General features: G+C 62.6%; 57 protein-coding genes, 1 tRNA gene, 1 pseudogene and 2 riboswitches (1 of these 61 only partly in view). Of the genes and pseudogenes, 30 read left to right on the top strand and 29 right to left on the bottom strand.

Features of this window, described 5'->3' with window-relative positions; translation table 11 throughout:
* Positions 1 to 236, bottom strand: partial view of an aminomethyl-transferring glycine dehydrogenase gene (gene gcvP / locus AC6JA3_RS16630; RefSeq protein WP_026548257.1) — the start only. Its footprint begins 2,611 nt before the window's first position; the window shows 236 of its 2,847 coding nt (coding positions 1–236); its start codon is at positions 234 to 236; its stop codon lies beyond the left edge, outside the window.
* 52 nt (positions 237 to 288) lie between these two features.
* Positions 289 to 415: riboswitch (glycine riboswitch) on the bottom strand.
* Between the two features lies 1 nt (position 416).
* A riboswitch (glycine riboswitch) is annotated at positions 417 to 514 on the bottom strand.
* 93 nt (positions 515 to 607) lie between these two features.
* A complete protein-coding gene (locus AC6JA3_RS16635) occupies positions 608 to 1,147 on the bottom strand; it encodes a TetR/AcrR family transcriptional regulator (protein WP_026542543.1) in 540 nt (179 codons plus the stop codon).
* A gap of 73 nt (positions 1,148 to 1,220) precedes the next feature.
* On the opposite strand from AC6JA3_RS16635, the gene AC6JA3_RS16640 reads away from it, so the two are divergent.
* Positions 1,221 to 2,771: an MFS transporter gene (locus AC6JA3_RS16640; RefSeq protein WP_497920317.1), complete on the top strand. Its 1,551-nt coding sequence runs from the start codon at positions 1,221 to 1,223 to the stop codon at positions 2,769 to 2,771.
* Between the two features lie 77 nt (positions 2,772 to 2,848).
* Here the strand turns inward: AC6JA3_RS16640 and AC6JA3_RS16645 are convergent, their stop codons facing one another.
* The gene (locus tag AC6JA3_RS16645; RefSeq protein WP_026542545.1) at positions 2,849 to 3,508 is read right to left on the bottom strand and encodes a cyclodeaminase/cyclohydrolase family protein; all 660 of its coding nucleotides are present in this window, start codon (positions 3,506 to 3,508) and stop codon (positions 2,849 to 2,851) included.
* A gap of 90 nt (positions 3,509 to 3,598) precedes the next feature.
* On the opposite strand from AC6JA3_RS16645, the gene AC6JA3_RS16650 reads away from it, so the two are divergent.
* Positions 3,599 to 4,822: an amidohydrolase gene (locus AC6JA3_RS16650; RefSeq protein WP_497920318.1), complete on the top strand. Its 1,224-nt coding sequence runs from the start codon at positions 3,599 to 3,601 to the stop codon at positions 4,820 to 4,822.
* 87 nt (positions 4,823 to 4,909) lie between these two features.
* Here the strand turns inward: AC6JA3_RS16650 and AC6JA3_RS16655 are convergent, their stop codons facing one another.
* Together AC6JA3_RS16655 and AC6JA3_RS16660 are read right to left on the bottom strand one after the other, a co-directional pair.
* Positions 4,910 to 5,125 carry a hypothetical protein gene (locus AC6JA3_RS16655; protein WP_497920319.1) on the bottom strand — a complete coding sequence of 72 codons (216 nt, stop codon included), beginning with the start codon at positions 5,123 to 5,125 and terminating at the stop codon, positions 4,910 to 4,912.
* Between the two features lie 113 nt (positions 5,126 to 5,238).
* Positions 5,239 to 6,237 (bottom strand): NAD(P)/FAD-dependent oxidoreductase, encoded by a 999-nt coding sequence (locus AC6JA3_RS16660; protein ID WP_497920320.1) that lies wholly within the window; start codon positions 6,235 to 6,237, stop codon positions 5,239 to 5,241.
* A 108-nt stretch (positions 6,238 to 6,345) separates the two neighbouring features.
* On the opposite strand from AC6JA3_RS16660, the gene AC6JA3_RS16665 reads away from it, so the two are divergent.
* On the top strand, positions 6,346 to 6,927 hold the full coding sequence (locus tag AC6JA3_RS16665; RefSeq protein WP_026542549.1) for a helix-turn-helix domain-containing protein: 582 nt from the start codon (positions 6,346 to 6,348) through the stop codon (positions 6,925 to 6,927).
* A gap of 18 nt (positions 6,928 to 6,945) precedes the next feature.
* Here the strand turns inward: AC6JA3_RS16665 and AC6JA3_RS16670 are convergent, their stop codons facing one another.
* Positions 6,946 to 7,248, bottom strand: a complete 303-nt coding sequence (locus tag AC6JA3_RS16670) for a helix-turn-helix domain-containing protein (RefSeq protein ID WP_026542550.1) — start codon at positions 7,246 to 7,248, stop codon at positions 6,946 to 6,948.
* A 68-nt stretch (positions 7,249 to 7,316) separates the two neighbouring features.
* Here AC6JA3_RS16670 and map point away from each other — a divergent pair, with 68 nt between their 5' ends.
* From map to AC6JA3_RS16690, 4 genes are all read left to right on the top strand, one after another.
* Complete coding sequence (gene map, locus AC6JA3_RS16675) at positions 7,317 to 8,096, top strand: type I methionyl aminopeptidase (RefSeq protein ID WP_497920321.1); 780 nt, start codon at positions 7,317 to 7,319, stop codon at positions 8,094 to 8,096.
* 299 nt (positions 8,097 to 8,395) lie between these two features.
* Positions 8,396 to 9,412: a nitrilase-related carbon-nitrogen hydrolase gene (locus tag AC6JA3_RS16680; protein ID WP_497920322.1), complete on the top strand. Its 1,017-nt coding sequence runs from the start codon at positions 8,396 to 8,398 to the stop codon at positions 9,410 to 9,412.
* Positions 9,409 to 10,434 (top strand): agmatine deiminase family protein, encoded by a 1,026-nt coding sequence (locus tag AC6JA3_RS16685; protein ID WP_497920323.1) that lies wholly within the window; start codon positions 9,409 to 9,411, stop codon positions 10,432 to 10,434. Before AC6JA3_RS16680 ends, AC6JA3_RS16685 begins: the two co-directional genes overlap by 4 nt.
* 12 nt (positions 10,435 to 10,446) lie before the next feature.
* Entirely contained in the window at positions 10,447 to 11,997 is a 1,551-nt protein-coding gene (locus tag AC6JA3_RS16690; RefSeq protein ID WP_223944760.1) for an APC family permease, read from the top strand.
* A gap of 92 nt (positions 11,998 to 12,089) precedes the next feature.
* Here the strand turns inward: AC6JA3_RS16690 and AC6JA3_RS16695 are convergent, their stop codons facing one another.
* From AC6JA3_RS16695 to AC6JA3_RS16750, 12 genes are all read right to left on the bottom strand, one after another.
* On the bottom strand, positions 12,090 to 12,635 hold the full coding sequence (locus AC6JA3_RS16695) for an AMIN-like domain-containing (lipo)protein (protein WP_091554308.1): 546 nt from the start codon (positions 12,633 to 12,635) through the stop codon (positions 12,090 to 12,092).
* Positions 12,636 to 12,851: 216 nt separating this feature from the next.
* The gene (locus AC6JA3_RS16700) at positions 12,852 to 13,154 is read right to left on the bottom strand and encodes a DUF4193 domain-containing protein (protein ID WP_026542556.1); all 303 of its coding nucleotides are present in this window, start codon (positions 13,152 to 13,154) and stop codon (positions 12,852 to 12,854) included.
* A gap of 125 nt (positions 13,155 to 13,279) precedes the next feature.
* Positions 13,280 to 13,483 (bottom strand): hypothetical protein, encoded by a 204-nt coding sequence (locus AC6JA3_RS16705; RefSeq protein ID WP_497920324.1) that lies wholly within the window; start codon positions 13,481 to 13,483, stop codon positions 13,280 to 13,282.
* Between the two features lie 64 nt (positions 13,484 to 13,547).
* A complete protein-coding gene (gene lhgD, locus AC6JA3_RS16710; RefSeq protein WP_497920325.1) occupies positions 13,548 to 14,765 on the bottom strand; it encodes an L-2-hydroxyglutarate dehydrogenase in 1,218 nt (405 codons plus the stop codon).
* 162 nt (positions 14,766 to 14,927) lie between these two features.
* The gene (locus AC6JA3_RS16715; protein WP_026548249.1) at positions 14,928 to 15,422 is read right to left on the bottom strand and encodes a DUF805 domain-containing protein; all 495 of its coding nucleotides are present in this window, start codon (positions 15,420 to 15,422) and stop codon (positions 14,928 to 14,930) included.
* Between the two features lie 171 nt (positions 15,423 to 15,593).
* Entirely contained in the window at positions 15,594 to 16,064 is a 471-nt protein-coding gene (locus tag AC6JA3_RS16720; protein ID WP_497920326.1) for a DUF3237 domain-containing protein, read from the bottom strand.
* Positions 16,061 to 17,611: an o-succinylbenzoate--CoA ligase gene (menE, locus tag AC6JA3_RS16725; protein ID WP_497920327.1), complete on the bottom strand. Its 1,551-nt coding sequence runs from the start codon at positions 17,609 to 17,611 to the stop codon at positions 16,061 to 16,063. Before menE ends, AC6JA3_RS16720 begins: the two co-directional genes overlap by 4 nt.
* Before the next feature lie 12 nt (positions 17,612 to 17,623).
* Positions 17,624 to 18,949 carry an MFS transporter gene (locus AC6JA3_RS16730; protein WP_091554297.1) on the bottom strand — a complete coding sequence of 442 codons (1,326 nt, stop codon included), beginning with the start codon at positions 18,947 to 18,949 and terminating at the stop codon, positions 17,624 to 17,626.
* Between the two features lie 32 nt (positions 18,950 to 18,981).
* Entirely contained in the window at positions 18,982 to 19,437 is a 456-nt protein-coding gene (locus AC6JA3_RS16735) for a MaoC family dehydratase (RefSeq protein ID WP_026542563.1), read from the bottom strand.
* A gap of 31 nt (positions 19,438 to 19,468) precedes the next feature.
* Positions 19,469 to 20,701 carry an acyl-CoA dehydrogenase family protein gene (locus AC6JA3_RS16740; RefSeq protein ID WP_497920328.1) on the bottom strand — a complete coding sequence of 411 codons (1,233 nt, stop codon included), beginning with the start codon at positions 20,699 to 20,701 and terminating at the stop codon, positions 19,469 to 19,471.
* A gap of 1 nt (position 20,702) precedes the next feature.
* Entirely contained in the window at positions 20,703 to 21,593 is an 891-nt protein-coding gene (locus tag AC6JA3_RS16745) for an amidohydrolase family protein (RefSeq protein ID WP_026542565.1), read from the bottom strand.
* A gap of 2 nt (positions 21,594 to 21,595) precedes the next feature.
* On the bottom strand, positions 21,596 to 22,564 hold the full coding sequence (locus AC6JA3_RS16750) for an SDR family NAD(P)-dependent oxidoreductase (RefSeq protein ID WP_497920329.1): 969 nt from the start codon (positions 22,562 to 22,564) through the stop codon (positions 21,596 to 21,598).
* 139 nt (positions 22,565 to 22,703) lie between these two features.
* On the opposite strand from AC6JA3_RS16750, the gene AC6JA3_RS16755 reads away from it, so the two are divergent.
* The 4 genes from AC6JA3_RS16755 to AC6JA3_RS16770 all read left to right on the top strand — a co-directional run bounded on the left by AC6JA3_RS16755 (position 22,704) and on the right by AC6JA3_RS16770 (position 25,227).
* Entirely contained in the window at positions 22,704 to 23,162 is a 459-nt protein-coding gene (locus AC6JA3_RS16755) for a MarR family winged helix-turn-helix transcriptional regulator (RefSeq protein ID WP_026548243.1), read from the top strand.
* Positions 23,163 to 23,291: 129 nt separating this feature from the next.
* Positions 23,292 to 23,510 carry a hypothetical protein gene (locus AC6JA3_RS16760; RefSeq protein ID WP_081733408.1) on the top strand — a complete coding sequence of 73 codons (219 nt, stop codon included), beginning with the start codon at positions 23,292 to 23,294 and terminating at the stop codon, positions 23,508 to 23,510.
* Positions 23,511 to 23,618: 108 nt separating this feature from the next.
* The gene (locus AC6JA3_RS16765; RefSeq protein ID WP_497920330.1) at positions 23,619 to 24,485 is read left to right on the top strand and encodes a glycosyltransferase family 2 protein; all 867 of its coding nucleotides are present in this window, start codon (positions 23,619 to 23,621) and stop codon (positions 24,483 to 24,485) included.
* 10 nt (positions 24,486 to 24,495) lie between these two features.
* Positions 24,496 to 25,227 (top strand): DUF72 domain-containing protein, encoded by a 732-nt coding sequence (locus AC6JA3_RS16770; protein WP_497920331.1) that lies wholly within the window; start codon positions 24,496 to 24,498, stop codon positions 25,225 to 25,227.
* A gap of 28 nt (positions 25,228 to 25,255) precedes the next feature.
* On the opposite strand, the gene AC6JA3_RS16775 is transcribed toward AC6JA3_RS16770, so the two are convergent.
* Complete coding sequence (locus AC6JA3_RS16775) at positions 25,256 to 25,717, bottom strand: GatB/YqeY domain-containing protein (RefSeq protein WP_497920332.1); 462 nt, start codon at positions 25,715 to 25,717, stop codon at positions 25,256 to 25,258.
* 219 nt (positions 25,718 to 25,936) lie between these two features.
* Between AC6JA3_RS16775 and AC6JA3_RS16780 the strand changes: the two genes are divergently transcribed.
* Positions 25,937 to 26,221 (top strand): DUF3040 domain-containing protein, encoded by a 285-nt coding sequence (locus AC6JA3_RS16780; RefSeq protein ID WP_497920333.1) that lies wholly within the window; start codon positions 25,937 to 25,939, stop codon positions 26,219 to 26,221.
* 10 nt (positions 26,222 to 26,231) lie between these two features.
* On the opposite strand, the gene AC6JA3_RS16785 is transcribed toward AC6JA3_RS16780, so the two are convergent.
* On the bottom strand, positions 26,232 to 27,503 hold the full coding sequence (locus AC6JA3_RS16785) for an NAD(P)/FAD-dependent oxidoreductase (protein WP_497920334.1): 1,272 nt from the start codon (positions 27,501 to 27,503) through the stop codon (positions 26,232 to 26,234).
* 118 nt (positions 27,504 to 27,621) lie between these two features.
* Between AC6JA3_RS16785 and AC6JA3_RS16790 the strand changes: the two are divergent.
* Both AC6JA3_RS16790 and AC6JA3_RS16795 read left to right on the top strand, forming a co-directional pair.
* Positions 27,622 to 28,407 (top strand): annotated as a pseudogene (locus AC6JA3_RS16790) (histidine phosphatase family protein).
* On the top strand, positions 28,385 to 29,314 hold the full coding sequence (locus tag AC6JA3_RS16795) for an NAD(P)H-hydrate dehydratase (protein WP_497920645.1): 930 nt from the start codon (positions 28,385 to 28,387) through the stop codon (positions 29,312 to 29,314). The pseudogene AC6JA3_RS16790 and the gene AC6JA3_RS16795 overlap by 23 nt, the downstream one beginning before the upstream one ends.
* A gap of 13 nt (positions 29,315 to 29,327) precedes the next feature.
* On the opposite strand, the gene AC6JA3_RS16800 is transcribed toward AC6JA3_RS16795, so the two are convergent.
* Complete coding sequence (locus AC6JA3_RS16800) at positions 29,328 to 30,989, bottom strand: RecQ family ATP-dependent DNA helicase (protein WP_497920335.1); 1,662 nt, start codon at positions 30,987 to 30,989, stop codon at positions 29,328 to 29,330.
* 270 nt (positions 30,990 to 31,259) lie between these two features.
* A complete protein-coding gene (locus tag AC6JA3_RS16805; RefSeq protein WP_497920336.1) occupies positions 31,260 to 32,819 on the bottom strand; it encodes a glycoside hydrolase family 32 protein in 1,560 nt (519 codons plus the stop codon).
* A gap of 338 nt (positions 32,820 to 33,157) precedes the next feature.
* On the opposite strand from AC6JA3_RS16805, the gene AC6JA3_RS16810 reads away from it, so the two are divergent.
* The 6 genes from AC6JA3_RS16810 (at position 33,158) to AC6JA3_RS16835 (ending at position 39,727) form a co-directional block, all read left to right on the top strand.
* Positions 33,158 to 34,594: a glycoside hydrolase gene (locus AC6JA3_RS16810; protein WP_497920337.1), complete on the top strand. Its 1,437-nt coding sequence runs from the start codon at positions 33,158 to 33,160 to the stop codon at positions 34,592 to 34,594.
* Between the two features lie 50 nt (positions 34,595 to 34,644).
* Positions 34,645 to 35,982 (top strand): ABC transporter substrate-binding protein, encoded by a 1,338-nt coding sequence (locus tag AC6JA3_RS16815; RefSeq protein ID WP_497920338.1) that lies wholly within the window; start codon positions 34,645 to 34,647, stop codon positions 35,980 to 35,982.
* A 46-nt stretch (positions 35,983 to 36,028) separates the two neighbouring features.
* Positions 36,029 to 36,907: a carbohydrate ABC transporter permease gene (locus AC6JA3_RS16820; RefSeq protein ID WP_026542579.1), complete on the top strand. Its 879-nt coding sequence runs from the start codon at positions 36,029 to 36,031 to the stop codon at positions 36,905 to 36,907.
* Entirely contained in the window at positions 36,907 to 37,806 is a 900-nt protein-coding gene (locus tag AC6JA3_RS16825) for a carbohydrate ABC transporter permease (RefSeq protein ID WP_026542580.1), read from the top strand. The genes AC6JA3_RS16820 and AC6JA3_RS16825 overlap by 1 nt, the downstream gene beginning before the upstream one ends.
* 38 nt (positions 37,807 to 37,844) lie before the next feature.
* Entirely contained in the window at positions 37,845 to 38,936 is a 1,092-nt protein-coding gene (locus AC6JA3_RS16830) for a LacI family DNA-binding transcriptional regulator (RefSeq protein WP_026548235.1), read from the top strand.
* Positions 38,937 to 39,073: 137 nt separating this feature from the next.
* The gene (locus tag AC6JA3_RS16835; protein ID WP_497920339.1) at positions 39,074 to 39,727 is read left to right on the top strand and encodes a DedA family protein; all 654 of its coding nucleotides are present in this window, start codon (positions 39,074 to 39,076) and stop codon (positions 39,725 to 39,727) included.
* A 10-nt stretch (positions 39,728 to 39,737) separates the two neighbouring features.
* Here the strand turns inward: AC6JA3_RS16835 and arr are convergent, their stop codons facing one another.
* From arr to pnuC, 4 genes are all read right to left on the bottom strand, one after another.
* Positions 39,738 to 40,136 carry an NAD(+)--rifampin ADP-ribosyltransferase gene (gene arr, locus AC6JA3_RS16840; RefSeq protein ID WP_431768469.1) on the bottom strand — a complete coding sequence of 133 codons (399 nt, stop codon included), beginning with the start codon at positions 40,134 to 40,136 and terminating at the stop codon, positions 39,738 to 39,740.
* Positions 40,137 to 40,255: 119 nt separating this feature from the next.
* Positions 40,256 to 41,029: an NUDIX hydrolase gene (locus tag AC6JA3_RS16845; RefSeq protein ID WP_497920340.1), complete on the bottom strand. Its 774-nt coding sequence runs from the start codon at positions 41,027 to 41,029 to the stop codon at positions 40,256 to 40,258.
* Positions 41,026 to 42,135 carry an AAA family ATPase gene (locus AC6JA3_RS16850; RefSeq protein ID WP_091554266.1) on the bottom strand — a complete coding sequence of 370 codons (1,110 nt, stop codon included), beginning with the start codon at positions 42,133 to 42,135 and terminating at the stop codon, positions 41,026 to 41,028. Before AC6JA3_RS16850 ends, AC6JA3_RS16845 begins: the two co-directional genes overlap by 4 nt.
* A gap of 1 nt (position 42,136) precedes the next feature.
* Positions 42,137 to 42,802, bottom strand: a complete 666-nt coding sequence (pnuC, locus tag AC6JA3_RS16855; RefSeq protein WP_026542586.1) for a nicotinamide riboside transporter PnuC — start codon at positions 42,800 to 42,802, stop codon at positions 42,137 to 42,139.
* A 277-nt stretch (positions 42,803 to 43,079) separates the two neighbouring features.
* Between pnuC and AC6JA3_RS16860 the strand changes: the two genes are divergently transcribed.
* The 5 genes from AC6JA3_RS16860 to AC6JA3_RS16880 all read left to right on the top strand — a co-directional run bounded on the left by AC6JA3_RS16860 (position 43,080) and on the right by AC6JA3_RS16880 (position 46,195).
* On the top strand, positions 43,080 to 43,685 hold the full coding sequence (locus AC6JA3_RS16860) for a TasA family protein (RefSeq protein ID WP_497920341.1): 606 nt from the start codon (positions 43,080 to 43,082) through the stop codon (positions 43,683 to 43,685).
* Between the two features lie 180 nt (positions 43,686 to 43,865).
* Positions 43,866 to 44,591, top strand: coding sequence for a signal peptidase I (locus AC6JA3_RS16865; protein ID WP_497920342.1), 726 nt, complete (start codon positions 43,866 to 43,868; stop codon positions 44,589 to 44,591).
* Positions 44,575 to 44,982, top strand: coding sequence for an Hpt domain-containing protein (locus AC6JA3_RS16870; protein WP_091554340.1), 408 nt, complete (start codon positions 44,575 to 44,577; stop codon positions 44,980 to 44,982). Before AC6JA3_RS16865 ends, AC6JA3_RS16870 begins: the two co-directional genes overlap by 17 nt.
* A gap of 92 nt (positions 44,983 to 45,074) precedes the next feature.
* Positions 45,075 to 45,542: a hypothetical protein gene (locus tag AC6JA3_RS16875; protein ID WP_026542652.1), complete on the top strand. Its 468-nt coding sequence runs from the start codon at positions 45,075 to 45,077 to the stop codon at positions 45,540 to 45,542.
* A 350-nt stretch (positions 45,543 to 45,892) separates the two neighbouring features.
* Positions 45,893 to 46,195, top strand: a complete 303-nt coding sequence (locus AC6JA3_RS16880) for a hypothetical protein (protein ID WP_497920343.1) — start codon at positions 45,893 to 45,895, stop codon at positions 46,193 to 46,195.
* An 86-nt stretch (positions 46,196 to 46,281) separates the two neighbouring features.
* Here AC6JA3_RS16880 and AC6JA3_RS16885 read toward each other — a convergent pair whose 3' ends face one another.
* Positions 46,282 to 47,670: an MFS transporter gene (locus AC6JA3_RS16885; protein ID WP_497920646.1), complete on the bottom strand. Its 1,389-nt coding sequence runs from the start codon at positions 47,668 to 47,670 to the stop codon at positions 46,282 to 46,284.
* A 235-nt stretch (positions 47,671 to 47,905) separates the two neighbouring features.
* On the opposite strand from AC6JA3_RS16885, the gene AC6JA3_RS16890 reads away from it, so the two are divergent.
* From AC6JA3_RS16890 to AC6JA3_RS16900, 3 genes are all read left to right on the top strand, one after another.
* On the top strand, positions 47,906 to 48,787 hold the full coding sequence (locus AC6JA3_RS16890; RefSeq protein ID WP_497920344.1) for a helix-turn-helix domain-containing protein: 882 nt from the start codon (positions 47,906 to 47,908) through the stop codon (positions 48,785 to 48,787).
* A gap of 54 nt (positions 48,788 to 48,841) precedes the next feature.
* The gene (locus AC6JA3_RS16895; protein WP_026542649.1) at positions 48,842 to 49,324 is read left to right on the top strand and encodes a DUF2306 domain-containing protein; all 483 of its coding nucleotides are present in this window, start codon (positions 48,842 to 48,844) and stop codon (positions 49,322 to 49,324) included.
* 104 nt (positions 49,325 to 49,428) lie between these two features.
* Positions 49,429 to 50,559 carry a DUF8462 domain-containing protein gene (locus AC6JA3_RS16900; RefSeq protein WP_026548387.1) on the top strand — a complete coding sequence of 377 codons (1,131 nt, stop codon included), beginning with the start codon at positions 49,429 to 49,431 and terminating at the stop codon, positions 50,557 to 50,559.
* A 610-nt stretch (positions 50,560 to 51,169) separates the two neighbouring features.
* Here the strand turns inward: AC6JA3_RS16900 and AC6JA3_RS16905 are convergent.
* Together AC6JA3_RS16905 and AC6JA3_RS16910 are read right to left on the bottom strand one after the other, a co-directional pair.
* Positions 51,170 to 51,246, bottom strand: a tRNA-Thr gene (locus AC6JA3_RS16905).
* A gap of 208 nt (positions 51,247 to 51,454) precedes the next feature.
* Positions 51,455 to 52,333, bottom strand: a complete 879-nt coding sequence (locus AC6JA3_RS16910; protein WP_026548385.1) for a DsbA family protein — start codon at positions 52,331 to 52,333, stop codon at positions 51,455 to 51,457.
* A gap of 172 nt (positions 52,334 to 52,505) precedes the next feature.
* Here AC6JA3_RS16910 and AC6JA3_RS16915 point away from each other — a divergent pair, with 172 nt between their 5' ends.
* The gene (locus tag AC6JA3_RS16915; protein ID WP_026542646.1) at positions 52,506 to 54,005 is read left to right on the top strand and encodes an alpha,alpha-trehalose-phosphate synthase (UDP-forming); all 1,500 of its coding nucleotides are present in this window, start codon (positions 52,506 to 52,508) and stop codon (positions 54,003 to 54,005) included.
* Positions 53,995 to 54,792, top strand: a complete 798-nt coding sequence (gene otsB / locus AC6JA3_RS16920) for a trehalose-phosphatase (RefSeq protein ID WP_347781828.1) — start codon at positions 53,995 to 53,997, stop codon at positions 54,790 to 54,792. Before AC6JA3_RS16915 ends, otsB begins: the two co-directional genes overlap by 11 nt.
* Positions 54,793 to 54,893: the final 101 nt, after the last annotated feature.

The following is a 54,893-nucleotide window of genomic DNA, read 5'->3' on the forward strand; positions in this document are numbered from 1 at the left end:
ACGGCAGTCTTGTTCTTGGATGCGAGCTTGCGCAGTTCGGCAAGAACCTCGACTTCGCTCAGCGCGTTTTCCAGGGTGAGGGCAACATCCTGGCGGATATCGTTCGGAACGGCGGTGTCGACCAGCGAATCGACGGTGTCGTAGCCGACGGACTTGAGCATGGTCTCAATCTCGGACTGGCGGCGGGCGCCAATATGCCGATCGACGAAGGTGGTGGAGGCAGAACTAACCGTCACGAAGGAACTCCATTACTTGGGCGGCGTTTGGGTACGCCACAGCGGCTGGGTTCCTCCCCGCTCTGTATTGGACCTGAGAGTTTCCGCGGGTTGCGTGAACAACCATCGCTTGCACCGTCGGTGAGCACAGCGCCCATCCACCCTGAGGTGTGCTGAGTGCCTGCTGCTTTCCAGAGTTGCCTTGCCGCGGCGGTGCGTGGGCCTGAGAGATTCCTGGGGAGGGTTTGCTCCTACGGCGCCTGCATCACTTGCTTGCAGGACTCTCCCGCCGCAGATCAAAGGCATGTTCAGTTGTAGGTGGGCACCTTGTTGGGCACGCCACAAGAGTTAATTGTCCTACGCGCCGGGCTCTGCAGCAAATGGATGAATCACTACTTCCGCAGCCGCTCCAGGACCCCGAGCAGGATTTCGACGTCGGCCTCCCGCCCGGCGTTGCCGCCTTCCTGGCCGCCTTCAAAGATGGCATTGAAATAGAGGCCGTCGCCCATATAGCTGACGGCCTTGGCAACCTCCGGTCCGACGTCTTCGGCCAGCACGTCCAGCCAGCGCTGCTGGATGGCGGCGAACCGGCGGCGGGTTTCCTCGTGGGCCACTTCAGCCAGGCGGGTGGCAGCGACGAAGGCCCTGTCCATGGGGGTATCTGCCCAGAGCGATGACCGGATGAAGTAGGCAGCCGAACCATCGGGTGCTGCCTTCATTAGTTCAGTGTCTTCATCGGCGAGTAAGTCCAGGCGTTCCAACAGTGCCGTGATCAGCGCTTCCTTGTTGGGGAAGTGGTAGAGCAGCCCACCTTTGGATACCCCGGCACGTTTGGCAACGGCGTCGAGGGTGGCAGCCCTCTCCCCTACCTCTATAAGGAGGGCTTCAAAGGCATCCAGGACCGCGTCCCGGGCAACTGGTTTTCGTGGCATGTGTCCATCATTCCCTAAAGGCTCATGGGGCTGGTCAGTTGAAACTATACCGTCTGGACGGTACAGTAGTGGAATGTTCTCGCCGTCCCCAACCCAAGCACCCCGTTCCGCTGATCCCGTTAAGGGCCAGGCAGCACCGTGGCGCGACTGGACGGCTCTGGCACTCCTGATGTTTCCGGTGCTGCTGGTGGCCGTCGACAACACCGCGCTCACCTTTGCCCTGCCCGAAATTGCCCGCTCCCTGGACGTCGGCGGCGTCCAATTGCTCTGGATCGTTGACGCCTACCCGCTGGTTCTTGCCGCGTTGCTGGTATCCATGGGCAACCTCGGCGACAGGATCGGACGACGGCGGCTGCTGCTGATCGGCAGCACGGGCTTCGCGGCGGTTTCGGCTGCTACAGCTTTCGCGCCTTCGGCTGAGTGGCTCATTGCAGGACGCGCCGGCCTTGGCGTCTTCGGCGCCATGCTGATGCCCTCAACGCTGTCCTTGATCCGGAACATCTTCACCGATCCCAACCGGCGCCGGCTTGCCATCGCTGTCTGGGCTGCCGGTTTCTCCGGTGGTGCCGCCCTTGGACCCATCTTCGGCGGTTGGTTGGTAGAGCACTTCTGGTGGGGTGCGGTGTTCCTCGTGGCCGCTTTCCTGCTCCTGCCGCTTCTTGTTTTCGGCAGGGCACTCATTCCGGAATCCAAGGACGCCAATCCCGGCCGCGTGGACGTGGCCAGCATTGTCCTTTCCGTGGTCACCATGGCTCCGTTCGTCTACGGCATCAAGGAATTCGCAGTCCACGGCTTCGGGGCGTCCGCGGCCGCATTCATGGGCTTCGGCCTGGTGATGGGCATTCTGTTTGTGCGTCGCCAGCAGCGGATCGAGAACCCCATGCTGGACGTTGCCCTGTTCAATAACAAGGTCTTCAGCACTGCAATCGTGGCGAACGTCCTGTCGCTCTTCTCCATGACAGGCTTCATCTACTTCTTCGCCCAGCACCTGCAGCTTGTTGAGGGTCAGTCACCCATGGAAGCCGGAATCGCCATGATTCCCGCCCTCCTGGCAACAGTCATCGCCGGCCTGCTGGTGGTGCCGCTGGTCAGGCGTGTCCGCCCCGGATACGTGGTGGCCGCCGGCCTGACACTCAGCGCCGTGGGCTACTTGATTGTGATGGTGGGCGACCACGGCAGCGGCCCCGTCTTCCTGCTGTCCGCCTTGACGGTCCTCGCAATCGGCGTGGGCGCAGCGGAAACCATTTCCAATGACCTCATCCTGGCTTCCGTTCCGGCAAATAAGTCCGGCGCCGCCTCCGCAATCTCCGAGACCGGTTACGAACTGGGTTCGCTCCTGGGAACGGCTGTACTCGGATCCATCCTCACGGCTTCCTACCAGCACAACCTCGTGATTCCAGACGGCGTTTCCCCGCAGGCAGCCGGGAAGTCCAGCGAAACCCTTGCCGGCGCCGTGGATGCGGCCGCAGCCCTTCCGGCACCTTTGTCGGAGGCCCTGACGGTCGCCGCCCGGACGGCTTTCGAGTCCGGCGTCCACATCACTGCGGCGATTGGGCTGGTATTGATGGCTGGCGCGGCAGTGCTCGCCGCCGTCGTGCTCCGCCGTGTGCCGAAGGCGCAGTAGAGGCTCAGTAAGGACACAGCGCCGTTGTGAGGCCCGCTCCGCGTGATTCCGTAGGGATTTAGCACGCAAAGCGGGCCTCACAACGCTTCGGTTGGTGCCGCCTTTTTGTCGACGCCGGCAGTCAGGTCATCGATTCTGTCGAGGGCGTCGCTGAGCCTGCTGACCGTGCTCCATAGCTCTGGGTGCTGCTCCTTGACTTCCTCGAGCGCGGTTCCGGCGGAGGTCAGGGAGGCGAGGTCGAAACTTACGTTGGTTCGGGCTCCGCTGATGGCTGCACGGAGGGCTCCGAAACCGACCACGACGTCGGCGATCAGCGCGGGATTGCCGTGGGATGCGAGCCAGCCGAGGTCTTCAATGGCGTGGATGGCCCGCTCGCCCAGGACTGCGGAGGCCTTGGCAGCATCAACGGAGGCCTGGTGGATTGCGTCGTCGCGCTCCGGCCCGGGATCCAGGCGGAAGGCGGCGCCGAAGGCGTTGGAGGCGGAAGAGTCGTCGTCCGCCAATTGCAGGGCATCTTCACGCAGTTCACGGGCACGGGCATGGATGCCCGAGAGCTTTTCGTGCTGGTCCTCCCCGGCCTCGGTGTATCCGGCCACCATGGAGGTCAGGGAAGCGGCGATGGAGAGCATGACTCCTGTCCCGGCGCCACCGCCCGGCGAGCCGGTGGATTCGGCCAGCGCTTTGGTCCATTCCTCAACAGTGGATTGCTGTGTCGTGGCTGCTTGGGAATCATTCATGCCATCCAGTGTGCCGGGGCTTCCCAGGCTTTGCATCTTCAGGCTGGATACACTGGCCAGACCTAGGCGTCGAATGAAAAGGGCAGACTCATGACCATTGACCTCGAAGAGCTGTACAAAGACCTGCACGCCCATCCCGAGTTGTCCTTCCAAGAGACCCGGACAGCCGGGATTGCAGCGGCGCACCTGGAAGACCTTGGCTTCACTGTCCACCGAAACATCGGAAAAACCGGCGTGGTCGGCGTTCTGGAAAACGGACCCGGACCGGTAGTGATGCTCAGGGCAGACATGGATGCACTGCCCGTCAAGGAAGCAACCTGCCTGGACTATGCGAGCACGGCCATGGGTGTTGACCATGAGGGCAAGGACATGCCGGTCATGCACGCTTGCGGCCATGACGTACACGTCAGTTGCCTGGTTGGCGCGGTGGAGGTTTTGGTCGCGCAACGTGATCAGTGGCAGGGCACCCTGGTGGCCCTCTTCCAGCCAGCCGAGGAGTGGGGTGGCGGGGCCGAAACCATGGTGGCCGATGGCCTGTACGACGCCGTGCCCAAACCCGACGTCGTACTGGGCCAGCACGTAGCCCCCTTCCCCGCCGGCTGGTTCGGAATCCGGCCCGGTGTCACCATGGCATCCGCCGATTCCCTCAACATCACCCTCCATGGGCGCGGCGGTCACGGTTCACGCCCGGAGACCACTGTTGACCCGGTGCTGATGGCTGCGGCAACCACCGTCCGGCTGCAGGGCATTGTTGCCCGTGAGCTGGCAGCGAGTGATTCCGCGGTAGTGACCGTGGGGCAGATCCACTCGGGCACCAAGAACAACATCATTCCCGAAACAGCAACTTTGGGACTCAGCGTCCGCACCTTCAGCAATGACACCCGGGATAAGATCCTCGGTTCCATCGAGCGCATTGCCGCGGCAGAATCCACAGCGTCAGGGGCACCCAAAGACCCGGAGATTCAGTTTGAAGAGCACTTTCCGCTGACCGTCAACGATCAGGCTGCCACCGATAGGGTGTCTGCGGCGTTCAAGGCAAAGTTTGGCGAAACACAGATCATTGACCCCGGCCCCGTCTCCGGAAGCGAAGACGTGGGCGCCTTGGCCAAGGCCGCCGGTGCTCCCCTGGTTTTCTGGTTCCTCGGTGGTGCCGAGCCTGCCTTGTTCAAGGAATTTGCAACAACAGGGCGCCTTCCCGAAGATATTCCGTCGAATCACTCACCGTATTTTGCGCCCATTATCCAGCCGACCCTGACGCGGGGAACGGAAGCCCTGGTGACGGCGGCCCGGGAATTCCTGGCTGCCAGCACCTAGGCCTTCAGCCAGCCGGCCCGACACCAGTGAAGGCGCCGCAAGCGCAGCGCCTTCACTGGTGTTTCCTTGGTGCGGTCCGGTCCCTGCCTAGACTTTCTCGCTGATGCGGTTCATCGTCGGTTCGGAAACCTCGGAATCCCTGCGACGGCGGGCCAGGAAAGTCCACAGCGTTCCCTCTGTCCGCGGACGGCTCTCCACGGTAACTGCAGGTGCTTTTTCCGGCTCGGACGTGTGCGTCTCGGGCTTGCGCGCGGAGTCTTTCTTCGTGCGCCGCTCGAAGTCGTCGTAGTACGCGTAGCACATACCCAACCTCCTTCAACGGCTGTCCTTCCATCGTCCTCCGGCAAGGCCCGCACGTCGATGGTTTTGTGCTTTGTGATCGGCCGGCTCAACGTGCGTCACGGCCGGTCCAGGAACTAGCGGGACAGGGCCGCGTGCCGCGCTTCCCGGACAGCCAGGGTGGTCTCCTCCATCATGAGATCGGCGTTGATGGCCGCGCCCGCCATGACACCCGCAGCCGCGGAGGCCATCACTTGTCCCGTGAGGTCCGTGACGTTACCTGCTGCCCAGACGCCGGGCACTGATGTCGCTCCACCCATTGGGGCGGCTTCAACATGGGTCCCGACGCCCATCGCATGCTCCACCGTGGGAACGCCCAAAGACTCAAGCACGCCGGACCTTGCCTCCAACCGCGGGCCGGTGACTACGGCGTCCACCGGAATCACCGTTCCCAAGGCCAGGACAACGCCACTCAAGGCGTCGTTGCTGACTTCCAAGGCCTGGACTTTGCCGTCCACCACAGTGATGGAACGGGCAGCCAATTGCTCCCATTGTTCTTCCGTCGGTTCCACCACATCGTTGAGGAACAAGGTGATGTTGGAACTCCACTGGCGGAACAGCAACGCCTGGTGCAACGCCATGGGCACCGAACCCAGGATTCCGATTGCTTTGTTCCGGACTTCCCAGCCGTGGCAGTAAGGGCAGTGGAGAACGTCGCGCCCCCACCGTTCCCGGATCCCCTCGATCTCCGGCAGGACGTCAATCAGCCCGCTGGTGACCAGCACGCGGCGCGCTTTTACTGTCCGGCCATCGGCCAGGTCCACCTCAAAGGCGGGCCCGCCCCCAGCGGTGGGATCCGGCGTCGAACGTGCCTCTACAGCAGTGCCGGACATGATGTCGGCTCCGTACCCGACGGCCTCGGACCGTCCCAAGTCCAGCAGCTCCTTGGGATTGATACCGTCCCGGGAGAGGAACCCGTGCACCCCGGCGGCCGGGGCGTTCCGTGGCTCGCCGGCGTCGATGACCACGACCGACCGCAAGGCTCTGCCCAGCGTCACGGCGGCACTTAACCCAGCTGCGCCACCTCCGATCACCACGACGTCGTACTCCGACACTCCACTGTTCATTGCGTCCATTACCGACTGCCTCCATGCGTCTCCCGCGGCCATGCGCCGCTCCTTCCATGGTTGGCCAAGGTGATTTGGACCAGCAAGTAATTTTGCCGATGTGGCAAAATGAGCGGCATGACAACGGATTTCAGCACAATGCTCGACGCCGTCGGCCCCCGCCTGCGTGCCATGCGGACCCAACGCAACGTGACACTGGCGGAGGCTTCGGAAGCTACCGGCATTTCCGTCAGCACGCTTTCCAGGCTGGAATCGGGCCAACGCAAACCAACACTGGAGCTTCTCCTCCCCATCGCGCGGTTGCATCAGGTCCCCTTGGAAGAACTCATCGATGCCCCGGAAACCGGCGATCCCCGGATCCACCTGAAGCCGCACGTTCATGAGTGGGGCACCGCACTTCCCCTGACCCGGCGCCCGGGCGGCATCCAGGCGTTCAAAATGGTGCTGAAAAGCGGCACCGGAAAAGAAGTACCGCAGCCCCAATCCCATGAGGGCTACGACTGGATGTACATACTCAACGGCAAGCTGCGGCTGGTGCTGGGCGGCAACGACTTTGTCCTGAAACCAGGCGAGGTTGCCGAATTCGATACCCGGACTCCACATTGGTTCGCCAGCGCCACCTCAGAGCCGGTGGAGCTCCTGACCTTGTTCGGCCAGCAAGGCGAGCGCCTTCACGTGCGCGCACGGCCCAAGCGATAGATCGCGCACGCGCTGAGGCTAGGAAGCGAGCCATTCCCGGGAGTTGCGCCGGGATACCGCCGGGTCGGCACCGAGCTCGGTGCGGTTGATTTCAGCCCAGACGTCATCGAGGGAGAGTCCGAGGACATCAGCAATCGCGGCAACGGTGGGGAAGGCCGGCGTTGCCACCCGGCCGGACTCGATCTTGCGGAGCGTCTCGGGCGAGACCCGGGCATCCAGGGCCGTCTCCAACATGGAGCGTTCACCCCGGGCGCGCCGCAGAAGGGCGCCGAGACGTTGTCCTCGCTCGGCCTCTGCGGGTGTAAGGGGCAACCTGACCATGGCTCCAATTGTAATACCGGGATAATATGGCCGGGATAGTTATTGGTCGCCCCATGAAAGGCCCCCGCATGATTGAGATCCTGAGCCGTCCGGAGCTAAGCCGCGCCAAGGAGGCCGGCGCCCTGGTCGCCAACATTCTGCACACGCTGAAGGGCCGGGCAACGGTGGGCACAAATCTGCTGGACATCGACAAGTGGGCCAAGTCCATGATCCTCGAGGCCGGAGCGGTGTCCTGCTACGTCGACTACGCGCCCTCCTTCGGCCGCGGACCGTTCGGCCACTACATCTGCACCGGGGTAAACGACGCCGTCCTGCACGGCCTCCCCCGGGATTACGCCTTGGCTGACGGCGATCTGCTGACCCTCGACCTGGCTGTCTCCAAGAACGGAATCGCCGCAGACTCCGCCATCAGCTTCATTGTGGGCGAGTCCAAACCAGCGGAGAGTATGGCAATGATTGAAGCCACTGAACGAGCCTTGCGGGCAGGCATAGAGGCTGCCCGTCCCGGCGCACGCATCGGCGACCTCTCCTACGCCATCGGCTCGGTCCTCAGTGAGGCCGGCTACCCCGTCAATACCGAGTTCGGTGGGCACGGCATTGGCTCCACCATGCACCAGGAGCCCCACGTGCCGAACATGGGCCGCCCCGGCCGCGGGTACAAGCTGCGGCCCGGACTGCTGCTTGCCCTTGAGCCGTGGGTCATGGCCGATACGGCACAACTTGTGACCGACGCCGACGGCTGGACCCTGCGCAGCGTCACCGGCTGCCGAACCGCCCACACTGAGCACACCATCGCCATCACCGACGGAGCAGCTGAGATCCTTACCCTGCCAACCCTGGCGCCCTAACCCGCGAGCCCGGCCCCGCCCCGCCCGGCCGAGCCCGCCCCGCCCGGCCGAGCCCGCCCCGCCCGGCCGAGCCCGCGAGCCCGAGCCCGCCACAGCCCACCCCGCCGAGCCTCCACTTCACCCCCATGTTGACCACAAGCATGGGGGTGAACTGCTATCTCCGGGGGCTGAACCCCAAGCCCCACCCGGTCATAAATGAAAGGCATTCACTTAACCCCTTGCGCTCAGCAGTGACTCGCGCCATACTAAATGAACGCTATTCATTTAGTGACTGTCGTCTCACCGGAGTACATGCCACCATGATTGAAATAACCTGCCTCGAAGCCCCGACTTCCCTGGCCCGCACCGAGCCCTCAACGCGCACCCCCTTGCGGGTAGGCGTTGTCCAGCACTGCTGGCACGCCGACGAGGCCGCTCTCCGCGCCGAACTCACAGAGGGCATCGAGCGTGCTGCCAAGCTGGGAGCCACCGTTGTTTTCCTGCCTGAGCTGACCCTCTCCCGCTACCCCGCGGACACCCGCCCGGAGAACAATCCGGCTGCAGGCATCCGCCCCTCCGACATCACCGAGGACCTCCTCACAGGGCCCACCTTCACCTTTGCTGCTGAAGCCGCCAGGAAGTACGGCGTCTCAGTGCACGCCTCGCTTTACCAGCGGGCCGAAAACCCGGACGGCAGCGATGACGGCCTGGGCCTGAACACCGCCATCCTGGTGAACCCCGCAGGCGAACTGGTGGCCCGCACCCACAAACTGCACATCCCTGTAACCGCCGGCTACTACGAGGACAAGTTCTTCCGCAAAGGCCCGGAAGCAGAAGACGCTTATGCGGTCCACGCTCCGGCCGAACTGGGGGGCGCGCGCCTGGGCATGCCCACCTGCTGGGACGAATGGTTCCCCGAACTTGCCCGCCTGTACTCCCTGGGCGGCGCCGAAATCCTGGTCTACCCCACGGCCATCGGATCCGAACCGGACCACCCCGATTTCGACACGCAGCCCTTGTGGCAGCAGGTGATCGTGGGCAACGGCATCGCCAACGGACTGTTCATGATCGCCCCCAACCGCTACGGCAACGAGGGCACCTTGAACTTCTACGGTTCATCCTTCATCTCCGATCCCTACGGCCGTATCCTGGCCCAGGCACCCCGCGACGAATCAGCTGTCCTGGTGGCAGACCTGGACCTCGACCAGCGCAAGGACTGGCTGACGCTGTTCCCCTTCCTGGCAACCCGCCGCCCGGAAACCTACGCGCGCCTCACCGAACCGGTGGACCCCAACGCCCCGCTCGGCGCAGCACAAGCACAAGCAGTCTCCGCATGAGCGCCTGGCGCATGCCCTCCGAAACGGCTCCCCAGGACCGTGTCTGGATGGCCTTCCCCACCGGTGGCTACACCCTGGGCGATACCGAAGAAGAAGCGCACGCCGCCCGCTCCACCTGGGCAGCTGTAGCCAACGCCATCCTCGAGTTCGAGCCCGTCACCGTGGTGGTAGCACCCGACGACGTCGAAACGGCTTCGCGCTACCTGGACCCCCGCGTTGAGGTACTCACCGCCGAACTCAACGATGCCTGGATGCGCGACATTGGGCCCTCGTTCGTGCTGGATGCAAACAACCAGCTCGGTGCCGTGGACTGGATCTTCAACGGCTGGGGCGGCCAGGACTGGGCTGCGTGGGACAAAGACTCCCTGATGGCCGCAAACGTGACCGAACGTGCCGGCGCCACCCACCTCCCCTCCGGGATCGTGAACGAGGGCGGCGGAATCCAGGTCGATGGCGAGGGCACAGTCCTGGTCACCGAGACCGTGCAGCTTGATCAGGGCCGGAACCCCGGACTGACCAAAGCCGACATCGAAGAAGAGCTGGCCCGCACCATCGGCGCCACCCACGTAGTGTGGCTGCCCCGCGGCCTCACCCGTGATTCCGAGAAGTTCGGCACCCGTGGACACGTGGACATCGTGGCAGCCATCCCCAGCCCCGGTACGCTGCTGGTCCACTCCCAGCAGAACCCGGAACACCCGGACTACAAGGTCTCCCGGGAGATCATCGACTTCCTGCGCACCACCCACGACGCAGCCGGCAGGGAATGGAACATCATCGAAGTTCCCGCCCCCGAAGCCCTGACCGACGACGAGGGGTTTGTGGACTACAGCTACATCAACCACCTGGTGGTCAATGGCGGCGTCATCGCCTGCAGCTTCAACGACCCCATGGACGAGAAAGCACTCCGCATTCTCGCCGATGCCTACCCCGGCCGGCGCGTGGTCAGTGTTGACGCACGCGAACTCTTCGCCCGGGGTGGCGGCATCCACTGCATCACACAGCAACAGCCTTCGGCCATCTAGAAAGGGCCTCCCATGAGCCAGACAATCCGCGCCGGTGCTTCCAAAAGCACCGCTGACGCCGCAACGTCGCACGACATCAGCGGCAAGGGACTGAAGACGGGGCAGTTGGGGCTCCTCGCCGTCGTCGTTCTTGGCATTTCAACCATCGCACCGGCGTATACCTTGACGGGTGCGCTGGGCCCCACGGTCAACGAAGTCGGGCTGCAATTGCCCGTGATCTTCCTGATCGGCTTCATTCCGATGATCCTGGTCTCGCTGGCCTACAGGGAACTCAACGCGGATTCCCCGGACAGCGGAACCACGTTCACCTGGGTCACCAAAGCGTTCGGCCCGTGGGTGGGCTGGATGGGCGGTTGGGGCCTCCTCGCGGCCAACATCATTGTCCTGTCCAACCTGGCAGGGGTCGCAGTGGACTTCTTCTACCTCTTCCTGGCCCAGGCAACCGGCTCACCCGAGCTCGCCGACCTCGCCTCCAACAAGCTCTTGAACGTGGCCACCTGCTTCGTTTTCGTGGCCCTGGCAGTGTGGATCAGCTACCGCGGCCTGCACACCACCAAAATTGTCCAGTACGGACTGGTGGGGTTCCAGCTGCTGGTCCTGGGCATCTTTGTGGCCATGGCCTTTGCCAACTGGTCCACGTCCGAGACCGCTGTTCCCTTCAGCTGGGACTGGTTCGACGTCACCAAGATTGAAACCTTTGGCCAGATAGCCGCCGGTATCTCGTTGTCGATCTTCGTGTACTGGGGCTGGGACGTCTGCCTGACCGTTAACGAGGAAACCGCCAACGGCAAGAAGACCGCCGGTCTCGCAGGCACGCTCACGGCCGTCATTGTGCTGGGCATCTACCTCCTGGTCACCATTGCCACGATGATGTTTGCGGGCGTGGGCGACACAGGCATCGGCCTGAACAACGAGGAAAACCACGCCAACGTCTTTACCGCGCTCGCGTCGCCTGTGATGGGTCCGTTTGCGATCCTCATGTCCCTCGCGGTGCTGTCCAGTTCGGCGGCCTCCCTGCAGTCCACCTTCACCTCGCCCTCGCGCAGCCTGCTGGCCATGGCGCACTACGGCGCCCTGCCTGAACGCTTCAGCCACATGAGCAAGAAGTTTTCGACGCCGGGCTTTGCCACCGTAGCGGCCGGCGTCCTGTCCGCGGGCTTCTATGCAGTGATGCACGTAATCAGCGAGAACGTCCTCAACGACACCATCCTGGCCCTCGGCCTGATGATCTGCTTCTACTACGGACTGACGGCCATCGCCTGTGCCTGGTACTTCCGTAACAGCGTGTTCGACAATGCCCGGAACTTCTTCCTGCGGCTTGTGTGCCCCCTGGTGGGTGGCGTGGGACTGTTCGTGGTGTTCGTGCAGACCGCCATCGACAGCTGGGCTCCGGAGTTCGGCAGTGGGTCCGAGATCTTCGGCGTAGGGCTGGTGTTCGTCCTCGGCATCGGGATCCTGGCACTGGGTGCTGTGCTGATGCTGATCATGGCCCGCATCCGGCCCGGGTTCTTCCGGGGCGAGACCATCCGGCAAGACACACCCGCTTTGGTGGTACCTGAGTAGCGCTTCCCGAAAACGCTGGAAAGCTGCCAGTTCGCCGGAATTTTCCGGCGGACTGGCAGCTTTCCTGGGTTCTGGGCATACCCTCAGCAGCCCTACCAATGGTGGGCGACGTCCACTACCAGGCGGGAGCCGCCGTCGGGCCCGTCCAAGGTGAGCACCCTGAACGGAAGCCGGGCACGCACACCCAGCCCAATGCTGGTGGTGCCCTCAAAGCTACCGGCATAAACCACCTGCCGGAAGGTCTGGTAACCGGAGACGTCGGAGAGCTCCGCCTTGGCTGCGGGCAGGTAGGTCGGCTGGCTGTACTGGTTGTACGACGGCGCGGTCACTACCACTTGCAGGTCCGCGTCACCGATCACCGGAATGGGATAGCCCGTGGCGTCCTGGGTGACCACCGGAACATAGCGGACGGAGTAGCCGGCCACTTTGCCCGTCATGTCAATCACCAGGCGGTCGAAACAGGGCTGCTGGCCGGTCCGGACGTTGGTGACATTGGCTGAGCTCATATCAGGGTCGGCCTTGGCCAACGAACCCCAGGCCAACCCGCAGTAAGATGCTGCCGAGGCTGGCCCCGGCGCCGCCAGACCGAGCCCGGCAGCAGCCAGGACCGCTGCCAGGCCCGCTCCAATTTTCCTCATTTTTTGTGCCCCCTTCAGGCGAAGTTGATACTTCAACAGTAGGAGGGCAGGAGGCATTTCGGGCCTGTTGTGGCCGCTTCGGCGCACAACCGTTAAAGGGACAACGGGGTGGTCACGGGACGGGCATTAAGGACGGCTTTTGCGGCCGTTGCAGGGACATTTGAGGGTCTTCGCACCCGTGTTCGTGATCGAAGATAACGGAGACCCTGGCGTGATCTAGCCTTCGCAGTCCTTGCAGAACTTGAGGCCGTTCTTTTCAAGCGCAATCTGGGAGCGGTGCCGGACCAGGAAACAGGAACCACACGTGAATTCGTCCGACTGCTCGGGGACAACAATGACGGTCAGTTCTTCGCCGGAAAGATCGGCGCCCGGAAGGTCGATTCCTTCGGCAGTATCGTTCTCTTCGACGTCGATTACTGCAGTCTGTGCAGCGTTGCCACGGGATGCCTGAAGAGCCTCAAGAGATTCAGCGGGAGACTCTTCTTCGGTCTTGCGCGGGGCGTCGTAATCAGTAGCCATTGAGGGTTCGCTTTCGTTGCTGCATGGTGCCTCTTCCGGCACCCAGTGAAGCAGTTTAGGGCATAGTACCCGCGATCAACGAATAGTGTGCCCAACGCAACATTGTGCAGCTTCGACAGCAATCCCTATGGCTCTGAGGGCACCTTCAGGGCGTGGGACTGGATGGCCTGGGCGCCGGCCACTGTCACCCCGCTCAGCGCAGGCAGCCATGCCAGGCGGTGCTCTTCGGCGGCTTCCCCTTCTGCGCAATCCAGGACATAGGCGGCTTCGATCCACGCCAAAAATCCAGTGCCGATGCGGGTTGCCAGCGAGGCCAGTGAAGCGATCATGCGGCAACGGTATCCAGCCCTGATGTGGGGGCCGTTTCTGCCGCGTCACGGGCATGTTAACTCCTCAGTCCTGCAGCGCCTGCTCCACGATGTACTCGGCAATCGCCATCGACGACGTAGCCCCCGGCGATGGCGCGTTGCGCACCAAAACGGTGTCCCGGCGTCGTGCAATCACGAAGTCGTCCACCAGTGAACCGTCACCGTTCATGGCCTGGGCCCGCACGCCACGGGTGCCGGGCAGGATGCTTGCCCCTTCCAAGGAGGGCACAAAGCGCATCGCTTCCCGGATGAATCTTTTCCGGCTCACTACGGTCTGGAATTCGCGGACAGCCGACGGCACGTTCTGTCGGGCAAAATTCCAGAACCCCGGGAAGAGCGCGTAGTTGGCGACATCTCGCAACGCCACCTGGTTCCAGGCATAGGACTCCCGCCCGAACGAGATAAAAGCGTTTGGGCCGAGCATCATTTCCCCGTCAATGCGCTTGGTCAGATGCACGCCCAGGAAAGGATGCCTGGGATCCGGGACAGGGTAGATGAGGCCGCGCACCTGATCCCGGGCTTCCTTGCCCAGCAAGTAGTACTGCCCAAAGAACGGCACGATCCGTGGGTTCGACGGCTCCCCGGTGGCCGCGGCCAACCGGTCCGACTGCAGTCCGGCACATGCCACCACCAGGTCATAGTGTTCCCCGCCGTCCTTCGTACTGACCAGCACGCCGCTGCCCTGCTGTTGGAGCGAGATGACTTCCTGCCCCAGGCGGATGGTCCCACCCTGGCTTCTGACGTCGTCGGCGAGCGCGTTGGTGATGGCCGTGTAGTCGACGATCGCCGTTTCCGGGGAGTGCAAGGCGGAAAGTCCGACGGCGTTCGGCTCCACCTCGCGTATCTGCCCGCCGCTGAGCATTCGTACGCCGGGGACACCGTTGGCCGTGGCCCTGGCGAAGATGGCGTCCAAGCGCTTGGATTCCCCGGGGGTCTGGGCGATGACCAGCTTGCCGCACGCCTCATAGGGAAGGTTTTTGGTGGCGCAGAATTCCTGGAGCAACTCCACTCCCCTGCGGCACAGCCTTGCCTTCAGGCCACCGGGCTCGTAGTACAGGCCGGCGTGGACCACCCCGGAGTTGTGCCCGGTCTGGTGAGCTGCGAGCCGGTCTTCTTTCTCGTATACAGTCACGTGGACGTCTCCGAGCCTGCGGCCCAACTCCCTGGCCACTGCAATGCCGATGATGCCGCCGCCCACCACGGCGCAACGCCTGATGGTCCTGTTGCGTGGAGGGTTGGGCATGGCACTCCTCGTCTTTGGGGCTGGTCCATCGTTGCGTGGGTCCGTGTCAGTCACAGCATGTCACGGTGTTCCTTTTGCGGCACGAAAGTCACGGGAAAGGCATGAAAAAGGGCGGCACACGTGGTGCCGCCCTTTTTCTTATGGAACGTGGTGCTTGGCTAACTAGGCAGTCGGCTGGTCAAAACGCTGGCCGGCCGGGTTGGACGGCAGGAGAGCGAAGATGAAGAGCGCAATGCCGCCGAGGCCCGGAATAAGGCCAATCAGGACGAGCCAACCACTGAAGTTGCCATCGTGGAGACGACGAACCAGCAGTGCGATGGACGGGATGAGAATCGCCAGGTAGAAGACGAACGCCAGAATAAGGCCTACAACGGAGCCCGGACCTGGAGTGGCCGTCCCGCTTGCGGAAACGGTGGCCCCGGCACTGCCAAGTACCAGGGTGAGGATCTGCAGGACGAAGCCCACTACGCCCAGAACCAGTGCCACCCACCAGTATTCACTGCGGCTGGCGCGGCCGCTGAACGCGGTGTACTTCTTGAAGAAACGCTTAACAGCGGCACCAATGGGAGCGCCGTAGTACGGTGCCCACAACGGCGGTTCGCCGGTCTGGGCGGCGTAGGGCTGGGTCTGCTGCGGTTGTTGCGGGTAAGAGCTCATTGGTATATCCCCCGGGGTTAGGTGTGAGTCGATGAGTGCGTGTTGCTCGGAGTGAGTCGTGCCTTATCGTAATGCCCCGGAGGCGAATTAGGCAGTTCGATGGAGGAAATTTACCCGGATTTAGCTTGGTAACGGAATATGTCGGCTGGTAGCCGTCTCTCGGATCTTTAGCTACCCGACAGTAAAGACATCGATTTCCACCGAACCAGGCCTTCGGCGCCCGGTTCCGAGAGTGACTACCCTGTTCAACCATGCCAGTTCCGGAGCGGCGGTGGAAAACCGTGGGGTGCAGCGGAAATAGATCAATGCCGGGTCTACGTCCTCACCGCGGTTGAGCCTGTCCAGGTCTTCCGCCGCTCCGGAACGAAGCGCCTGGTTGTGGACGTAGACGATGGCTCCATCCTCAAGTTCCACAACGTACCTGGCGTCCAGCTCGGTCAGTCCGGCGTCGCGCTGGACCTGGTAATCGGCCCCCGCCGGCAGCACCTTTCCTTGAAGGCGTGGTCCGGACACGGTTCCTCCCACAATGGGGATGACCCGCCGTTGCCCTTCCGGGGTCATTCCGACATCCAGCGCCGGGCCCACTTTGACATTGAGGGTGGCCAGGAACGTCAACGCAGGGGCTTCGGGCAAGCCGGTCACAGCGCGTACTGCTTCCGAAGGTCCATCTTGCGGATCTTGCCGCTTGCGGTGCGTGGCATCTCCTCGACGAACACCACTGACTTGGGGATTTTGTACCGGGCCAGCCGGCCTTCCAGGTGCGAGCGCAGTTGGTCCTCGCTCAGGGAACCGCCGTCCCGCAAGGTGACGATAGCCCGGGGTACTTCGCCCCATTTCTCGTCGGCAACGCCGATCACCGCCACACTTCCCACCGCGGGCAGCTCAGCGATGGCTGCTTCCACCTCAGCCGGGTAGATGTTTTCGCCCCCGGAGATGATCATGTCCTTGAGGCGGTCGGATACGAACAGGAATCCCTCGTGGTCCTGATGGCCCATGTCTCCGGACCGGAACCATGAGGAATCGGCGTGGCTCTCCGCGGTGGCCTCCGGACGGTTCCAGTACTCCTTGATGACGTTGGGTCCGGAGATCTGGATCTCCCCCACCTCGCCAACTGCAGCCATTCCGCCCATCGGATCGACGATCCGCACATCGGTGAAAAAGTGCGGCAGCCCGGCTGATCCGGCCTTCTCCTTGGAACGCGATACCGGCAGCATCGTAGCCCCGGGCGCCGTTTCGGTCATGCCATAGCAGCTGGTGAATCCGATACCACGGGCTTCGTAAGCCTCCAGCACCCTGGCCGGAACCGCGGAACCGCCGCAGGTGAGCTTATCCAGGGACGTCAGGTCCGCCGTCGACCATCCTGGGTGGTCGCAGAGCATCTGGAAGGTGGTGGGCACACCGTTGAGGGTAGTGACCCTATGCAGGCCCACCAGCTCCAGCACCCGGCCGGCGTCGAATTTGGCTTCAAGCACCACCGTGGCGCCCTTGAGCAGCATGGGCAGCAGGCCCATGTCCAGGGAAGCAACATGGAAGAGCGGTGAAATCATCAGCGCCACGTCGTTGCGGTTCAGGTCCATGTCCACCACGGTGTTGATGCAGTTCCAGGTGATGTTGCCGTGGGTCAGCAGCGCACCCTTGGGCTTGCCGGTGGTGCCGGAGGTGTAGAGGATCATGGCACCGTCCTCCAGCGTTACCGCCTCATCGAGCGGCGCGGCGGACGCTGCCTCCATTACTTCCCCATAGTGCTCGACGCCGGACGGCAGCTTCAGCGCGGAACCGTCAGTGTCGTCGTCGGGCGCCACCACCAGGCGGTGGGTTACCAGTGTCTCCTTCACCGATGCGGAGGCTACGGCGTCCAGGGCCGCGGCGTTGACCAGGAGCCGTGCGCCGGAGTCCTGCAACTGGAACTGCAGTTCCGGGGCGGCGAGCCGGGTGTTGAGCGGGACAAAGATGGCGCCCACCAGCCCGCAGGCAAAAAAGGTCTCCACGAAGGACGGGTGATTCTCCCCCAGGTAGGCCACACGGTCCCCCTTGGCTACTCCCCTGTCCTTGAGGGCGTTGGCCAAATGGTCGGTCCGTTCGGCGAGCGCTGCGTAGCTCAGGGTTTGCCCGCCGGAGATGAGGGCCGTTGCGGCCCCGGACTTGATGCGGCGGCGGTGCAGCCAGGATCCAACTCCGTTGTTGTCCATGGTGCGCAACTCCTAACTGACCGTTGAGAGGTCGTTGTTCTTAGACTCCCGCGTCAGCAGGATGAAGACAATCGAGACCAGCGACATGACGGACAGGAACACCACCACGGGCACGATGCTCTGGCCTGCGTCCTTGTACAGTCCGGCCACGATCCCGGGGGTGAAGCCTGCACCGATCAGTGTTGCCAACTGGTAACCGACTGCTGCACCGGTGTAGCGGTTGGTGGTGCCGAACTGCTCGGAGACAAAGGCGGCGAGGGGTCCGTAGAGGGAGGAGTGCAGGATCAGTGCCACCGTGAAGGCCAGGAAGACCAATGCGATGTTGCCGGAGCTGAGCATTCCGAACATCGGGAACAGGTAAAGGATGAACAGCGCCAAGCCGGTGACCATGACCGGGCGTCGGCCGAGGCGATCGGACAGGCGGCCTCCCAGGAGCACGAACAGTATGGAGATGGCCGAGGCTCCGGCGAACGCGTAGAGAACTCCTTGCTGGGGTGCGCCCTTGGATACCGCGTACGTTACGGCGAAGGTCGGCAGGACCACTTGGAGGCCGAATCCGGCCGCACCGGCAAACATGATCATGACCAGTGCTTTGGGGCGCTTCAGGACTTCGAGAAGCGGGATTTTGCGCTTGGTGCCCTGGGCGCTTTCCTTGGCCACTGCTTCGGCAAAGATGGGGCTCTCGGAGACCCGCAGCCTCACGAACATGCCCACGATCAGCAGCACAAAGGACAACAGGAACGGCACGCGCCAACCCCAGGCCAGGAACGCGTCCTGGGGAAGTGCGGAGAAGATGCCCATGACTACGGTGCCAAGGACGGCGCCCGTAGGTGCACCGGCATTGACGAACGAGGCCGCGAATCCGCGCCGCTTGGGATCCGAATGTTCCAGGGCCATCAGCGCGGCCCCTCCCCATTCGCCGCCCACGGCGATTCCTTGGCAGACACGCAGGACCACCAGGATCACCGCACCCCAGGGACCAATAACGTTGGCGCCTGGAATCAGGCCGATCAGCGTTGAGGCAATGCCCATCATGGCCATGGACACGATGAGCATGCCCTTGCGGCCGATTCTGTCACCGAAATGGCCGAAGATGATGCCGCCCAGTGGGCGGGCCACGTAGCCTGCCGCGAACGTGGCGTACGCGGCTACTACTCCCACCCATTCGTCAGTGCCGGCGAAGAAGACTTTCGGGAAGGCGACTGCTGCCGCTGTTGCGTAGAGCAGGAAGTCGTAGAACTCTATGGTGCTGCCCAAATAGCTGGACATGATGACCGTGCGCGCTTCTTTGCGTTTGGCGGCCGTGCTCGACGGGGCGAGCGCAGTGTGTCCTGACATGGCTGTTCCTTGGGAGAGGAGGGACGGGATTCTTACTTGTAGAAACGGGCGAGGAATTCGGCGACGACGGCGGGGCGTTCCTGGCCTTCGATTTCGATGGTGGCGTTGACCTTGATTTGGGCGCCGCCTTTGACTTCGGTGACCTCGGCGATGCTGCCGTTCATGCGGACTTTGGAGCCGACCTTGACGGGCGAGGTGAAGCGGACTTTGTCCAGGCCGTAGTTGACCTTGGTGGTGACCCCGTCCACGTCGAAGAGTTCGCCCCAGAACGGGATGATCAGGGACAGGGTGAGGAAGCCGTGCGCAATCGGGGCTCCGAAGGGTCCATCCTTGGCGCGCTCGGGGTCAACGTGGATCCACTGCTGATCGTCCGTGGCATCGGCGAACAGGTTGATTTGCTGCTGGGTGATTTCGCGGTAATCGGTGGTGCCGAGGTCCTTGCCGGACATGGTGAGCAAGGTGTCGAAATCGACGACGAGATTGGGCATCTTTGCCTCCTGTTGATTGGTTTGAAAAGCGTTAGCTGGTGAAAGCGCCGGCGCCGGTGAGGGCGCGGCCGATGATGAGGGCGTTGATTTCGTGGGTGCCCTCGTAGGAATAGACGGCTTCGGCGTCAGCGTGGAAACGCCCGACGTCGGCGGCCAGGGTAATGCCGTTTCCGCCCACCACTTCGCGTGCCAGGGCGACGGTTTCGCGCATCATCAGGGACGTCTGCATTTTGGCCAGCGCCGAGTCCTGGTCCCGGTAGATCCCCCAGCCCTGCTGCTCGGTCAGCCGTACCACCAGCGAAAGCGATGCGGTGACGTTTCCCAGCATCCGGGCCAGTTTCTCCTGGACCAGCTGGAACGACCCCAGGGACCGGCCGAACTGCTGCCGTTCCTTGACGTACGCCAGGGCGGCTTCGAACGCGCCGGCCTGGATGCCGGTGGCGATCCAGGCAACGTCCGAGCGCATCGCCCGCAGCATCGCGGCGACGTCCTTGAACGAGTTCACGTTATGCAGGCGCATGGTGTCCGGGACCCGGACCTTATCAAGGGTGATGTGGGCGTTCTGCATCATCCGCAGCGAGGTCTTGCCGTGGATTTTCTCCAAGGACACACCTTCGGCGGTACGGTCCACCAGGAACGCTTTGACCTGCCCGTCCGCGACGTCGCGGGCGAACACGCACAGCACATCCGCTGTGGAGGCTCCACCGATCCACCTCTTGGCGCCGTCCAAAACCCATGTTCCGCCGTCGGGGTTGGTTCCGGTACCCGGTTCGAACCGGGCGGTGGTGGCAAGGCCGCCGGCGATGTCCGAGCCGTGTTCGGGCTCAGTCAGGGAGAAGACGCCCTTGAGGGAGAAGTCGATGACGCGGGGCATCCACTCCTTTTGCTGTTCCTCCGAGGCACCAACCCGGATCGCGGTCCTGAACAGCCCAGCCTGCGCGGTGTACCAGGTAGCCAGTGACGCGTCAGTTCGGGCCAGTTCGAAGATCCGGAAGCCGTGGAAGACACCCCTCGCCGGTGCATCGACTGTGAGATCGGCCGGTTCCATCAAGTCCAGGTCGATCAATGGACGGGCCAGTTGCTCCGGAAATTCGCCGCGTTCCCAGTACTCGGCCAGCAACGGCTTCGCCTCGGCGGTCAGGAACGTCCGAAGCCGGCCCAGGACCTTGCGCTCTTCGGTGGTGAGGAGTGCTTCGGCGTCGTACCAGTCCGCCACTGAATACAACCGCTGATCCGTCTCTGTTGCTGCCGTCGTCGTGGTCATTTCAGCCTCCGAGTCCGAGGAGGCGGACGGCGTTGTCCTTGAGGATCTTTGGCCGGACTTCGTCCTTCAACGGCAGGTCAGCGAAAGCACCCAACCATTTCTGCGGGGTGATCAGCGGGAAGTCCGTGCCGAACAGCACCTTGTCCTGCAAGACCGAATTCGAGGCCTTCACCAGCGACTCCGGGAAGTACTTCGGCGACCATCCGGACAGGTCGATGAAGACGTTGGATTTGTGCGTCGCGATCGAATTTGCCTCATCCTGCCACGGCACCGAGGGGTGGGCCATGATGATCTGCAGTCCCGGGAAATCCGCGGCTACGGCATCGAGCAGCAACGGGTTGGAGTACGCGAGCTTAATTCCGTATCCGCCGGGAAGGCCCGCGCCCATGCCGTTCTGGCCGGTGTGGAAAATACACGGCAGCCCCAACTCCTGCAGCGTTTCCCAGAGCGGGTAGAACTGCTCATTGGATGGGTCGAACCCTTGCAGGGAAGGGTGGAACTTGAACCCCCGGGCACCAAGCTCTACTGCCTGGTGCTTGGCCCCGGCGATCGCGTCCTCCCCCGTCCTGGGGTCAACACTGCCGAACGGGATCAGCACATCGTTGTTGCGTGCCGCCCCGGCAATCAGCTCCGGGATGCTGTTGGGTTCGTGCTTGAGCTGCGTCCGGGCGTCCACTGTGAAGACGACGGCGGCCATGTTCAGTTCCCGGTACAGCTCGGCGATCCTGTCCAGCGACGGTGTCCGGTCCTCGGCCTTGAAATACTTCGCCGAGGCCTCCGTCAGCGCGTCCGGGAGCGAGCCGTGTCCACAGCTGTCCACCTCGAGGTGGACATGCATGTCAATGGCGTCCAACGCCGAAGCATCGATGCCCAACTCATAACGGTCAGCCATGATCAGCGCGCCTGCACGGGTTCAGACGTGGCAGTCTCAGCCTTAACAGGCTCGGGCTGCAGCTCTGCGGGCAGCGGCAGGAATTCCTCACCGAAGCTTTGCAGGGTGTCCGAACTGAACAGGGAGCCGGCGTTTTCCTGCAGCGCCTCGTAGTCCCACCCGCCCTGACGGTATTCGGTGGTTGCTGCCTCGGGGTGCGTCCAGACCTGCAGCCGGTCACCACCGGCACCAATCGCCTGGCCGGTAATTCCCGCAGCCGCGTCAGAGGCGAGGAAGGCAATCAGCCCGGCGACGTCGTCGGCCGTTCCAAAACCAAGATCATGACGGAAGAAGGACGGCATCGCCTCACCACGCTCTTCGGCCTCGACAGCTTTCTGGAAATACGGGACGGTCTTGGTCATTGCCGTCGCTGCCACCGGGATCACGGAGTTCACCGTCACTCCGGCCTTCTTCATCTCCAGCGCCCAGGTGCGGACCATGCCCACGATCCCGGCCTTCGCCGCAGCATAGTTTGTCTGCCCGAAGTTGCCGCGCTGCCCGGTGGGCGAACCGATGGTGATGATCCGGCCCGCGACGTTGTTTTCCTTGAAGTACGCGAACGCCTCACGCACACAGGTGAATGTGCCCTTCAGGTGCACGTTGATGACCAGGTCAAAATCCTCGTCCGTCATTTTCAACAGGCTCTTGTCCCGGAGGATCCCGGCGTTCGTGACCAGGATGTCCAGGCGGCCGAACGACTCGACAGCGCCCGCCACCAAGGCTTTCGCAGCATCGGTCGAGCCCACGGGAACCACCACAGCGGTGGCCCGGCCGCCGTCGGCCTGGATCTGCGCGACTGCGGCGGCAGCGGTTTCGGTGTTGACGTCATTAATCACGACGGCGGCCCCCTGGCGGGCGAGCTCCCTCGCGTAAGCCAGTCCAAGACCCTGCCCACTCCCGGTAACGATCGCAACCTTGCCGTTCAAGCTCATGCCGTGCTCCTTCGCATGCAGTAACCGGCCGGAGCCGGTGGGGCCGATCCCACGGCGTCGTGAGATCCTTGTCATGATCAATGAGAATACGGATCATTGAAAAAGTCAACGATTGTTTTTTATTACTATTGGAGTTGTCATGGGACCGCAGAGTACCGAAGTGGAAATCCCGCGCCTGGCCGCGGCCAAAATCGGAAACGACGTGGGCCTGCTGTTGGCCAAGCTGCATGCCACCGGCTCACTCCTGAACAACAAGGCGCTGGCGGACTATGGACTGCGGGAACGATCCTTTTCCGTGCTCACCCTGGCGTGCAGCGGACTGGAACCCACGCAGCGGGAGCTGGCCGATTTCCTCAGCCTTGACCCAAGCCAGGTAGTCAGTTTGGTGGACGACCTCGAGCACCGGGGCCTGGTCAAGCGGGCGCAGGGCAAGCAGGACCGCAGGGCAAAGATCATCGTCTCCACTGCCGAGGGCCGGCGGATCCATACCAAAGCACGGACCGGGCTCGAAGCATGCGAGCAAACCCAGCTGGCGGCACTGACCGATGAAGAAAATGTGCAACTGCGGGCACTGCTCAAAAAGGCGCTGTGGGGCTGAGCTTCCCTCCGCGCCACACCCGGCCGGGACGTTACGGCGAGCGGTCCTGGACATCTGCACATCACATCGCGTCTACCGTAGGCACATGTCCATACCGGCCCGGAGCAGCTTCTGTCAGGATCGGACACTATGGACTTCCCACTCTTCCACGATCCCCTGCAGGGCAGCGTCAGTGTCGACGCGTCCGTGCGTGAGCCCAAACCCCATCGCCAGCCCCGCAGTTCCAACAGGCCTGCGCGTCAAGGAACCGGCCCATCCACGCCGGGTCGAGCTGTCAGGCAACGTGAAGTGGCGAAGGTAGCCGAAGACCTCCGCGCCCTGATGGAGAGGTCCGGAGCGAGGGGCTGAAAATAGCCCGCTCCTTGACGCAGCTCGGGGAATAGAACCGGCCCAAGTGGGTATAGATAGGGGAAACCCATCTCAATCCATACCAATCCTGAGGGCCGGAGGTGTGCTGTGGGCTGGAAAACTTCCACGCGGTGGGCAGAACCAAACAACGTTTCCGAAACGGCGACCATGGACGTGCTCATCCCTACGTGCAATCGACCCGCCGAGGCGGCAGTTACCCTTGCCGGCTTGGCGGCGCAGTCCGAACCCCCGTTCAGGGTGGTGATGAGCGATCAATCCACCGGCAGCCCGGACTGGGAACATCCTGCCGTCGCCGCGGTCATCCGGGTACTTGAGGCCCAGGGCAGATCTGTTGCCCTTTTCCGCCACCTCCCGCAGCGTGGGCTCGCAGAGCACCGGCAGTTCCTGCTGGAACAGTCCACCGCAGAACAGTGCCTGTTCCTGGACGACGACGTGTGGCTGGAGCCTGGCGCCTTGGATCGCCTCAGCCGCGCCCTGGATGAACTGGGTTGCGGTTTTGTGGGCATGGCTCCCCAAGGCCTGTCCTATCTGGGCGAGAGGAGGCCGGATGAGACGGCCGGATTCGAACCGTGGCAGGGCCCTGTGATGCCCGAACGTATCCGCCCGGGCACCGCTGCCTTCAACCGTTGGCCCCTTCACAACGCCGCCAACCTCAGCCACCTCAGTACCGATCTTCCCCTGCCTCCTGACGGATGGGTGCCCTACAGGGTTGCCTGGTTGGGCGGGTGCGTGCTGTACAACAGGCACGCCTTGATCGAGTCGGGCGGGTTCAGCTTTTGGCGTGGACTCCCGGCCAACCACGCCGGAGAGGACGTGGTGGCACAGTGGCAGGTCATGGAGAGGTTCGGAGGTGCCGGCATCCTGCCTTCGGGCGCGGTCCACCTCGAGTCGCCCACCACCGTCACCGACCGGCGGGTTGAGGCGTACGACGTCGTGCTGGGTGCCAAGGACTAACATCCACACCATGGCGATCCACATCGGCACATCAGGCTGGAGCTACGATCACTGGGAGAACGTGCTCTATCCGCCCGGACTTCCCGCGTCAAAGCGCCTGGCCCTGTATACCGCGAGGTTCAAGACCGTGGAACTCAATGCGAGTTTCTACCGTTGGCCCCGGGAAACGACGTTCGCCGGCTGGCGTGAACGCCTTCCGCCGGGCTTCGCGATGTCGGTCAAGGCCCCCCGGGGGCTCACGCATGCCAAAAAGCTCTACAGTCCCGAGGTCTGGGTGGAACGGATTACCCGCTGCTGGCATGAGCTCGGTGACAAGCGGGCCGTGCTCTTGGTCCAGCTGCCACCGGGATTTGCCCGTGACGATGCGAGGCTCGACTACTTCCTGGCCGCTTTGCCCCATTGGATCCGGGTAGCCGTCGAGTTCCGCCACGACAGTTGGGACCATCCGGAGGGGTATGCGCTGCTGGCGCGGCATGGCGCTGCCTACTGCATCATGAGTGGCGCCAATCTGCCCTGCATCCTCCGCGCCACCGCACCGTTTGTGTACATACGGCTTCACGGCCCGGACCACGAGCACCTTTACGGCGGCTCCTACTCCGATGACGACCTTCGGTGGTGGGCGGACCGGATCCGCGAATGGGCCGGCGCGGGCAAGGACGTGTACGCCTACTTCAACAACGACGGCGGCGGCAATGCCGTGCGGAACGCTGAGACGCTGCGGTGGCTGCTTGGGGTTGGCTGACGCATGGCGACACCAACCCCACGGCCACTCAAGCCAAACGGCCCCGCACGATTTCGCTGACCGTCTTACCGTCGAAGCGTCCTGCAACTTTGGCGGTGACAGGCTTCATGACGGCTCCAATGGACCGCATGGAGAGTGCCTGGCCATCTGCGGTCAAAGCCGTGATGGCCTCGTCCACGATTGCCTCTACTTCTTCGCGGGTGAGCGCCTTGGGGAGGTACGCCTCAATAATCTCCGCTTCGGCTACTTCGGCTGTTGCCCGGTCCGCCTCGCCGGCTTCAGTGTAGATCCGGGCCGTGTCGCGGCGCTTGGCAGCTTCCTTCTGCAGCAGCGAGGTGACTTGCGCGTCGTCGAGCTCCACCGGCGTCTTGCCCGACTTTTCCCGCGTGCTGATCTCGCCCAACACGTTGCGAACCGTGGTCAATGCAACCTTATTGCCGGCCTTCATGTGGTCAACGACGTCCGCTTTCAAGCGTTCTTTGAGTGTCATGATGTTGCTCCTTGTTTGGTGTTCCCAGTGCTATCTTCCCAGCTTGGGTGCCGGAGAGGGGCCTCCCGTCCGGCGAGGGGAAGCACACAGTACGGGCGACATGCTTGCGGTCTGAATAGTAAGCATGCTTAGCTTATTGGGTCACTGGAAAAGGGTCGCCCCTGAACCGGTTGATCTCCAATCTCACAAAGCAGCCTCAGCGCTTAAGGAGGGACTCCCATGCCACTTTCTGAAAGGGAGCGCAAAGTACTTCAGCAACTTGAGCGTGAACTGTTCATCCAGGATCCCGACCTGGCCCGGCAACTCGAATCCGGGGTACCTGTGCCCGGACCGGCGCAACCCCGCCTCCGTGATGTCGTGGGCGCTGCACTCGGGGTCCTGCTGATGCTGCTGGCGATACCCTTGCACGTGTTTCCCCTTGCCCTTGCCGGGGCACTCTTCGTAGTCCATGCACTGGTGGCCCACCGCAACTACAAGAAAGTGGCGGGGTCACAGCTCCTTTGAGATCCCGGACTCAGCTTGGATCCTGGTCCGGTGATTCCTTCTCGACAGGTCCGCTGACCACCACTTGTGCAGGGCTATGGAGAAGATAGCCATTGAGCCAGGAGAACAAGGCCCGGACCTTTTGTTGCAGCCCCGAAAGCAGGGCCAGATGCACCAGCAGCCAGGACAGGAAGGCAAGGACGCCTTGCAACTGGACTCGCTTGCGGCCCAGCTCCGCCACTGCCGCGCCACGCCCGACCATGGCCATGTAGCCTTTGTCCACATAACGGAATGGTGCCCGGCTGCCCCCGTCCAGGTCCGCGAGGATGTTTTTGCCGGCCCATTTTCCAGCCTGTTGAGCCACCGAACCCAGCTGCGGCAGCTTTGCCCCCGTTGAATCCGTGATGTTCGCCGCGTCTCCAATGACGTACACACCGTCCACGCCCGGAGCGGTCAGGTCAGGATGAACGTCAACCCGGCCCCCTCTCCCCTGGGCCAGTCCGGAACCATCAATCAGGCCGCCGGCTTTCAGCCCTCCTGCCCACACCACGATTTGTCCCGGTACCGAAGTTCCATCTGCCAAGGCCACCCCGTCGGGACGGACCTCGGTGACGCCCACCCCCATGTGCAGTTGGACCCCCACTTTCTTCAAATGCTCCGTGGCATACTTCTGGGACTTGGCGGAGAACATGTTCAGGACGCTGGGGACCATATCCACCAGATGCACCCTGCACCGCGCGGCAAGCTCCGGCGAGAAATACTTGCTCACAACGTATTTGACGTTCTCTGCCATCGCTCCCGCGGTTTCCACGCCGGTAGGGCCCCCTCCCACCACCACAACGTCAACGGAACCGTCCGGGTTTCTGTCGGCCTGGTCCAGCAGACGGGTGAGGCCCGTGCCTAGCCTGGTGGCATCAGTAACCGAATAGAGGGGGAATGCCAGTTCCGCCGCACCCGGAGTGTTGAAGAAGTTAGGGACCGCCCCAACGGCGATCACCAGGATTTCTCCGTGCACCGTGCGGCCATCGGTGGTGGTGACCGTCCGTTCAGCCGCGCTGACTGACTCCACTTTCGCGGTGAGGACCTTGACGGTCTTGTAGCGACGGAAAACCGAGCGCAGGGGGCGGGCAATGGCTGAGACACCTATCTGGGACGTCGCAACCTGATAAAGCAGGGGCTGGAACTGGTGATAGTTGTTTGAGTCGATGAGCAGGACGTGGATGCCTTTGCCCCCCAGCTCCTTGGCTGCTGCTACGCCTGCAAATCCGGCACCGACAATGACCACTGGGTATGAGTCCTCCATGCGAGCAACTTACTTCACTCCAAGTCCGGACAAAAGGGGTTCCCGATCCCCCGTTACCATCCGGCCTTGGCGGGTACGCAGTGGGTAGTGTTCTGCATTCGGCAACGCACGCGGAGGGGTGATCTTTGTGGTTGAGGACGGGCTGACGGACGCAGTGCAGGAGGCTGGTGCCGTGGAATTGCTGCTGATCCGGCACGGCGAGAGTGAAGGCAACGTGGCCGCGACGGAGGCGCGCCTGGCCGGGGCCGAGGTTATCCAGGTGCCGGCCAGGGACCCTGACGTGGACCTTTCCGCAACGGGCCAGGAGCAGGCGAAGGCATTGGGGACGGCGCTGGCAAGGATGGCTGAGGAGTTCCGGCCCGATGCTGTGGTGTCCTCACCCTATGCCCGGGCCCGTCAGACGGCCGAGATCGCCGTGGAGGCGGCAGGCTGGCCGGTAAAGGTCCTCACCGATGAACGCCTGCGTGACCGGGAGCTGGGGATTCTGGACAGGTTGACGCGCCTGGGCGTTGAGGCACGCTACCCGGACGAGGCCGAACGGCGGCTCTGACTCGGCAAGTTGTACTACCGGCCGCCGGGTGGTGAGTCCTGGGCCGACGTCGCCCTCCGGCTCCGCTCGGTCCTGGACGAGCTGAACACATTGGGAAGAGGCCACCGGGTCATGTTGGTCTGCCATGACGCCGTCATCCTCCTTGTCCGTTATGTCCTGGAAGGAATGTCCGAGGACGAGATCCTGGACCTGGCAGCCACCACATCGGTGCTGAATGCCTCCATCACCCGGTACGTGCGCCCCACGGGTGCCGGCCCTTGGCAACTGGAGAGCTTCAACGTAGCTGACCATCTGAAAGAGCAGGGTGTGGCAGTGACCGAACATGCCGGAGATGCCAGTGTCCACCCCCAGTGAGCCCGGCAACCCCACCCTGGTGACCCCCTCCCTGCTGCGGGACTGGCCCTTGCCCGCTCCTGGCGAAGACAAATATTCGCGCGGAGCAGTGCTGGTCATCGGCGGCGCGCGGGCAACCCCGGGCGCAGCCCTGTTGGCCGGCATTTCGGCGCTCCGTGCGGGTGCGGGAAAGATCACGCTGGCTGTGGCAGGGTCCGTGGCGCCGCAGGTAGCCGTTGCCCTGCCCGAATGTGGGTCTGTGGGCCTGCCGGAGAACGCCGACGGCTCTGTCACCGGCGAAGGGCTGGACCGGGTGGCAGCTTATTTGGAGAAGGCCGACGCCGTCTTGGTCGGTCCGGGACTGGACGACCGGGACCTTGCCGAGCATCTCCTGGACGCCCTGCTGGCGCGGGAGGAAACCGAGGGTGGCGACGGCCCGAAAGGAGGGCCCGCCGTCGTGCTTGATGCTTATGCCTTGGGCGGGCTGGCCCGGATCGAAGACCGGCTTGGCCCATGGCGTGGCCGGCTGCTCCTGACTCCCAACCCGACGGAAGCGGGAATCCTGCTGGGACGGGACGTTGAGGACCTGGAGAGGGACGTGGCGGCCATCGCCCAATGCTTCGGTGCAGTGGTCAGTTGCCAGGGCTTCATCGCTGGACCCTCATCCGGAAGTTCGCAGGAACCGGGACTGTGGAAGATCACCACAGGTTACGGCGGACTGGGAACATCCGGCAGCGGGGACGTTTTGGCCGGCACCATCGCCGGGCTTCGGGCCAGGGGCACAAGCGGCGTGCAGGCAGCGTGCTGGGGCACCCACCTTCACGCCGCCGCAGCTGATCGTTTGGCGAGCAAGCTCGGTCCGCTGGGCTTCCTGGCCCGTGAGCTCGCCGATGAGCTCCCGGCATTGATGCTGGAGCTGAACACCTGAGGCGCGCTGGTACCTAGGCCGGCTTCAACAGCTCATGTTCGACGACGGCGGATCGGGACAGGGTCTTGTACCCCTCCTGCTCGAAGAGCACAGTGATGACGTCGTCCTCGTGCCGCATCACCAGGCCTTGGCCCCATTCCTTATGGACCACAGTGGATTGGAGCGGAAACAGTTCAGGAGCCGCGGTGTCATCCGCTGCGTCCTGGAGATTCACCCTGTCCGCGGAATCCTTGCAGGCATCGCAGTTGCCGCAGGGCTCGGGCATGTCCTCGCCAAAGTAGCCCAGAAGGAATTGCCGGCGGCAGCCGTCGGTCTCCGCGTAGCCCCGCATCATGGTGAGCCGGGACTGTTCCACCCGTTGCCGGGCCTCTGCACGTTCTACAGCACGGCGCACCAGCGCGGAAAGCTTGGCCTTGGAAGCAAGGCGGACACCGCGCTTCCCCGTGGTGACGGCGCCGGCATCTTCCAACTGGTTCACCAGTGCAGTGATCCGACGCGCCGGGAAGCCCGTGAGCTCAACCAGCGCGGATTTCGGGGCCGGCGCGCCTGCATTCCTGATGACCTTGAGCACCGTGCTGAGCGCTTCAGGATCCGGGGAGTGAGTCGCGAAGAACTTGCGAAGCCCCAGGTCTTCGGCACGATAATGCAGCACCGCGTGGGCAGGTTCGCCGTCACGCCCGGCCCGGCCGATCTCCTGGTAGTACGAATCCAGGGACTCCGGAATGTCTGCGTGGACCACGAACCGGACGTTTGGCTTGTCGATCCCCATGCCAAAGGCTGTTGTGGCAACAACAACGTCCAGTTGGTCATCCAGGAATGACTCATGGACCTTCTCGCGGTCAGCGTCGGATCGACCCGCATGATAGGCGTCGGCCCGCAGGCCTTCTTCTGCCAGCTTGGCCGCGTACTTCCCGCTGTCCTTGCGGGTTGCCACGTACAGCAAGCCCACTCCCCCGGCCTTGGCGAGGGCGGCAACCTGCTCCACCACGGCTTTGCGCTTGCCCTTGTCCTCCTGGTGCCGGACCACATCGAGGCTGATATTGGGGCGGTCAAAGCCGCGGATCAGGACCAACGGGTCCTTCATGCCCAGCCGCTCCAGAATTTCGTTGCGCACCGGCGGTGAGGCGGTAGCAGTCAGCGCCACCACCGGCGGGTTGCCCAACTGTTCGCGGACGGTACCCAGGTCCAGGTAGTCGGGGCGGAAATCATGGCCCCAGGAGGAGACACAGTGCGCCTCGTCCACCACGAACATGGTGATGTTCAGCGCCGCGATCCGTTCCACGGTGGCCTGCTTGGCCAGTTGCTCCGGGGCAAGGAACAAGAAGGTGGCCTGGCCGGATTCAGCCGCCGCCCAGGCCGCCTCCACTTCCGAATCGCTGCGGGAGGAGTTGATGGCGACGGCGGCGCCGGGGCCAAGGTCCTCGGTCAGCCCGTCCAACTGGTCATCCTGCAAAGCAATAAGCGGAGAAACCACGACGGCGGGCCGTCCCGTTTGGTGGTGAAGGTACCGGGCAGCGACCTGATAGGTGGCGGACTTTCCGTAACCGGTGGGCATGACCGCGAGGACATCGCGGCCTTGGACGAGGGCGCTCATCCCAGCCAGTTGGCCGTCGCGCAATTCGGGGAGGGAGAAATCGGACGCCGCGAGGGCGCTCAGGGCAAGGTCATCAGACATTCGTAGGGTGGCTCCGCATAGAGTTTCCTGCGGCCACTTGCATCAGCCGAGGTGACCAGCCTATCGGAGCCGGGGACCCGGCGTCGTGCGTTGCCTGGTCGGCTGTGGATAACGCCTTGTTGGCTGCGACCTGTCGTTGTACAGGGTGGATCAGGTGGGTCACCCGGGTGCTTGTCACATGCGAACTGCCCAACGGACCCGGAAGAACGACGGCGACGCACCCGCCTGCTGCAGCGTCGCCGTCGTTCTTTCCAGCCGTGGGACGCAGGCTTAGATGGGGTTCCCGAACTCGCGGATGGTGATGCCGGTGAAGTTGGCCGGACCGCCGTCCGCATAGAGGGAGATCCCCGTGTCCCCGGCCGCGAAGTGCACCTGCTGCGAAACCACCGTGTGCCCGGAATTTACGAACACCTCAACACTTTGGGTGTCTACAAAGATGCGCAGGTGGACGGATCTGGCGTTCGCATCGATGGGCGCGGCGGCGCGGGTGTAGGGTGCCAGCGCATAACCGCTTTGCTCCGAGGATGCGCGATCGACATACAACTCGTCACCGTATTTGCCGATGTTCGTATGGCGGCTGCCATCGGACGAGCGGCCCACCGAGACTCCCACGTTCGCTGCCGTGTCCCATGAAATATCGAGTTCCAGTTCATACGCCCGGCCGCTCCACGGAAGTACGAAACTGCCGTTGACTGTGCGGTCCGGAAGGGTCGTGCTGGACGTGGCATAGTTCGAAAGCGCCGGAACAGGCGTGCTGAGCAAGGTGTACCAGCCGCCCGATTGGCGCTCGAGCCTGAGCTCGCGCGTAATGGAATTTTGCCCGTTATAGCCATCGGACGCGTCCGTGGGCACGTTGCGGGCGGCATATTTCCAGTTGTTCATCCACGCGGTGGCAAGCCGCTTGGTCTCAGGTGCTTCCACGGCCGGCCAGGTCACGGCGGCGTACCAGTCCCATCCCCAGTCAAGCCACTGTGGTGTGAGGTTGTCGGCGATGAATGCTGTGCCGTTCCATGAACCTGTCCAGTAGGCAAAGGTCATGGGGAGGCCGATGCTGTAGGCGTCCATGCTCGCCCCGAACACCCAGTGCCGGGTTCCGTCTCCTGCGGTCATTTCAAACAGATCCGGGCATTCGATACCGCCGAGGGCGTGGTTGGGGTAGTCGAAGTTGGACTTCCATTGCCAATCCCGCAGGTTGGGAGAGGTGTAGAAGGCAGCGTAGCGGGCCCTGCCGATGACACAGACCCACTCGTTGCGCGTCGCGTCCCAGTGAATCTTCGGGTCGCGGAACCATTCTGCGTTCTCCACCTCGGCGGGGGTGGTGGCCGTCCGTCCATCAGTGTTCACAATGACCGCGTCAGGCAACGCGGTGAAGGTATAGCCGCCATCCGTGGACCAGTAAAGGTACTGTTCCTGGAATTTCCGGACTCCGTCGGTGGGTTGGGTGGCGAGCGCGATGACTGCGCCGGCGCCGAAGCCGGCGGTGTTGGCGGTGTCCACTACTGCCGATCCCGACCACACGGGGAAGTCCGGTTCCATTGGCATCACCACTCCATGGTGGGTGTAGGACACTCCGTCGCCGGTGGTCGCGTGGTCCCATCCGCCCGGTCCGTTGTTCTGGCCGGAGTGGAGGTAGTAGAGCTGGTAGGCGCCGTTTGTATGTACGGGTCGCTGCGGATCACATAGCCAGCCCGAGGGCGGGGTCATATGGTAGATCGCCCGGAGGGATGTCTGGGCGTGGGCGGCCAGGGGAATGGCATTGCTCATGAAAAGTGCCAAGGCACCAACCCCTGCTCCTTGCAGGGCAGTGCGGCGAGAGATGTCATACGTCATCGATTCGTTTCCTCTCAGTGTTCGGCGGGCGCGACGACACGCCAAACGTCATGGTGATGGGTGTGTGAGACCGTCGGGAAAGGTCCCGGGCAGCCTGGTACTGCACGTCAGGTGGAGAGCTGGATTGGTACTGATTGCCGGGTCCGGACGGCTCGGCATCGAGCGGTCCGGTGAGTCATCGGCTACGCAGGACATTAGCGGCGGACGGTTTTCCGGTCAAGCGTTTTAGCACCATAGGTCCAGGCAAAATAAATAATTGCTAAAACGCTTGATCGCTGGTGATTTTCCAGCTAGCTTACGAGTGATCAAACGCTTTAGCAGAATGGACATCAGCGCAGATGAAACGCCCAGTCTTCTTCCAACCCGCCGACGGATGGGTTGGGGACCTTATCCCCTACGAGAAGGACGGAGAGTTCTGGCTCTTCTACCTTCACGAAGACCGCTCGGACCCGAAACCGGGAACATCATGGAACCTGGTCACCACAAAAGACCTCACACAGTTTGAAAACCATGGTGTCTCCCTGCACCACGGCAGCGAAACCGACCGGGACTTCAACGCCTACACCGGCAGCGTCGTTGCGGACGGGTCCGGCGTCCACCATCTCTTCTACACCGGCCAAAACCCCCGGAACCGCGGGGCCGACGGCGTACCGCTCCAGTTGGTCATGCACGCCACCAGCACCGATGGCATGCGCACTTGGCAAAAGCACCCGGAACTGACATTCGGCGCTCCGGACGGCTACGAGTCCGGTGACTGGCGGGATCCCTTCGTGTTCTGGGATGACACCAGGAAGCAGTGGAGGATGTTGTTGGCAGCCAGGCACTCCACCGGTCCGGAGCGCCGCCGCGGCGTGATCGCCCAGTGCGTATCCACTGACCTGATGACCTGGCAACACACCGACCCGTTTTGGGACCCACGCCGGTACATCACCCATGAATGCCCGGATGTCTTCGCTTGGGGTGACTGGTGGTACATGGTGTACTCCGAGTTCTCGGAATCGTTCACCACCCGCTACCGCATGGCCAAGAGTCCCGACGGCCCATGGACTGTGCCATCTTTGGACAGCGTCGACGGCCGCGCCTTTTACGCCTCAAAGTCCGCTGAGCGAGACGGCCGCCGTTTCTTCTTTGGCTGGATCGCCACCAAGGAAGGCAACACCGACAATGGGCCATGGCAGTGGGCCGGCACCATGTCTGTGCTCGAAGCCCGCCAAAACCCGGACGGAACCTTGGGATTCTGCTTCGCGGATGAACTGGTGGAGAGCTTCTGGGATGACGTCCCCGTCTCCCTGACAAGTGCCGTGCCCACCCGGTTCGATGTGCCGGATGGGTACACGTCGATGGTGTCCGACGAGGAGATGCCGGAACAGTTTTACGCCAAGGTGGTGCTGGACATCGCGCCGAACACCACCGAGTGCGGGTTGCTGCTCCGCTCAAGCCACGACGGCGACCACTCCTACGTCCTCCGCTTGGAACCCAAGCGGAGCAGGCTCGTCTTCGACCGCTGGCCGCGCGCGGTCACCGGTGATGCACAGTGGCACGTCTCAGGCGATGTCCCGTTCGACGTCGAACTTGAGCGGCCCTGCGACCTCACCCCCGGCGTACACACGCTTGAGGTCATCGTCGACGGCGACACTTGCGTCGCCGTCGTCGACCGCCAAGTGGCGCTCAGCGCGAGGATCTACGACCGCACTACCGGGCGGATCGGCGTCTTCGTCGGCGAAGGATCCGTCGCTGTCACCGAACTTGAAATACGCCAACGTACCGACAACTGAATATCCCGCACCCACCCCAACCTCTGTTCCAATCAAGGGAGATTGCCGCAATGAAGAAACTACTCCGTGCTGCCGCCGTCGCAGCCGTCGCTGCCCTGGCGTTGACAGCCTGCGGCGGCGCTGGCGGCACCAGCGACCCCGCCAATGTCAGCCCCACCGGTGAGATCAAGCCCCGCGAAATCTCGTGGCTCCTTTCCAGGCCTGCCGACGGCGCCGTCATCAACATCATGAAGAAGCTCGCCGACGACTACGCCAAGGACCACCCGGGGTTTGCACTGAACCTCATCACCACCCCGGACCGCCCCTCCTACATCCAGAAGCTCGAAACCCTGGCTGCGGCCAACAAGCTCCCCGAGCTGTTTGACACCGATGCCACTCCGTTCGCCCAGCAGCTGGCCAAGCAGGGCAAGATGGTGGAGGCCGACAAGCTGCTGAAGTCGCTGGACCTCTATGACGACTACCGGCCCGGGGCCTTGGACTACCAGCGGTTCGATGACGGGTCCCTTTACATGATCCCGTTCCAGTTCGAGCTCGAATTCATCTGGTACAACAAAGCCCTGCTCCAAAAGGCCGGCGTAGCCGTTCCTCAGTCCTTGGACGACATCCCAGCGATGTGCACCGCCCTGCGCAGTGCCGGAATTACTCCGATCGCCATCGACGGGCAGGACCAGTGGCCGCTGGAACGCTATGTGGCGTACCAGCCCTTCCGGGCTGCCGGCCCCGACTTTGTCCAAAAACTGAAGAAGGGTGAAGCTGCGTTCAGCGATCCTGCGGGCCAAAAGACCGTTCAATGGATGTCCGAACTCGGCAAGGCCGAGTGCTTCCAAAAGGGCTTCTCCGCGCAGGGCTACTCGGACGCGCAGAACCAGTTCACCTCCGGCCAAGCCGCGATGTACAACATCGGCACGTGGGAACTGCCCAGCCTCGCCACTGACAAACTCAACCCTGACGTCCGGGACGACATCGACTTCTTCACCCTTCCCACAACATCGGGTTCCGTGACGGCGGCCAACGAGTTCGTTTCCCCGTCCGGCATCGGCATGGCAGTGAACTCAAAGACGTACGATCCCCTGGTCAGCGATTTCCTGAAGTTCGCCTTGCAGAAGTATCCGGCCGAATACGCTGCCACGGGGGCGCTCTCCCCCACCACCACCGTGGAAACCACCGTCCCTGCGAACGCCACGCCGCTGTATAAAAAGGCCCTCGAAACGGCCAATACCCTCGGCGAAAAGCAGGCCATGCCGTGGGACACCCAGCTGGACCCCACCACCAATGGCCGCTTGCAGCAAGAGCTGGTCCTCCTGGTCCAGGGCAACGTCACGCCCGAACAATTCACCAAGACCATGGACGACGCCATCAAGCAGAACGCGCCCAAGTTCTTCAAGTAAACCGAAACGGCGGGGGCCTGTAGTGCCCCCGCCCGAAAGGCCCACCATGCTTCCCAACAGGTCAAGGACCTCAGTACTGGTTTTCCTGCTCCCACCCCTGCTGCTCTATTGCGCAGCAGTCCTCTTTCCCATACTTCAGTCCCTGGTCCTGAGCTTCTTCTCCTGGAATGGCATCAGTGACATGGAGTTCGTCGGGCTGGCCAACTACGTCCGAATGCTCACCGCCGATGACGTCTTCTGGCGTTCCTTCTTCAACGCCCTGCTCTACCTGGCCATCTGCCTGGTCCTGCAACTGGGCGGCGCCCTGGTTGTCGCCAGCCTGCTCACATCCCTGAGCAGGGGACGTGAACTGATCAAGACCCTGTATTTGCTGCCCGCTGTGATCTCCACGGTCGCCATTGCGTTCCTCTTTGTCCGCATCTACTCCATTGATCCCGTCGGCCTGCTGAATCAGCTCCTGCACTGGGTGGGACTGGGTTCCTTGGAGCGGGCCTGGTTGTCCGACGTCAACACTGTCCTGGCCGCAGTCTCCGCCCCTGAAGGATGGCGCTTCACCGGGCTCTACATGCTCATCATCTACGCGGCGTTGATCGCCGTGCCCAAGGAGCTCGAAGAAGCTGCGGTCCTGGATGGCGCATCGAAGTGGACCCTGTTCACCAAGATCCGCTTCCCCTACATTCGGCCCGTCTGGATTACCACCACCATCATGGCCACCACATACGGCCTGCGGGGCTTCGACATCCCGTACCTCATGACCAACGGCGGCCCCGGGCAGTCGTCCGAGCTCCTCACCACCTACATGTACAAGACAGCCTTCACCAGCACGGATTTCGGCTACGCAAGCACCATCTCCGTCTTCATCGTGATCGAGTGCCTCGTCGCCGTCGGCCTCATCTTGTTCATGCTCAAGCGGAAGGCAGATTAATGATCACCCAGACAGCCCCGGCCCGGCCCACCCGTGCACGTCCTGCTGCCGTCCCTCAGAAGCGGCGGCGGAAGCCAAGCCTTTACCGGACACTCTCGAGGGTCCTGATCATGCTCATCGTGATCGTCCAGGTCTATCCGCTTGCCTGGCTGTTCTTGACCAGCCTCCGGACTGAACACGACTTTGCCACCGGAGATCCTTTCGCGCTTCCCAGCTCACTGACCTGGGAGAACTACGCCCGGGCTTTCGAAACCGGTGACCTCGGACGGAATATCCTGAACAGTTTCATCGTCACCATGGGTGCCAACGTGTTGATTGTCCTGTTCGGCATGATGGCCGCCTACGCCATTCAGGTCCTTGGCTTCCGCCTCAGCAAGTTCGTCCGGGGCTTGTTCCTGGTCGGCATCATTGTTCCCGTCCAGATCGCGCTGGTCCCGCTGTTCATCGACTATTCCGCGGTGAACCTGTTGGACACCTACCAGTCGATGATTATTCCGCTGGCCGGCTTCGCCCTGCCGATGTCCATCTACCTCTTCTCGTCCTTCTTCGAGTACATTCCCCGCGAAACCTATGAGGCAGCATCCCTCGATGGTGCCGGACCTTACCGGATCTTCGGGCTGATCACCCTGCCGCTGTCGCTCAACACCGTGGTCACGGTAGTGCTGGTCAACAGCATCTTCATCTGGAACGACTTCATCTTCGCAAATACCTTTGTGCTCTCCGAAGAACTCAAAACCATCCCCCTGGGCCTGCAGAACTACATCGGCGCCATGGGCAAGGTCGACTGGACGGCCACCTTCGCTGCTGTCTGCGTGACCATCACGCCTCTGCTGCTGGTCTTCCTGGTCCTCAACAAGGCCATGATCCAAGGCCTTGAGAGCGGAGCGAACAAGGGATGACCTCAATGGCCGACGGTTATACTCCTGATGGAGGACAGATGATTTCGCAGGAGAGAGAGTCGGGCAGCGCGGCCACCCCCGCAATGCCTGCCAGAACAGGCCGTGCCCATCCGGTGACCCTCCGGGAAGTGGCTGAACTGGCCGGAGTATCCACTGCCACGGTGTCCTTGGTGATCAACAAGAAGAAGAACGCCCGGATCGCCGACGAAACCCGCCAACGCGTCACCGAGGCGATCACCCAGTTGGGTTACCGTCCCAATGCCATGGCCAAAACACTGGTGAGCGGCACGTCCAAGTTCATTGGACTGGTCGCCGACGGCGTAGCTACTACGCCGTTCGCCGGCCAAATCATCCACGGTGCTCAAGACGAGGCCTGGAAACATGGCTACGCCCTCCTGATCGCGAACACTGAAGGCAACCAGGAGCTCGAAAAAGACGCAATAGCAATGATGCTCGAATACAAAGTACGCGGCATCCTGTACTCCACGTGGTTCCACCGTCCTACGGAGATTCCGGCAACGCTTCGGGAATCTGACTTCGTCCTGGTCAACTGTTTTTCCCCGGAATCCGGAACGGCCCGCGCCGTGGTCCCGGACGAGACACAGGGCGGCCAATCGGCCGCCGGGATCCTGCTCCGCGGCGGGCACCGTCGCATCGCGTTCATCAACGCCACTACCCCCTCACCTGCCAGGGATGGCCGGCTCCAGGGGTACAAGGACGCGCTCAATGCCGCCGGAATTGGCTTTGATCCGGCGTTGGTGTTTGAAGCCTACCCGGATCAGGAGGGCGGCTACGGCGCCACGGAAAGGCTGCTCACCCTCGGGGTGAGCGCGGTGTATTGCTATAACGACCGCATGGCTATGGGACTTTACGATGGCCTGCGGGAAAACGGGCTGTCCATCCCGGAGGACATGGCCGTGGTGGGTTTCGATAACCAGGAAGTCATTGCTGCCCACCTGCGTCCGCCGCTCTCCACAGTGTCCCTGCCTCATTACGAACTGGGCGCAGCCGGCGTACGCATGCTCCTGGGCTTGGATGCGGCTCCACTTGAATCAGCTGTGAAGATCGCCTGCCCGCCGGTTGAGCGTGCGTCCGTAGCCGTGCATTCACCCGCACAACGGCGCGCTTGATCCACGAAGGATCGAAGTCGTACCCCCTGCGCATTGCCCGCAGCCGCGTGGAGGAATAGCGTTGAGGGTGGAAGCCCAGTGGTCCCCCATCACTGGGCTTCCCTTGTGGAACTGTCAGCTCATGGAAGGACATCGCTTTGTTCGGCTCTTTGGAAACGGGTGGTTCCGCTGATCAGCTGACCGGAATAGTGGGCGTTGCCGCCAAGGTCATCGAGGCCCTCGGCGAATGGGGAGTGGGCTTGCTGACGTTTCTTGAGACGGTGTTTCCCCCAATCCCCAGCGAAGTCATCCTCCCTTTGGCCGGCTTCCTCACCCAGCAAGGCAACATCAACCTGTTGTTGGTGTTCCTCACCAGCACCCTTGGCGCTTACGCAGGGGCTCTGCTGTTGTATTGGCTGGGCTACAAAGTAGGGATGAAGCGGTCCATCCATTTGTTGTCGAAGCTTCCACTGGTTGACCGGGAAGATTTCGAGAGGGCAGCCGGTTGGTTTGAGCGCCACGGCAAGTCCGCCATCTTCTTCGGAAGGCTGTTGCCCGGGGTGCGCAGCCTCATCTCCCTCCCGGCCGGCGCCGAACGCATGAACCTGGTGACCTTCAGCATCTTCACCATCGCCGGAACCGGAGTATGGAACGGGCTGCTCATTGGATTGGGCGCGTTGCTGGGCAAGCAATACCACTTGGTGGACCAGTACTCGCGCTTCCTCAACTACGCCGTCTACGCCGGGATTGCCGGCTTCATAGCGTGGCTCGTCGTCCGCCGGGTCAGGCGGGGCAAGGCAAACGCCAAGTAGGCAGGCCGGCTCAATTGATGATTTCGCCGCGTTCATCCGCTTGGAGTGCGGCCAACCGCTCCTTCCACGCCTGCAGTTCCCCTGGCGTCAGCCGTGTCCAGCCGGTGACTTCACCAATGACCCTGAGCGGGGCGCTGCTGCGGTATGAGCGGGTGGGATTGCCGGGGAACTTCTTGTCAGTCACGTTGGGGTCATTCTCGAAGTCCCCTGTTGGCTCCACGGCGTAAACGCGTGGCTCGCCGTCGCCGGCGGCCAGTTCCGCAGCCAGACCGGCGCCGTCCCGAAGTGCCGTGAAATAGATGTGGTTCATGACCACCTCAGGACGGTAGTTGGACCGGAAACCTGCACTCAGGAGATCGCCTTCGCGAAGATCGGCTTTTGTTCCGTGAAAGAAGGGGCCCTCATCCAGTGGTCTATTCGAGGACGGCAGTGGTTTATTCGAGGACGGCAGTGGTTGATTCGCAGATGGCGGCAGTGGTTGATTCGCAGATGGCGGCTGGTTCACAAATACAGCCTAAGCCCGCGGTTTCAGGAGGCAACCGCTGCCGGGGAGCCCGGGGCTTGCGGCTTGGAGAGTGGCGGATGGATATGGCGGTCAGTTGCGGTGAACAGCGCAGCGGGGGCACCGCCGGCGGCTCCCCGGCTTTTCCGGCCGGTGTCATTGAGTTGCGGCATCATTTTTCGGGTGAAGTTCCCGGCGGGCAGGGTCGTTTCCCACACAGCGTCGTAAACGGTGCGAAGCTGCGTCATGGTGAACTCTTCAGGCAGAAGGCGTGCGGCAACGGTGGTGTATTCCATTTTACCGGCCAGTCGCTCCAGCCCGTCGGCCAGGATCGTGGCGTGATCGAAGGCCAACTCTTTGCTGCGCAGAATGTCATGGACCCCGTACCATCCGCTGGAGGCAGCATCGGATCCGGCGGCGATCTTTGGCAGCGTAATGCCGTTGGATGCCAGAAGGGCCACGTGGGCTACCGAGACAACCCGCATCCGCGGATCCCGATCCGGATTGGTGTAGGTGGCCAACTGCTCGACGTGAACCGCCAGTCTTCCCAGGTCCAGCCCGGTCTCTTCAGCGAGTTCACGCCCGGCTGCCTGGCCGGCTGACTCCTCCGGGCCAACAAAGCCTCCCGGGAGGGCCAGTGCGTCCTTGAAAGGGTGTTCGCCCCTGCGGACCAAGGCCACCTTCAGCACGCCGTCCGTGACTGCAAACACCACCAGGTCCACGGTCAGGGCTATGGAGGGATAGTCGCCGGGGTTGTAGTTTTCCAGGAAGTTCCTGGCGGACTTGGCTTGGGAGGTCACGCTGCTGCACCTTCCAGAACGGTCCTGGCAGCCCACGGCGGGGAAGCAAGACTGCTCCGCTGGGCAAGGACCAGGTCAATGATTTCGACGGCGGTCTTCATGCGCCGATCGTGGTCGCCGGTGACCAGGATCCATGAGTGTCCCTCCTCAGTCAGGGTTTCCTTAAACCACTCAGTCATTTCTGCGCGTCGGTGTTCGCCTTCACGCCATCCATCGTCTTCGAACTCCACGCCCTCGTGATCGGTGATCAGGTAGAGGTCCCGACGGGGCAGAACGTCAGCAGCGTGGTAGGAACCGAAGCTGCCTTCGCCCAGGTAGAACCGCTCCCAGAGCGTGGTGGCCAGGGCATCGGTATCTGCAATCACCAAAGGACAGGCGTCGGCTGCCGCATTCTCCAAGACGGTCTGCCGGGCACCAACCACACCGAAGTCCTGGGCTGTCCACACCATGTCCTGGAGTCCGGCACCAGGCGTCCGGGCACGGAGCTCATCAAACTTCAGGTACGTGTATTCACGGCCGAATTCCGGGACGTCCAAGAGCCGGGGGAATTGCTGGCGGTAATGCCCGGTAAGTGCCTTTGCCAGCGTGGTGGTCCCCGTGGATTCGGCACCAACCACAATGATCCGCGTTGCCATGTCCTGACGGGCGGAAGGGATGATCCAGGACCAGGCGGCCCCAAGATCCTCACGGCACAGGGTGCCGCTGACCGGGTAGGCGCTCCGGGAGAGGTCTACCAAGACGTGCTCCGCGTCAAAAATCCCAGCCAGCCGGGCACCGTATTCTTCTGAGCTGAACAGTGCGTCCACTGAGGATATGCCGTGGGACTTCAGGGCCAGACGCATCAGCTCGGCCTGGGCTTTCCAAATTTCGTCCGAGTGGTAATCATCCGGGCAGTCGTTGGGCATCCCGATGATCTCCACACCTTTGACCTCCTGAAATTCCTCGGCGAGCCATGCGCGTCGATCCTCAACGCTGATGGACTCGAATCGGTTGCCAAGGACCAGGACGGCGACCCTTTCGGCTTGCGCTGCAGCGGTGGTGATCAGGTGGTGGTGGCCCGCGTGGGGCGGGTAGAACTTGCCGATAACCATGGCCTGCTTGTACATCTCATGCTCCTGTCTTGATGGCTTCGGAAAGGGCCGGAGTTTCAGCACGGCGGGCACGTTTCCAATCGATGAGTCCGTAAATGCAAAGGGCCAGGAATCCGATGTAGAGGATGGCGGTCAATGTCAGGCCGCGGCTGAAGTAGAGCGGAACAGAGACCACATCGATGAGAATCCAGACGTACCAGTGCTGGAAGATCTTTTTGGCCTGCCCATAGGTTGCTATGAGCGAGGCGGTCAGCACGAAAGCGTCCGGCCATGGCACCTGGGAATCAGTTCCGTGGGTAAGGACCAACGCCACAGCTACAGTTCCGACCAACGCAATACCGACGCCCAGGACGACCTCCCTGCCCGTAGCGTCCCGGATCAGCAGGTCATTCTTGACCTGGGTGTCGGAGTTGCCGCGCACCCAATTGAACCAACCGTAGGCCGAAACGACCGCGAAGATCACCTGAAGTACTGTTTCCCCATAGAGTCCTGCTCCGAGAAACAAAACGATGAACGCCAGGTTGTTCAGGATGCCAACGGGCCAGTTCCACAGCTTCTGCCGGGCTACGCCATAGACGCAGGCTGCACCGGTAACGAAGCCGATTACCTCGATCCAACTCACCGGGCTGCCGAAAAGGTTGGGGATTGCTGCGGAGTTCATCCAGTCGAGCAGGGCCATCATTGTCGTCTTCCATTCTTTATTATCACTCTGACAAGAACAAAGTAGCAGAGTTATCGTCACTCTGACAACAACCCATTGCTGAGGCATTTCGAACAGCCTGGAAATGGGCCTCAGCGCGGTGCGGGAGTCTTGAGTTTTTCCTGAGGAAGTGTTGCGGGTTTGCAGGATTTGTTCTTGATCCTGCCCCGGCACAGTAGTTCTTGTCAGCCAGTCAGGCAGACACCAAAGAACAGGCCGGCCGGTCTCACGGTGGCCCACCGAAAGGACACTGATTCCCATGGCCATCAGCCTCAAGACCACCTCCGGCAAGATCCTCGCTTCCGTCGCACTGGTCGGCACCGCAGCCGCCGTCGCCGGGATGGGCACCTATGGTGCGTTCACGTCCTCGACCTCCGCCTCCCAGGCCGTCACCGCCGGCACCGTCACCATCGCCCTGGGCACCGGAGCCGCGAACACCCTCAACGTCCCGGTCACCGGAATGCTCCCCGGCGACAAAGCCGAAAAACTCGTCACCCTGGCCAACACCGGCAACTCCGACCTGAACAACGTCACCCTCACCACCTCCGCCGGCGCCACCGCCTCCCTGCTGACCACCGACCCCACCAACGGACTGCAACTGACCATCGAGAACTGCTCCGTGGCCTGGACCGGTACCGCAGCGCCCTACACCTGCGCCGGAACCAAAACCACCGTCCTGGCCAACGGCCCGGTCATCGCAGCGAACAAGGTCCTGAACAACCTGACCTCCCTGACCTCAGCCAAGACCGACAACCTCAAAGTCACCACCACCCTGCCCGCCACCGCAGACAACACCTTCCAAGGCGCCACCTCCACCCTCGCCTTCTCCTTCACCGGCACCCAACGCACCGAAACCACCAAATAACACCCACAGCAACCCCGCCCCCGTGGGGGTTGCCCGATAGACCCCAGGGGCCGGCCGGTATGCCCTTCCGGCCGGTTCCTGGCCATTTCCTGATCAAGTCTTGAGGCCTTCCCGCAGACTCCCTTGAGCAGGGCACGGAAGACTGAAATCACGTCAAGCCCCACGAAAGGAACGCCAGACATGAGCGCGCTGAGCACCATCACCACTCCCGCAGTACATGGCCGGCGTTCCGCCGCGGCAAAAGGCGAAACCCGATCCACCGCCGTCGTCCATTCCGCCCCTGAAGCTGCCGCTGTGCAGCAGGCCGCAGCGGCCACACCGAACACCCGCACTGCCAGCACGTTCCGTCGCGTCGCCGGTAAAACAGCCCGGGGAATCGGCGCCGGCATGCTGGTCCTCGCCGCCCTCGTGTTCCTGTTCCTCGCCATCGGCCCCCGCGTCCTGGGCTACCAAACCTCCACCATGCTCACCGGCTCCATGGCACCCATGATCAACCCCGGCGACATCGTCGTCACCGTCCCAACCCCCATCACGGACATCAAAACAGGCGACGTCATCACCTACCACATCCCGGTCGAAGACCAACGCGTGGAAACCCACCGCATCACCGAAATCACCCCCACAGCCGACGGCGGCACAGCAGTCCAAACCAAAGGCGACGCCAACAACGGCATCGACCCCTGGATCGCCACCCTCCAAGGAACCACCGTGGACAAACACGTCGCCACCATCCCCGGCGTCGGCAACGCCATCCGCACCCTGCGCCAACCCATCATCATGAACATCCTGATGTACGGCGCACCCAGCATCCTGGTCATCGGAATGCTCGCCTCCATCTGGACCAAAAACCCCACCAAGACAACACCGGAAGAAAAGGCCGGTACCGGCAATGAAGCCCTCGGGTAATCCCGGCGGCGAATTGGACCTGGGCAGGCTCCAATCTCTCGCCGAGGAACTGGGAAGCCCCGAGCCGGCCCTGCGTTTTCTCGCCAAGTACCTGGCGATGCTCCCGCAGCGCGTCGAGCGGATCATCCACGCCGTGGACGAACACGATCCCAAGGAGACCACTACTGCCGTCCTCAGCCTGAAGATCAGTTCCTCCATGGTGGGAGCCATGGAAACGGAGCACCAATGCCGGGCCATCGAATCAATGATCCGGGAAAACCACTTCGACGACGCTGCCCATGCACTGCCCGCCCTGCAGCAAACGGCAGACCGTTGCCTGGCTTCGCGTTCGGACCTCATCCGGGCTGCGCACACATCGCTGACCCGGCACAGGGGATTTTTCCGGTCTTGAGCGGACCTTGAGTGTTCACCGAGGTGTTTCCTGAGGCCCGTTCGCCACACTGGAAAAGGAACATTCGCACTACGGGGACGGCAGCTAAGCACATGCAGGGCAAGGGCATCATCTGGCAAGTACCGGCAATCATCATGGCCGCCGTATTCCTGCTGATGGGCGTCCAGATTTCACCGGCGCACGCAAAGTTCAACGACACCGCAACGGGTGCCCTGGCCGTCAGTGCGGCAAAGATCCCTGCGCCGGCCGCCAATACAGTGACCGTGACGAAGTCCTGCGATTCATTCCTCTGGTTTGGCCAGGCCAAGATCAGCGTCAGCAGTTTCACCGCCGTCGCCTACGCCAACTATCACGAACTGAAAGTCATAGACCCCGACGGCGTGGTGCAGTTCACGGGCGACCTCAGCAAGGCTGCGGGAAAGTCGTACAACTCCGGCGTCCAAAGCTCGGGCAACCTCACCGGGACCTGGACTTACCAGATCCGCGGCTACTACAAGGTGCCCAACTCCACCAACGCATGGGCAGGCCCACCCCTTTCAGGCACGCTGAATTGCCCGTGATTCGTTGGTTCGTGCGCTTTCATCAGGCCATGGGATGGTTTCCAAAAAAGGTCCACGACCGTACCGACGACCTCATCGAGTTTTAGCGGCCCCTTTCGGCAAGACACAAGCAGGGGTGGGTGTTTTGACTTGAATGGGCGTATTTCAGCTGCGCCTCTTAGGATTAGACGAAACTGGAGTCATGAAGGCCTGGTCTTGGGGGAACAGCGGCAAAAAGCCATACCTGATCCACTTTGACGAACCTAAACCCAAATTGACGCGGTTTTGAATACTTCCGGCAATCCTTCGGCGTTTACAGCAACCCGGAACCCCCACCCCGCACAAATCGTCCCGCACAACGAGAAATGAATATGGAACTTCTTGACGCTCAAACAGTTGTGATCTCTGCCGTCCTCCTGGTGCACATCACTGGCGTGATGATCGTGGCTGCCTCGATTGCCGGCCTGGTGATCTCGCTGTTTATCGTCGTCCTCGGGGTGCATTTCATCCGAACCACATGGGAATTGACGCAGAATTGGCGCAGCAGTAGCCGATTCCGAGGCGCCATCAGCTTGGTTGCCGGCTTTCTGAGGGCAGGGGTTTCGGCGGTACGCCCCGTGATAGCTGCGGCGCGTCGGAAAATGAGCCAGCTGGCGTCGTTCAAGGTTCAGTAGTAACTGCCAATGCTGCTCCACGACTGGAGGAGGGTCCGTGGAAGAACCCCTCCCCCGAAGTCGTGCAGGGCTTCTGCCTTTAGGGCTTAATCGGCGGAGATCGCCGGCTTGCGCAGGAAGAGGCCAACCACCACTGCGGTGAGCAAGCAGAGGCCGGCGTTGACCCAGATGGCGGCGGTGACACCGCTGAGGACAGTTTGGGCCTCGTTGTTGCCGATGCTGAGGATTTGGGCTGTGAAGATGGCACTCATGATGGGGATGCCCATGGTGATGCCGATCTGCTGGCTCATTGTTGCCAGTCCCGTAGCCAGACCTTGTTCTTCATCAGGCAGCCCGGAGGTTGCCGTGACCATGAATCCGACGATGACAACGAGGTTGGCTGCGCCACCGATGAAGGTGGCGAGCAGCAGCAGACCGATTGATGCGGGGTCTGCGCTGAGCAGGACGAGGACGCCTGTGGCAATGGCCTGGACTATGAATCCGTAGATGATGGCATTCTTGTTGCCGATCCTGCTGATCACCTTGGGTCCGAGGATGCCGCCGAGTACCGTGCCGAGGCCAAGGACTGCGAAGGCCAAGCCAGCACCGAGCGGTGTGTAGCCGAGAACTTGCTGCAGGTAAAGCGTCAGCAAGAACACCAGGGACGTTTCAGTGACGAAGGCCAGGATGCCGGCGATGTTGCCCCAAGCGACAGTGGAGCGCTTCAGAATCTCCAGTGGTACCAGCGGCCAGGCTGTCCGGCGTTCGACGGCGACGAAAGCAACGAAGAGCACAACGGCTGCCGCGAGGGAGCCCAAAGTAAGGGGGTTGGTCCACGAGTGCTCGGCGGCGTTCGTCAAACCGAAGACAAGGGCCAGAAGGCCGAGGGTAACGGTGACGGCGCCCGGAACGTCCAACTTCAACTTCGAGGTGGGTTTGCTCTCAGCGAGGACGATGGGGGCGATGACCAGTACTGCGATGGCAACAGGCACGTTGATGAAGAACGCCCAACGCCAGCTCAGAAGGTCTGTCAGGAGCCCGCCGAGGATAGCGCCGGTCGTAAAGCCCGCGGCCATCAGTGATCCGTTAAGGCCCAGTGCCTTATCGCGCAGCGGGCCTTCCGGGAACGATGCCAGCAACAAGGACAAGGCTGCGGGAACGACAATGGCCGTAGCGACGCCTTGGCCCACGCGAGCGATAAGCAACAAGGCCGGCTCGGCAGACAACCCGCCGGCAAGTGACGCCGCGCCGAGCAGGGCCATGCCGATGATGAACATCTTGCGGCGCCCGGCAATATCGGCGACACGGCCAAACAGCAGCGTCAGGCCCGCAGCGCAGAGTGCGAATGACGTCGCAATCCACTGAAGGTTCTCCATGCTGAAGCCAACATCGGTGCCGATGGCCGGTAGGGCTACGTTGAGGATGGAGAAGTCGACAGCGAGGATAAAACTCGCTGTGAGCAGGACAATGAGTGCCAGCCGTTGCTTGCCGGTCATCTGCCTTTTCGAGTCCGGCTGGGGTTCATGGTCGGTGGCATACGGAAGGCTGGTGCCTTTGGTGACATCCGGTTGTGTCGTCATGGAAGATCCTTTGCTGGAGCTGTATCCGCCCGTGGGCGGCTTTCTTCACAGCTCCAACGGTCCAGGTATCCCCCCGGATCAACCACACCCCCTCTTGCCTACCCCTGACAGGGACAGGACACTGCCACCGGGGACCGGCAGAATGGTGAACATGACTATGGTGAGTGAACTTGGGGAGTTCCTTCGAGTCCGAAGGGCCTCGCTGCAGCCGGAAGACGTCGGCCTCTTGAATTACGGCATCCGCCGCGTACCAGGTCTCCGGCGGGAAGAACTGGCAATGCTGGCGGGAGTCAGCAATACCTACTACACCCGCCTGGAGCAGGGCCTCAGTAACAACGCTTCTGATGCCATCATTGATGCGATTGCCCGGGCCCTGAATCTCAACACTGACGAGCGGGCCCACCTGTTCAATCTTGCCCGCGCCCGCCCCGCCAAACGCCGCACCGTGACGAAGCCGGACAAGGCCAGGACAGGGACGCTCCGCCTGATTCAGTCAATGGCCAGCACCCCCGCCATCGTGCTGGGACGCCGCAGCGAGGTGCTTGCCTGGAACCGGCTTGGCCATCGCCTGGCTGCCGGGCACTTGGACTTCGACGCACCGAAGTCGGCTGCAACAAGGCCAAACATGACTCGTTTGTTGTTCCTTGACCAGCACACCCGCGAACTTTACTCACGGTGGCTGGAGGAAGCCACGCGTGCAGTGTCATCACTGCGGCTCATCGCCGGCCGGGCCTCGGATGACCCCGAACTCGCCTCTTTGGTAGGTGAGCTCACTTTGAAGAGTGAGGAGTTCGCGAAATTGTGGGCTCGGCACCCCGTTCAGAACTGCATGTCCGGGTTGAAACACATGCACCATCCGGAGGTGGGCGATCTGGAACTGAACTTCGAGGTCCTCACACCGCCCGATGAATCCGGCCACAGAATCCTCATGTACGCCGCGGATCCGGGGACGCCGGCCGCGGAAGCACTTCAACTGCTGGCCGCCGGCGATGTGGTCTCCGAAGAGCCGCGCAGCTTGTCCCGGGATCTATGACCGTCCACGACGACACAGTCCGATAGTCCGTTCCGACTTCGCTAGGCTGCCCCTATGCCCTCGCCGTGGACTTTACTCATCGCCCTGCATGCCATCGCAGCGGGCTACGCCCTGATCTTCGGTGCCGTGAACCTGCTTCGCCGCAACAAGGGCAGCGCAGCGCACAAGACCCTGGGCCGCATCTGGGCGGCGGCCATGTACGTTGTGGTCCTGACCTCCTTCGGGATCCGGACCATCGACGGCGGGTTCAACTGGCTTCATGCCCTGTCCGTGCTGACGTTCTGCACCCTCACGATGGGTCTGGTCACAGTCCGCCGCGGCAACATCCGTGCCCATCAGCGTTTCATGACCGGCAGCTACTTCGGGCTCCTCGGGGCGTTCGTCGGCGTCGTAGCGGTCCCGGATCGACGGCTCCCCCAAATGGCCGTGCACGACCTCGCCGGCCTCACCCTCTGGGTAGCAGCACTGGCGGTTTCAGCCGGCCTGACCATCGCCGGGCTCATGAACCTTCGTCAGAAGACCGCAACGGGGCAGTAGCGCCGAACAGCGATTGGGTTGGTCAAGCAATGTCCGTACCCGTCTCCTACTACGCACTACTATAAGAAATATAAACACTTTAAAAAATTTATAGGAGTGTAAAAGTGGCAGCGAAAAACCCGTTCAAACCGACAGCTGGTGCCCGCCCACCGCTTCTTATCGGCCGGGATGACATGCGCCAAGATTTCGCAGAGAGCATCGAGAATGGTCCCGGCGCCCCCGGATTGCTCTCTATCTTCACCGGCCCCCGCGGCATCGGCAAGACCGTCATGCTGGGGGAAATTGAAGATGAAGCCATCGAGCACGGCTGGATTGTCATCTCGGAAACCGCCACGGCCGGACTCGTCGACCGCATCGGCAGCGGCGTCCGCGCCGCGGCTGAAGAGCTCGGGGACGGCGCTGGCGGCCGCCGGGTTACCGGGGTGACGCTCGGAATCGTGCGCGTGGATACACAGCTTCCGGCTGCGCGTGAGGTTCACTGGCGGCGGCCGATTACCGAACTGCTGGAGAAGTTGAGCGAGCAGGACACCGGGTTGCTGATCAGCATCGACGAGATTCATGCCGTGGACCGGACCGAACTCTCCGAAATCGCAGCGGTCGTCCAACATCTGATCCGCGAAAGTCTTCCCATTGGCCTGGTCCTTGCTGGTCTGCCGAAGTCTGTCGAAGACCTGCTCAACGAAGGCGTCTCCACCTTCCTTCGCCGCGCCGAAAAGTACGACCTGCACAGGACCTCGATAGACGAGGTCGCCGAAGCCTTCCGGGATACTTTCTCGGAAAGCGGCGTGAACATCAGCGACGAACATCTCCGGCAGCTGGCCGAAGCGACGGGCGGCTACCCATTCCTGATCCAGCTCGTCGGCTACCACGTGTGGAGTCAAGCCAGAAAATCAGGGGCGGTAGTCACCGACGAGGCGCTGGCTGCCGGAGTACAGAAAGCCCGCCGTCGCATGGGTGCCACCGTCCTGCAGTCTGCCTACTCGGCTCTTTCCGATGTCGATCAGTCGTACCTGCTGGCCATGGCTGAAGACGATGGCCCGTCCAGCACCACAACAATTGCGGAGCGTTTGGGCGTCAACGCCGTATACGGCGGCCAATACCGGCTTCGGCTATTGGCTGCTGGGGTCATCGAAACAACAAGCCGGGGATACGTCGATTTCGCCGTCCCGACATTCCGCGAATTCCTCCGCGACACACCCGCTTATGGACTTCGGCTGCAGCACCCCAAACACTGAGCGCCACGCTGTAGCGCTCTGCGCGCAGTAGAAAGGAAAGAATTGGGAAAGCGGAAGCCAGCGGCGTGGGGAATTGTCGTCCGTCTCGATAACGGATTGCAGTTTTACTACTACCTGCACCCCAACCGTCCAGGAGACGAATGGAGCCCCAGGGAGAACCAAGCATTGCGGTTCACATCAGAGGGGGAAGCTCAAACCCGCTGCAACACGTTCCTCACCAACAGCAAAGCCAAGGAGTACTACGTCGTACCGCTACCCCTTTTGAGGTCGTAGATCACTGACAGCTTCAGGTCTGGTCTCTCGCGTGGCCTCGCACCAGCTATGCGGAAACACGTAATGTGCCCAGTGCCAATCGGAGGCTGGACCTTCCCATCAGGCGGTCCCATTCACTGGCTCAGAACAGTCCGGCACTTGGCGGCCCTTCGCACACTGCCTCTGCATCCCTGATGCTTCAAGGCAGAAGAGTCACAGCCGGCACAGATGTTGTTCCGGGTATCCATCGGAATCGGTTGAAACCTTCCGGCCGCCGTGCAGTAAACGCGTCCCACCCTGCATTCCAAACACGAAAAACCCCTCCATCCGGCCAAGTTGTCCGGAATGGAGGGGTTCGTGGAGCCCCCTGTCGGATTCGAACCGACGACCCCCGCTTTACAAGAGCGGTGCTCTGGCCAACTGAGCTAAGGAGGCATGCTCCGGTTACCCGAAGCACAGCGCGAAAGAGCGCTAGATAAGGTTAGCCCAGACCATCCCCGTCAACGAAATTCGCCGGGAACAACGCCGAACAAACCGGGAACAACCCGCACCAAATCGGGAACAGCCCGAACCAAACCAGACAACAGCGGCCGGCCACCCATGAAGAAAAGGTGACCGGCCGCCGTCGTACATTCCGCGGGTGTTAGCCCTTGGCGTCTACTGCCGTCTGGATTTCGGCGTTCAGGTCCGTGCTGCCGTCCCACTGCTTGCCGTCGATGAACACGGTGGGCGTGCCGGTGACGCCGATTGCCGCAGCTTCCTGGGTGGCAACCTTGACCCACGGACGGAACTGCTTGCTGTCGACACAGGAGTCGATGTTGGCCGCGCCTACTTCGGTGGCCATCTTCTTCAGGTCGTTGTCAGAGATGCCCGCACTGCCTTCAGCCGGCTGGCGCTCGAAGAGCAGGTTGAAGAAGTCCGCGTACTTTTCCGGGGAGGTGTTCACCACGCACGCAGCGGCGTTGGCCGCGCGGGAGGAGTAGTTGGTAGTGGACTGGCGGTCCAGGAATCCGAGGGGACGGTATTCGAGGGAGATCTTGCCTTCGTTGCGCAGGTTGGTCAGCGACTCACCGTAAGTGGTCTCGAAGCGCTTGCAGACGGGGCAGATGAAGTCGATGTAGGCAACAACCTTCACGGGCTTGCCGGCTTCAGCCTCGCCGCCCGGGACCGTCACGGTTGCGGGCGGGGTGGCTGCGGGGGCGGGAACGTCGGCGACGTTGACGCTGGCCGGCTCGGACTTAACAACTTCGCTGTTGGCCAGCAGCGTGACGCCGCCGTGGACGTTGCCGTTGGCCGGCGTCGGGCCCTGATCTGCGATCGGCGCGTTGTTCTGCGCCTGGCCGATGACCACGAACGCCACCACGGCGATGATGACCACAACGGCAACCACAATGCCCCAGCCGACCAGAAGCTTGTTGCGCTTGTCCTTCTTCAACTGCTCTTCGCGGATTGCGCGCGCCTTTTCCCGTGCCTGGGCGGTGCGTTCGGCCTTGGACAGGCGTTGTTCGTTTGCGGGGCTCATCAGTTCCTCGGGGTATTCGACATCATGGGGCGTAGGGCAACGGGGTCAGTTTACGGGAGCAAACTTGAAGATCCGCCGCAGACCCTCCTGCCCGGTTGTTGAACGATCAAGTGCCATGGAAGATTCCGCTAGTAGGCTGGGAGTTGAGTCACAGCAACCCCAGGGAGCATTAATGCAGGATTTGGCAAGCGAAAAACTCAAGACCGAAGAAGGCGTTCGGGCTGCTCCAGTCAAGAAGCCCACGGCAACAAAGTTCGACTTCATGGTGGTCTCCAACAGGCTGCCCGTGGACCGCATCAGTGATGACGACGGACACGGCGCTGACGGCTGGCGGCGTTCGCCCGGGGGCCTCGTGACGGCGCTCGCGCCGATGATGACAAAATCCGACGGCGCGTGGGTGGGTTGGCATGGCGCCCCGGACGAGACGGTCCGCCCCTTCAGCCACGAGGGCATGGACCTCATTCCGGTCCAGCTGAGCAGCGATGACGTTGAACTGTTCTACGAGGGCTTTTCCAACGCGACCATTTGGCCGCTGTACCACGACGTCATTGCCCCGCCTGAGTTCCACCGCACGTGGTGGGATTCCTACCGCAAGGTCAACCGGAAGTTCGCCGACGCCGTCACCCGGCACGCCGCCGATGGCGCCACCGTGTGGGTGCAGGACTACCAACTTCAGTTGGTCCCGCGCCTGCTGCGCGAGACGAGGCCCGACCTCAAGATCGGCTTCTTCAACCACATCCCCTTCCCGCCGCCGGAAATTTTCGCCCAACTGCCGTGGCGCCGGGAAATCATTGACGGCCTGCTGGGCGCGGACCTCCTGGGCTTCCAGCGTCCCAGCGATGCCGGCAACTTCATGCGCTCTGCCCGCCGCTTCCTGGGTGCCAGCGTCAAGCAACAGCAGGTCCACGTCAAGGGCCCCGACGGCGAGGTAACGCACATCGCCAGGGCGCAGGCTTTCCCGATCTCCATCGATGTTGCCCAGATCCGCGAGCTCGCCACCAAGCCGGAGATCATTGAACGCGCCCAGCAGATCCGCAAGGACCTTGGCAACCCGAAGACCATCCTTTTGGGCGTGGACCGCCTGGACTACACCAAGGGCATCCGGCACCGGCTCAAGGCTTTCGAGGAACTTTTGGCGGACGGCCACATCAAGGTGGAGGACGCCACCCTGATCCAGGTGGCAAGCCCCAGCCGGGAACGCGTGGAACAGTACAGGCTGCTCCGCGAGGAGATCGAGGGCACGGTGGGCCACATCAATGGCACCTACGACACCATCCAGAACACTGCGGTCCGCTACTTGCACCACAGCTATCCGGTGGAGGAAATGGTGGCGTTGTACCTCGCGGCGGACGTCATGCTGGTCACCGCGCTGCGCGATGGCATGAACCTGGTGGCCAAGGAATATGTCACGGCCCGATCCGAGGATGATGGCGCGTTGGTCCTCAGCGAGTTTGCCGGTGCCGCCGACCAGCTCAAGCAGGCATTCCTGATCAACCCGCACGACATCGATGGCCTCAAATCCACCATCCTGCGCGCCGTGAACCTGCCCCCGAAGGAAGCCCGCCGCCGCATGAAGCTGATGCGCAAGCAGATCCTGGATCACGACGTCGATCACTGGTCGGCTGAGTTCCTGGCCGCTCTGGAGGAGAAGGTGGTGCGCGATGACAGCTGAGAAGCTCTCACTATCGCCTGAGCTGCTCGAAGCAGTCCGGCGCATATCCAGCACGGAGCACTTGCTGGTGGCGCTCGACTTCGACGGCACCCTCTCCCCCATCGTGGACAGGGCGGAGGACGCCAGGCCGCTGCCCCGCTCCGCTGCGGCGTTGGAGGCCCTCGCCGAACTGCCACGCACGACGACGGCACTCATCTCGGGCAGGGCACTGGACAGCCTGCGGCTGGTCGCCTCCCCTCCTGCGGACACGCTGCTGATCGGCAGCCACGGGGCCGAAGTCTGGCTCGGTGAAGGATCCCTGGGCCTGGAACTGGACGACGAACAGCGCAGCAAGCTGGCCGCGGTCCGTGAGGTCCTCGCGGAAATCGTGAACATCGCTCCGGGGACGCTGCTTGAGGACAAGCCCGCCGGCGTCGTCCTCCACACCAGGATGGCCGACGACGACGTCGCGGAGGACGCCGTCGAGGCCGCCACCCGGGTGCTTCGCGAGCATCCGGGCGTTTACCTCAAAACCGGCAAGCGCGTACTGGAGACCTCGGTGGTCCACGCTTCCAAGGGTGAAGCGGTGGAGTTCCTCCGGCAGGCAACCGGGGCCACGGCCATCTTGTTTGCCGGCGATGACGTCACTGACGAAGACGCCCTGGGCAGGCTCCTGGGCGATGACGTGGGCATCAAAGTCGGTCTGGACTTCACCCAGGCCCAGTACAGGGTGGAGGCGCCGGTGCACGTGGCGGAGCTGCTTGAGGCCTTGCTCAGTGAGCGTCGGCGGGTCACGGCAGGGGCTTGAAGCGTGACCAGCGCAACATGTGACGTTCGTAACATTTAGGTAGTAAGTCCAAAAGTCTGACATACTCTTGGATGTGATGTGACGCACAGTACCGTGCGGCG

The organism is Arthrobacter sp. TmtSoilC79 (genome assembly GCF_059739405.1).

Coding starts and splice junctions, on each gene's coding strand:
- AC6JA3_RS16730 (WP_091554297.1), bottom strand. CDS start 18,949: ATGTCAGGACACACTGCGCTCGCCCCGTCGAGCACGGCCGCCAAACGC.
- AC6JA3_RS16650 (WP_497920318.1), top strand. CDS start 3,599: ATGACCATTGACCTCGAAGAGCTGTACAAAGACCTGCACGCCCATCCC.
- AC6JA3_RS16780 (WP_497920333.1), top strand. CDS start 25,937: ATGCCACTTTCTGAAAGGGAGCGCAAAGTACTTCAGCAACTTGAGCGT.
- AC6JA3_RS16820 (WP_026542579.1), top strand. CDS start 36,029: ATGCTTCCCAACAGGTCAAGGACCTCAGTACTGGTTTTCCTGCTCCCA.
- AC6JA3_RS16865 (WP_497920342.1), top strand. CDS start 43,866: ATGAGCGCGCTGAGCACCATCACCACTCCCGCAGTACATGGCCGGCGT.
- AC6JA3_RS16890 (WP_497920344.1), top strand. CDS start 47,906: ATGACTATGGTGAGTGAACTTGGGGAGTTCCTTCGAGTCCGAAGGGCC.
- map (WP_497920321.1), top strand. CDS start 7,317: ATGATTGAGATCCTGAGCCGTCCGGAGCTAAGCCGCGCCAAGGAGGCC.
- AC6JA3_RS16870 (WP_091554340.1), top strand. CDS start 44,575: ATGAAGCCCTCGGGTAATCCCGGCGGCGAATTGGACCTGGGCAGGCTC.
- AC6JA3_RS16860 (WP_497920341.1), top strand. CDS start 43,080: ATGGCCATCAGCCTCAAGACCACCTCCGGCAAGATCCTCGCTTCCGTC.
- AC6JA3_RS16910 (WP_026548385.1), bottom strand. CDS start 52,333: ATGAGCCCCGCAAACGAACAACGCCTGTCCAAGGCCGAACGCACCGCC.
- AC6JA3_RS16875 (WP_026542652.1), top strand. CDS start 45,075: ATGCAGGGCAAGGGCATCATCTGGCAAGTACCGGCAATCATCATGGCC.
- AC6JA3_RS16850 (WP_091554266.1), bottom strand. CDS start 42,135: ATGTACAAGCAGGCCATGGTTATCGGCAAGTTCTACCCGCCCCACGCG.
- AC6JA3_RS16775 (WP_497920332.1), bottom strand. CDS start 25,717: ATGACACTCAAAGAACGCTTGAAAGCGGACGTCGTTGACCACATGAAG.
- AC6JA3_RS16755 (WP_026548243.1), top strand. CDS start 22,704: ATGGGACCGCAGAGTACCGAAGTGGAAATCCCGCGCCTGGCCGCGGCC.
- AC6JA3_RS16800 (WP_497920335.1), bottom strand. CDS start 30,989: ATGTCTGATGACCTTGCCCTGAGCGCCCTCGCGGCGTCCGATTTCTCC.
- AC6JA3_RS16655 (WP_497920319.1), bottom strand. CDS start 5,125: ATGTGCTACGCGTACTACGACGACTTCGAGCGGCGCACGAAGAAAGAC.
- AC6JA3_RS16815 (WP_497920338.1), top strand. CDS start 34,645: ATGAAGAAACTACTCCGTGCTGCCGCCGTCGCAGCCGTCGCTGCCCTG.
- AC6JA3_RS16805 (WP_497920336.1), bottom strand. CDS start 32,819: ATGACGTATGACATCTCTCGCCGCACTGCCCTGCAAGGAGCAGGGGTT.
- AC6JA3_RS16735 (WP_026542563.1), bottom strand. CDS start 19,437: ATGCCCAATCTCGTCGTCGATTTCGACACCTTGCTCACCATGTCCGGC.
- AC6JA3_RS16660 (WP_497920320.1), bottom strand. CDS start 6,237: ATGGACGCAATGAACAGTGGAGTGTCGGAGTACGACGTCGTGGTGATC.
- AC6JA3_RS16690 (WP_223944760.1), top strand. CDS start 10,447: ATGAGCCAGACAATCCGCGCCGGTGCTTCCAAAAGCACCGCTGACGCC.
- AC6JA3_RS16770 (WP_497920331.1), top strand. CDS start 24,496: ATGGCGATCCACATCGGCACATCAGGCTGGAGCTACGATCACTGGGAG.
- AC6JA3_RS16665 (WP_026542549.1), top strand. CDS start 6,346: ATGACAACGGATTTCAGCACAATGCTCGACGCCGTCGGCCCCCGCCTG.
- AC6JA3_RS16645 (WP_026542545.1), bottom strand. CDS start 3,508: ATGAATGATTCCCAAGCAGCCACGACACAGCAATCCACTGTTGAGGAA.
- AC6JA3_RS16635 (WP_026542543.1), bottom strand. CDS start 1,147: ATGCCACGAAAACCAGTTGCCCGGGACGCGGTCCTGGATGCCTTTGAA.
- AC6JA3_RS16830 (WP_026548235.1), top strand. CDS start 37,845: ATGATTTCGCAGGAGAGAGAGTCGGGCAGCGCGGCCACCCCCGCAATG.
- AC6JA3_RS16915 (WP_026542646.1), top strand. CDS start 52,506: ATGCAGGATTTGGCAAGCGAAAAACTCAAGACCGAAGAAGGCGTTCGG.
- AC6JA3_RS16795 (WP_497920645.1), top strand. CDS start 28,385: ATGCCAGTGTCCACCCCCAGTGAGCCCGGCAACCCCACCCTGGTGACC.
- AC6JA3_RS16885 (WP_497920646.1), bottom strand. CDS start 47,670: ATGACCGGCAAGCAACGGCTGGCACTCATTGTCCTGCTCACAGCGAGT.
- AC6JA3_RS16670 (WP_026542550.1), bottom strand. CDS start 7,248: ATGGTCAGGTTGCCCCTTACACCCGCAGAGGCCGAGCGAGGACAACGT.
- AC6JA3_RS16695 (WP_091554308.1), bottom strand. CDS start 12,635: ATGAGGAAAATTGGAGCGGGCCTGGCAGCGGTCCTGGCTGCTGCCGGG.
- AC6JA3_RS16760 (WP_081733408.1), top strand. CDS start 23,292: ATGGACTTCCCACTCTTCCACGATCCCCTGCAGGGCAGCGTCAGTGTC.
- AC6JA3_RS16685 (WP_497920323.1), top strand. CDS start 9,409: ATGAGCGCCTGGCGCATGCCCTCCGAAACGGCTCCCCAGGACCGTGTC.
- AC6JA3_RS16810 (WP_497920337.1), top strand. CDS start 33,158: ATGAAACGCCCAGTCTTCTTCCAACCCGCCGACGGATGGGTTGGGGAC.
- otsB (WP_347781828.1), top strand. CDS start 53,995: ATGACAGCTGAGAAGCTCTCACTATCGCCTGAGCTGCTCGAAGCAGTC.
- AC6JA3_RS16895 (WP_026542649.1), top strand. CDS start 48,842: ATGCCCTCGCCGTGGACTTTACTCATCGCCCTGCATGCCATCGCAGCG.
- AC6JA3_RS16680 (WP_497920322.1), top strand. CDS start 8,396: ATGATTGAAATAACCTGCCTCGAAGCCCCGACTTCCCTGGCCCGCACC.
- AC6JA3_RS16740 (WP_497920328.1), bottom strand. CDS start 20,701: ATGACCACGACGACGGCAGCAACAGAGACGGATCAGCGGTTGTATTCA.
- AC6JA3_RS16785 (WP_497920334.1), bottom strand. CDS start 27,503: ATGGAGGACTCATACCCAGTGGTCATTGTCGGTGCCGGATTTGCAGGC.
- AC6JA3_RS16880 (WP_497920343.1), top strand. CDS start 45,893: ATGGAACTTCTTGACGCTCAAACAGTTGTGATCTCTGCCGTCCTCCTG.
- menE (WP_497920327.1), bottom strand. CDS start 17,611: ATGGACAACAACGGAGTTGGATCCTGGCTGCACCGCCGCCGCATCAAG.
- lhgD (WP_497920325.1), bottom strand. CDS start 14,765: ATGCCCAACCCTCCACGCAACAGGACCATCAGGCGTTGCGCCGTGGTG.
- AC6JA3_RS16825 (WP_026542580.1), top strand. CDS start 36,907: ATGATCACCCAGACAGCCCCGGCCCGGCCCACCCGTGCACGTCCTGCT.
- AC6JA3_RS16705 (WP_497920324.1), bottom strand. CDS start 13,483: ATGATCGCTTCACTGGCCTCGCTGGCAACCCGCATCGGCACTGGATTT.
- AC6JA3_RS16640 (WP_497920317.1), top strand. CDS start 1,221: ATGTTCTCGCCGTCCCCAACCCAAGCACCCCGTTCCGCTGATCCCGTT.
- AC6JA3_RS16750 (WP_497920329.1), bottom strand. CDS start 22,564: ATGAGCTTGAACGGCAAGGTTGCGATCGTTACCGGGAGTGGGCAGGGT.
- pnuC (WP_026542586.1), bottom strand. CDS start 42,802: ATGATGGCCCTGCTCGACTGGATGAACTCCGCAGCAATCCCCAACCTT.
- AC6JA3_RS16715 (WP_026548249.1), bottom strand. CDS start 15,422: ATGAGCTCTTACCCGCAACAACCGCAGCAGACCCAGCCCTACGCCGCC.
- AC6JA3_RS16745 (WP_026542565.1), bottom strand. CDS start 21,593: ATGGCTGACCGTTATGAGTTGGGCATCGATGCTTCGGCGTTGGACGCC.
- AC6JA3_RS16700 (WP_026542556.1), bottom strand. CDS start 13,154: ATGGCTACTGATTACGACGCCCCGCGCAAGACCGAAGAAGAGTCTCCC.